The sequence below is a fragment of the Agrobacterium sp. 22117 genome, from assembly GCF_052045735.1.
GTDB classification, from domain to species: Bacteria; Pseudomonadota; Alphaproteobacteria; order Rhizobiales; family Rhizobiaceae; genus Agrobacterium; species Agrobacterium cavarae.
On the sequence record NZ_JBQEPP010000003.1, the window covers coordinates 1 to 55532 of the forward strand.

At 58.1% G+C, this 55532-nt stretch carries 57 protein-coding genes (1 of these 57 running past the window's edge); 26 read left to right on the forward strand and 31 right to left on the reverse strand.

The features are described 5' to 3' along the window. Together ACTJKV_RS08435 and ACTJKV_RS08440 are read left to right on the forward strand one after the other, a co-directional pair. A partial coding sequence (locus tag ACTJKV_RS08435; RefSeq protein WP_440598607.1) for a porin occupies window positions 1-1074 on the forward strand: 1074 nt, incomplete at its 5' end. Window positions 1075-1336: 262 nt separating this feature from the next. Further along, window positions 1337-2371 (forward strand): porin, encoded by a 1035-nt coding sequence (locus ACTJKV_RS08440; RefSeq protein WP_274103797.1) that lies wholly within the window; start codon window positions 1337-1339, stop codon window positions 2369-2371. Window positions 2372-2667: 296 nt separating this feature from the next. Here the strand turns inward: ACTJKV_RS08440 and ACTJKV_RS08445 are convergent, their stop codons facing one another. Beyond that, complete coding sequence (locus tag ACTJKV_RS08445; RefSeq protein WP_274103796.1) at window positions 2668-4743, reverse strand: lytic transglycosylase domain-containing protein; 2076 nt, start codon at window positions 4741-4743, stop codon at window positions 2668-2670. 505 nt (window positions 4744-5248) lie between these two features. Here ACTJKV_RS08445 and dapA point away from each other — a divergent pair. From dapA to ACTJKV_RS08470, 5 genes are all read left to right on the forward strand, one after another. Then, window positions 5249-6133: a 4-hydroxy-tetrahydrodipicolinate synthase gene (dapA, locus tag ACTJKV_RS08450; RefSeq protein WP_062438982.1), complete on the forward strand. Its 885-nt coding sequence runs from the start codon at window positions 5249-5251 to the stop codon at window positions 6131-6133. Window positions 6134-6271: 138 nt separating this feature from the next. Further along, entirely contained in the window at window positions 6272-6751 is a 480-nt protein-coding gene (gene smpB / locus ACTJKV_RS08455) for an SsrA-binding protein SmpB (RefSeq protein ID WP_062425680.1), read from the forward strand. Between the two features lie 366 nt (window positions 6752-7117). After that, window positions 7118-7624 carry an oxidoreductase gene (locus tag ACTJKV_RS08460; protein ID WP_274103795.1) on the forward strand — a complete coding sequence of 169 codons (507 nt, stop codon included), beginning with the start codon at window positions 7118-7120 and terminating at the stop codon, window positions 7622-7624. Between the two features lie 9 nt (window positions 7625-7633). Continuing rightward, window positions 7634-9568, forward strand: coding sequence for a putative bifunctional diguanylate cyclase/phosphodiesterase (locus tag ACTJKV_RS08465; protein ID WP_440598608.1), 1935 nt, complete (start codon window positions 7634-7636; stop codon window positions 9566-9568). 72 nt (window positions 9569-9640) lie between these two features. Continuing rightward, window positions 9641-10336 (forward strand): FkbM family methyltransferase, encoded by a 696-nt coding sequence (locus tag ACTJKV_RS08470; protein ID WP_112952318.1) that lies wholly within the window; start codon window positions 9641-9643, stop codon window positions 10334-10336. Between the two features lie 124 nt (window positions 10337-10460). On the opposite strand, the gene ACTJKV_RS08475 is transcribed toward ACTJKV_RS08470, so the two are convergent. Then, window positions 10461-11951, reverse strand: coding sequence for a globin-coupled sensor protein (locus ACTJKV_RS08475; protein WP_274103794.1), 1491 nt, complete (start codon window positions 11949-11951; stop codon window positions 10461-10463). 182 nt (window positions 11952-12133) lie between these two features. Further along, window positions 12134-12709, reverse strand: a complete 576-nt coding sequence (locus ACTJKV_RS08480; protein WP_144620989.1) for a LabA-like NYN domain-containing protein — start codon at window positions 12707-12709, stop codon at window positions 12134-12136. Window positions 12710-12989: 280 nt separating this feature from the next. Here ACTJKV_RS08480 and rpoZ point away from each other — a divergent pair, with 280 nt between their 5' ends. The 11 genes from rpoZ to recO all read left to right on the forward strand — a co-directional run bounded on the left by rpoZ (window position 12990) and on the right by recO (window position 22583). Continuing rightward, window positions 12990-13382: a DNA-directed RNA polymerase subunit omega gene (gene rpoZ / locus ACTJKV_RS08485; protein ID WP_062425674.1), complete on the forward strand. Its 393-nt coding sequence runs from the start codon at window positions 12990-12992 to the stop codon at window positions 13380-13382. A 146-nt stretch (window positions 13383-13528) separates the two neighbouring features. Continuing rightward, the gene (locus ACTJKV_RS08490) at window positions 13529-15763 is read left to right on the forward strand and encodes a RelA/SpoT family protein (RefSeq protein WP_062426150.1); all 2235 of its coding nucleotides are present in this window, start codon (window positions 13529-13531) and stop codon (window positions 15761-15763) included. 191 nt (window positions 15764-15954) lie between these two features. Continuing rightward, window positions 15955-16101 carry a DUF3563 domain-containing protein gene (locus ACTJKV_RS08495; protein WP_082447229.1) on the forward strand — a complete coding sequence of 49 codons (147 nt, stop codon included), beginning with the start codon at window positions 15955-15957 and terminating at the stop codon, window positions 16099-16101. Window positions 16102-16319: 218 nt separating this feature from the next. Next, window positions 16320-16898, forward strand: a complete 579-nt coding sequence (locus ACTJKV_RS08500) for a DUF2062 domain-containing protein (RefSeq protein ID WP_062425673.1) — start codon at window positions 16320-16322, stop codon at window positions 16896-16898. Then, complete coding sequence (gene acpS / locus ACTJKV_RS08505; RefSeq protein ID WP_274103792.1) at window positions 16895-17299, forward strand: holo-ACP synthase; 405 nt, start codon at window positions 16895-16897, stop codon at window positions 17297-17299. The genes ACTJKV_RS08500 and acpS overlap by 4 nt, the downstream gene beginning before the upstream one ends. 138 nt (window positions 17300-17437) lie before the next feature. After that, window positions 17438-18184 carry a signal peptidase I gene (lepB, locus tag ACTJKV_RS08510; RefSeq protein WP_274103791.1) on the forward strand — a complete coding sequence of 249 codons (747 nt, stop codon included), beginning with the start codon at window positions 17438-17440 and terminating at the stop codon, window positions 18182-18184. Further along, a complete protein-coding gene (rnc, locus tag ACTJKV_RS08515; RefSeq protein ID WP_062425670.1) occupies window positions 18181-18900 on the forward strand; it encodes a ribonuclease III in 720 nt (239 codons plus the stop codon). The genes lepB and rnc overlap by 4 nt, the downstream gene beginning before the upstream one ends. A 10-nt stretch (window positions 18901-18910) precedes the next feature. Further along, complete coding sequence (era, locus tag ACTJKV_RS08520; RefSeq protein WP_062425669.1) at window positions 18911-19870, forward strand: GTPase Era; 960 nt, start codon at window positions 18911-18913, stop codon at window positions 19868-19870. A 209-nt stretch (window positions 19871-20079) separates the two neighbouring features. After that, window positions 20080-20832, forward strand: coding sequence for a Crp/Fnr family transcriptional regulator (locus tag ACTJKV_RS08525; protein WP_062425668.1), 753 nt, complete (start codon window positions 20080-20082; stop codon window positions 20830-20832). Window positions 20833-21151: 319 nt separating this feature from the next. Continuing rightward, a complete protein-coding gene (locus ACTJKV_RS08530; RefSeq protein ID WP_062426149.1) occupies window positions 21152-21505 on the forward strand; it encodes a response regulator in 354 nt (117 codons plus the stop codon). Between the two features lie 298 nt (window positions 21506-21803). Beyond that, window positions 21804-22583 (forward strand): DNA repair protein RecO, encoded by a 780-nt coding sequence (recO, locus tag ACTJKV_RS08535; RefSeq protein WP_112359575.1) that lies wholly within the window; start codon window positions 21804-21806, stop codon window positions 22581-22583. Between the two features lie 18 nt (window positions 22584-22601). Here recO and ACTJKV_RS08540 read toward each other — a convergent pair whose 3' ends face one another. Then, entirely contained in the window at window positions 22602-23834 is a 1233-nt protein-coding gene (locus ACTJKV_RS08540; RefSeq protein ID WP_440598609.1) for an MFS transporter, read from the reverse strand. Between the two features lie 131 nt (window positions 23835-23965). Between ACTJKV_RS08540 and ACTJKV_RS08545 the strand changes: the two genes are divergently transcribed. Continuing rightward, entirely contained in the window at window positions 23966-24700 is a 735-nt protein-coding gene (locus ACTJKV_RS08545) for a class I SAM-dependent methyltransferase (RefSeq protein ID WP_274103789.1), read from the forward strand. On the opposite strand, the gene ACTJKV_RS08550 is transcribed toward ACTJKV_RS08545, so the two are convergent. The 4 genes from ACTJKV_RS08550 to ACTJKV_RS08565 form a co-directional block, all read right to left on the reverse strand. Beyond that, on the reverse strand, window positions 24697-25542 hold the full coding sequence (locus ACTJKV_RS08550) for an MOSC domain-containing protein (protein WP_274103788.1): 846 nt from the start codon (window positions 25540-25542) through the stop codon (window positions 24697-24699). The genes ACTJKV_RS08545 and ACTJKV_RS08550 overlap by 4 nt on opposite strands. 10 nt (window positions 25543-25552) lie before the next feature. Then, the gene (locus ACTJKV_RS08555; protein WP_274103787.1) at window positions 25553-26194 is read right to left on the reverse strand and encodes an HD domain-containing protein; all 642 of its coding nucleotides are present in this window, start codon (window positions 26192-26194) and stop codon (window positions 25553-25555) included. 57 nt (window positions 26195-26251) lie between these two features. Further along, window positions 26252-29041, reverse strand: a complete 2790-nt coding sequence (locus ACTJKV_RS08560; RefSeq protein WP_274103786.1) for a DUF2339 domain-containing protein — start codon at window positions 29039-29041, stop codon at window positions 26252-26254. A 98-nt stretch (window positions 29042-29139) separates the two neighbouring features. After that, a complete protein-coding gene (locus ACTJKV_RS08565; RefSeq protein ID WP_274103785.1) occupies window positions 29140-30705 on the reverse strand; it encodes a VOC family protein in 1566 nt (521 codons plus the stop codon). 335 nt (window positions 30706-31040) lie between these two features. Here ACTJKV_RS08565 and ACTJKV_RS08570 point away from each other — a divergent pair, with 335 nt between their 5' ends. The 3 genes from ACTJKV_RS08570 to ACTJKV_RS08580 all read left to right on the forward strand — a co-directional run bounded on the left by ACTJKV_RS08570 (window position 31041) and on the right by ACTJKV_RS08580 (window position 33883). Continuing rightward, window positions 31041-32030 (forward strand): ABC transporter substrate-binding protein, encoded by a 990-nt coding sequence (locus ACTJKV_RS08570; RefSeq protein WP_440598709.1) that lies wholly within the window; start codon window positions 31041-31043, stop codon window positions 32028-32030. A 249-nt stretch (window positions 32031-32279) separates the two neighbouring features. After that, a complete protein-coding gene (locus ACTJKV_RS08575; RefSeq protein WP_165807482.1) occupies window positions 32280-33068 on the forward strand; it encodes an ABC transporter ATP-binding protein in 789 nt (262 codons plus the stop codon). After that, complete coding sequence (locus ACTJKV_RS08580; protein ID WP_062437994.1) at window positions 33065-33883, forward strand: ABC transporter permease; 819 nt, start codon at window positions 33065-33067, stop codon at window positions 33881-33883. Before ACTJKV_RS08575 ends, ACTJKV_RS08580 begins: the two co-directional genes overlap by 4 nt. A 39-nt stretch (window positions 33884-33922) precedes the next feature. On the opposite strand, the gene ACTJKV_RS08585 is transcribed toward ACTJKV_RS08580, so the two are convergent. From ACTJKV_RS08585 to ACTJKV_RS08630, 10 genes are all read right to left on the reverse strand, one after another. Further along, window positions 33923-34864 carry a bifunctional helix-turn-helix transcriptional regulator/GNAT family N-acetyltransferase gene (locus tag ACTJKV_RS08585; RefSeq protein WP_274103783.1) on the reverse strand — a complete coding sequence of 314 codons (942 nt, stop codon included), beginning with the start codon at window positions 34862-34864 and terminating at the stop codon, window positions 33923-33925. 64 nt (window positions 34865-34928) lie between these two features. Continuing rightward, window positions 34929-35765 (reverse strand): mechanosensitive ion channel family protein, encoded by an 837-nt coding sequence (locus tag ACTJKV_RS08590; RefSeq protein WP_112359583.1) that lies wholly within the window; start codon window positions 35763-35765, stop codon window positions 34929-34931. A 65-nt stretch (window positions 35766-35830) separates the two neighbouring features. Then, entirely contained in the window at window positions 35831-36361 is a 531-nt protein-coding gene (locus tag ACTJKV_RS08595) for a tyrosine phosphatase family protein (protein WP_112359584.1), read from the reverse strand. After that, window positions 36358-36969, reverse strand: a complete 612-nt coding sequence (locus tag ACTJKV_RS08600) for an HD domain-containing protein (protein ID WP_112359585.1) — start codon at window positions 36967-36969, stop codon at window positions 36358-36360. Before ACTJKV_RS08600 ends, ACTJKV_RS08595 begins: the two co-directional genes overlap by 4 nt. A 3-nt stretch (window positions 36970-36972) precedes the next feature. Continuing rightward, a complete protein-coding gene (gene ygfZ, locus ACTJKV_RS08605; protein ID WP_274103782.1) occupies window positions 36973-37821 on the reverse strand; it encodes a CAF17-like 4Fe-4S cluster assembly/insertion protein YgfZ in 849 nt (282 codons plus the stop codon). 191 nt (window positions 37822-38012) lie between these two features. After that, window positions 38013-38762: a hypothetical protein gene (locus ACTJKV_RS08610; protein WP_274103781.1), complete on the reverse strand. Its 750-nt coding sequence runs from the start codon at window positions 38760-38762 to the stop codon at window positions 38013-38015. 14 nt (window positions 38763-38776) lie between these two features. Next, a complete protein-coding gene (locus tag ACTJKV_RS08615; protein ID WP_062425653.1) occupies window positions 38777-39034 on the reverse strand; it encodes a hypothetical protein in 258 nt (85 codons plus the stop codon). Between the two features lie 105 nt (window positions 39035-39139). Beyond that, the gene (locus ACTJKV_RS08620; protein ID WP_274103780.1) at window positions 39140-39565 is read right to left on the reverse strand and encodes a TIGR02301 family protein; all 426 of its coding nucleotides are present in this window, start codon (window positions 39563-39565) and stop codon (window positions 39140-39142) included. 58 nt (window positions 39566-39623) lie between these two features. Further along, the gene (locus ACTJKV_RS08625) at window positions 39624-40046 is read right to left on the reverse strand and encodes an NUDIX hydrolase (RefSeq protein ID WP_274103779.1); all 423 of its coding nucleotides are present in this window, start codon (window positions 40044-40046) and stop codon (window positions 39624-39626) included. Between the two features lie 36 nt (window positions 40047-40082). Next, a complete protein-coding gene (locus tag ACTJKV_RS08630) occupies window positions 40083-40763 on the reverse strand; it encodes a glutathione S-transferase family protein (RefSeq protein ID WP_440598610.1) in 681 nt (226 codons plus the stop codon). A 148-nt stretch (window positions 40764-40911) separates the two neighbouring features. Between ACTJKV_RS08630 and ACTJKV_RS08635 the strand changes: the two genes are divergently transcribed. Both ACTJKV_RS08635 and ACTJKV_RS08640 read left to right on the forward strand, forming a co-directional pair. Further along, the gene (locus tag ACTJKV_RS08635) at window positions 40912-41235 is read left to right on the forward strand and encodes a YnfA family protein (protein ID WP_274103777.1); all 324 of its coding nucleotides are present in this window, start codon (window positions 40912-40914) and stop codon (window positions 41233-41235) included. Between the two features lie 4 nt (window positions 41236-41239). After that, the gene (locus tag ACTJKV_RS08640; RefSeq protein ID WP_274103776.1) at window positions 41240-41995 is read left to right on the forward strand and encodes an SOS response-associated peptidase; all 756 of its coding nucleotides are present in this window, start codon (window positions 41240-41242) and stop codon (window positions 41993-41995) included. Between the two features lie 113 nt (window positions 41996-42108). Here the strand turns inward: ACTJKV_RS08640 and ACTJKV_RS08645 are convergent, their stop codons facing one another. The 5 genes from ACTJKV_RS08645 to ACTJKV_RS08665 all read right to left on the reverse strand — a co-directional run bounded on the left by ACTJKV_RS08645 (window position 42109) and on the right by ACTJKV_RS08665 (window position 48332). Further along, window positions 42109-42243: a hypothetical protein gene (locus tag ACTJKV_RS08645; protein ID WP_272865808.1), complete on the reverse strand. Its 135-nt coding sequence runs from the start codon at window positions 42241-42243 to the stop codon at window positions 42109-42111. Window positions 42244-42447: 204 nt separating this feature from the next. After that, entirely contained in the window at window positions 42448-43308 is an 861-nt protein-coding gene (gene pssA, locus ACTJKV_RS08650) for a CDP-diacylglycerol--serine O-phosphatidyltransferase (RefSeq protein WP_116494047.1), read from the reverse strand. Window positions 43309-43331: 23 nt separating this feature from the next. After that, window positions 43332-44030 (reverse strand): phosphatidylserine decarboxylase, encoded by a 699-nt coding sequence (locus ACTJKV_RS08655; protein ID WP_062437972.1) that lies wholly within the window; start codon window positions 44028-44030, stop codon window positions 43332-43334. A 247-nt stretch (window positions 44031-44277) separates the two neighbouring features. Next, on the reverse strand, window positions 44278-46164 hold the full coding sequence (locus tag ACTJKV_RS08660) for an ABCB family ABC transporter ATP-binding protein/permease (protein ID WP_274103775.1): 1887 nt from the start codon (window positions 46162-46164) through the stop codon (window positions 44278-44280). 116 nt (window positions 46165-46280) lie between these two features. Then, window positions 46281-48332, reverse strand: coding sequence for a LysM peptidoglycan-binding domain-containing protein (locus tag ACTJKV_RS08665; protein ID WP_274103774.1), 2052 nt, complete (start codon window positions 48330-48332; stop codon window positions 46281-46283). Window positions 48333-48487: 155 nt separating this feature from the next. On the opposite strand from ACTJKV_RS08665, the gene ACTJKV_RS08670 reads away from it, so the two are divergent. Beyond that, window positions 48488-49108 (forward strand): TIGR00730 family Rossman fold protein, encoded by a 621-nt coding sequence (locus ACTJKV_RS08670; protein ID WP_112519243.1) that lies wholly within the window; start codon window positions 48488-48490, stop codon window positions 49106-49108. Window positions 49109-49124: 16 nt separating this feature from the next. Here the strand turns inward: ACTJKV_RS08670 and rarD are convergent, their stop codons facing one another. From rarD to cysS, 6 genes are all read right to left on the reverse strand, one after another. Then, complete coding sequence (gene rarD / locus ACTJKV_RS08675; protein ID WP_112952340.1) at window positions 49125-50039, reverse strand: EamA family transporter RarD; 915 nt, start codon at window positions 50037-50039, stop codon at window positions 49125-49127. A 241-nt stretch (window positions 50040-50280) separates the two neighbouring features. Continuing rightward, window positions 50281-51237, reverse strand: coding sequence for a prolyl aminopeptidase (gene pip / locus ACTJKV_RS08680; protein ID WP_274103773.1), 957 nt, complete (start codon window positions 51235-51237; stop codon window positions 50281-50283). 18 nt (window positions 51238-51255) lie between these two features. Beyond that, on the reverse strand, window positions 51256-51726 hold the full coding sequence (locus tag ACTJKV_RS08685) for a GFA family protein (RefSeq protein WP_062437963.1): 471 nt from the start codon (window positions 51724-51726) through the stop codon (window positions 51256-51258). Continuing rightward, on the reverse strand, window positions 51726-52199 hold the full coding sequence (locus tag ACTJKV_RS08690) for a GFA family protein (protein WP_274103772.1): 474 nt from the start codon (window positions 52197-52199) through the stop codon (window positions 51726-51728). Before ACTJKV_RS08690 ends, ACTJKV_RS08685 begins: the two co-directional genes overlap by 1 nt. After that, on the reverse strand, window positions 52196-52564 hold the full coding sequence (locus ACTJKV_RS08695; protein WP_274103771.1) for an endonuclease domain-containing protein: 369 nt from the start codon (window positions 52562-52564) through the stop codon (window positions 52196-52198). The genes ACTJKV_RS08690 and ACTJKV_RS08695 overlap by 4 nt, the downstream gene beginning before the upstream one ends. A 288-nt stretch (window positions 52565-52852) precedes the next feature. Continuing rightward, window positions 52853-54238, reverse strand: a complete 1386-nt coding sequence (gene cysS, locus ACTJKV_RS08700; RefSeq protein WP_274103770.1) for a cysteine--tRNA ligase — start codon at window positions 54236-54238, stop codon at window positions 52853-52855. Here cysS and ACTJKV_RS08705 point away from each other — a divergent pair. Continuing rightward, window positions 54237-54470 carry a hypothetical protein gene (locus ACTJKV_RS08705; protein WP_274103769.1) on the forward strand — a complete coding sequence of 78 codons (234 nt, stop codon included), beginning with the start codon at window positions 54237-54239 and terminating at the stop codon, window positions 54468-54470. The two genes, cysS and ACTJKV_RS08705, sit on opposite strands and share 2 nt — an antisense overlap. Here ACTJKV_RS08705 and ACTJKV_RS08710 read toward each other — a convergent pair. Both ACTJKV_RS08710 and purF read right to left on the reverse strand, forming a co-directional pair. Further along, window positions 54448-55188 carry an SDR family NAD(P)-dependent oxidoreductase gene (locus ACTJKV_RS08710; RefSeq protein ID WP_274103768.1) on the reverse strand — a complete coding sequence of 247 codons (741 nt, stop codon included), beginning with the start codon at window positions 55186-55188 and terminating at the stop codon, window positions 54448-54450. The two genes, ACTJKV_RS08705 and ACTJKV_RS08710, sit on opposite strands and share 23 nt — an antisense overlap. Before the next feature lie 127 nt (window positions 55189-55315). Next, window positions 55316-55532, reverse strand: partial view of an amidophosphoribosyltransferase gene (gene purF / locus ACTJKV_RS08715; RefSeq protein WP_062425637.1) — the end only. The gene runs 1277 nt beyond the window's last position; the window shows 217 of its 1494 coding nt (coding positions 1278-1494); its start codon lies off the right edge, out of view; its stop codon occupies window positions 55316-55318.

The following is a 55532-nucleotide window of genomic DNA, read 5'->3' on the forward strand; positions in this document are numbered from 1 at the left end:
ATGAACATCAAGAGCCTTCTCATTGGCTCCGCTGCAGCTCTTGCAGCAGTATCTGGCGCAAAGGCCGCTGACGCGATCGTTGCTGCTGAGCCTGAGCCACTGGAATACGTTCGCGTTTGCGACGCTTTCGGCGCAGGCTTCTTCTACATTCCTGGTACGGAAACCTGCCTGAAGTTCGGCGGCTACGTTCGTTTCCAGACCAATTTCCAGCGCGGTGACGGCACGACTGCTGGCACCTCGAACGGCGGCACCTCTGACTGGGACGCATTCACGCGCGCTCAGTTCGAAGTTGATACTCGCACAGACACCGAGCTCGGCGCTCTGCGCGGCTTCATCGGCTTCCGCGGCAATGCTGACAACGGTTCTTCCGCTTCTTCGTCGGTATTCGTTGATCAGGCCTTCATCGAACTTGGTGGCCTGAAGGTCGGTAAGTTCTACAACTGGTGGGACGACGATCTCTCCGGCGAGACCGATCTGCTTTCTTCTAACACCCTGTTCAACTCCATTCGTTACTCCTACGACACCGGTGCATTCGCAGTTGGTCTCTCGGTTGACGAGCTGGAAGGCATCTCCTTCGGCAACGATGTCGCTCTTGGCAACGTTGACAACAACGTTGGCATCTCGGGCAGCATCGCCGGCAAGATCGGTGGCGCAACGGCTTCGCTCATTGGCGGCTACGATGTTGACCGTGAAGAAGGCGCTGTCCGTCTGATCGCAACCGCCGACATCGGTCCTGGTACCCTGGGTCTTGCTGGCGTGTATGCTTCTGGCGTGAACTCCTACTACGCTCTGTCCGAGTGGGCAGTTGCTGTTGAGTACGCGATCAAGGCAACCGATCGTCTGACGATCACCCCCGGCGCGCAGTGGCTCGGCAATGTCGCCGTCAAGAACCCAGCTGACGGCTACTCGATCGTCAATGCTGATTGGTCTAACAACGATGCTTGGACTGCTGGCTTGACCGTTGACTACAAGATCACCGAAGGTCTTTCGACAAAGGTTACCGCGAACTACTACGACGAAGACAATCGTCCTGACTTCTGGACCGGTTTTGTTCGCCTACAGCGTTCGTTCTAATCTGACCTGACTAGGTCAATTATGAAAACCCGGCTTTCGAGCCGGGTTTTTTGTTTTGATTGGAGCTGTGCCGCCTATGCAATTAAGGATGATCACATTTTGTTGTGCGCGGGCCACAGTTCCAAAGGAAGCAGATCGTAAGGTTTCCGAATTAACTCAATGCTTGTTGCATGGCCGTACGTCTTTGCATCTAATCAAGCTCAAGAAGCAACGCATGTTTGCAATTTGCCCGCTGCTTCTCCTGATTCGCTTGGAGATCGATATGCACATCAAGAGCTTTTTGTTTGGTGCCGCTGCTGCACTAGCAACCATGTCTAACGCGCATGCCGCCGACGCCATCGTCGCTGCTGAGCCTGAGCCTCTGGAATACGTACGGGTTTGCGACGCCTTCGGCGCTGGTTTCTTCTACATTCCAGGCACAGAGACCTGCCTGAAGTTCGGCGGTTACATCCGCTTCGAAACAGATTTTGGCCCTAACGAATCGGGACCGTCGGATTGGGATAGCTTCACACGCGCTCAGTTTGAAATGGACGTGCGGTCGGATACCGAACTGGGGGCGCTGCGAGGCTTCATCGGCTTCCGAGGCAATGCTGACAACGGTTCTGCTGCCTCTTCGTCAGCCTTTGTCGATCAGGCTTTCATCGAACTCGGCGGCCTGAAGGTCGGTAAGTTCTACAGCTGGTGGGATGACGATCTCTCCGGCGAGACGGATCTTCTCTCATCCAACACGCTGTTCAACTCCATCCGCTATTCCTACGATGCCGGCGCCTTCACGGCTGGTATCTCGGTTGATGAGCTGGAAGGTATCACTTTTGTTGGTGACACCAACAGCGACAATAACGTCGGTATCGCTGGAAGCCTTGCTGGGAAATTTGGTGGTGGCAGCCTGTCGCTCATCGGCGGCTACGATACCGATCGCGAGGACGGCGCTGTCCGCCTGATCGGTGCTTTCGATGTCGGCCCCGGCGCATTTAGCTTTGCTGGCGTCTACGCTTCCGGCGTCAATGCCTATTACGCGCTTTCGGAGTGGGCGGTTGTTGCAGAATACGCATATAAAGTCACCGACAAGCTGACCATCACACCTGGCGTTCAATGGCTTGGCAACGTAGCGACGAAGGATGCGGCATTCGACATCGTCAACACCGGCTGGTCCAACAATGATGCCTGGACCGCAGGTCTGACGGTTGATTACAAGGTCGTGGAAGGCTTCACCACCAAGGTAACGGCAAACTACTACGACGAAGAAAACCGTCCGGAATTCTGGACAGGCTTCGTTCGTCTTCAGCGCGACTTCTAATTTTAGGTACGACGCTATGACAAAGCCCGGCCTCGCGCCGGGCTTTTTGTTTTGGGAGGCTTGAATAGTTGGCCATTAATGGCCGGGCGGCGGATCAGCGTGTGTTTGCGGATATGAAAGCCGTCACGCTCCTCTTCGTCATATTGCGCTGAATGGCTCACAGGTTCATCGATTTGACGGGCGCCAGAATACGAAGCTCGTGTGCGCATCACGAATTACAATTGCAATGCGCTTCATTCCCTACGCAAGCGGCGGAATCATCGTCGGATGATGCGCGGATCAGGAATCCTCCACCCTCAACCTGCTCGGCCGTTGCGCAAATCGTTGACGATGTCCGCTTGCTGACCAAGCCGAGTTTTATAGACCTGATAGTTTTCCATCACCCGCTGAACGTAGTTGCGCGTCTCGGGGAACGGGATGCGTTCGATCCAATCCACAACCTCATCGATCGGTTTTCCGCGCGGATCCCCGTAGCGGGCGATCCATTCCGGCACGCGCTTCGGCCCGGCATTATAGGCGATGAAGGTGAGGATGTAGGAGCCGCCGAAGCTATCGATCTGCTCACCGAGATAGTGAGCGCCGAGCGTGGCGTTATATCCGGCGTCCGTGGTCAGTTTCGCTTGTGTGTAGGCCATGCCGTGGCGGCTCGCGACACCCTTGGCCGTTCCCGGCAGAAGTTGAAGAAGACCGCGCGCATTGGCAGGCGAAACGGCCGCCGGGTTGAAGGCGCTTTCCTGTCTGGCAATGGCGTAGGCAAGGGCCTTGCCCGATCCGGAAATATTGGCGCTCACCGGTATGACGCCGATGGGGTAGGCGAGGGCGGCGGCATCAATGCCGCGGCTGAAAGCCGTTTTGCCGATCTGTAAAGAGACCTGGTGATTGTTGTTACGCTCGGCGCGTGACGCAAGGATTGCCAATTCACCGGGGCTGTCGATCTGCTCCGCGAGCGCGCGGTAAATCCCGTCTGCGCGCCAGCTATAGCCCGCCGCCTCCAGCCGCTCGATGGCACGCACCGCTTCGCGGCCAGCAAAGCGATCGCGATCGGCAGCACTTGGCGAGGGGTAGGTGACGTTGAGGGTCGTCACGCCGATGCGTGCGGCGGCAAGCTGGCCGTAAAAAGTACCGGGATGAGATGCGGCCTTGGAGAAATAGTCGCGCGCCTGGCCTGGTCCGCCGGCCTCGGCAGCACGTCCAAGCCAATAATAGGCGCGGGAGGCGGAAAGAGGTCGATTGGACGCGGCAAGAAGGGCGTTGAAGTGCCGTGCGGCAAGTGCCGGGTCGTGCATCGCGCGTAGAGCGTACCACCCAGCATGGAACTCCGCATCTGCAACATCGACGGGCGAGGCTGCGGAATGATTGGCCACCACACGATAAGCGCCTTGGAAATCACCGAGATCTGCAAGTCCCCGGGCAATGATCCGGCGTTCGTTCCACCACTCTCCAGGATTGACAAGCTTGCCGCTCTCCTTCGGCGCGCGCGCCAGAAGCTTTGCAGCATCGTCGTATTTTTGCTGATGACGGAGGTTTTCGATCTGGGCGAAGAGATAGACAGGATCGTTGCGCCAGGAGGCTTCGACGGCATTCAACAAGGCCGGCGCATTGTTGGCGCGTTGAAGAACGGCAGCCCAGGCTTTGTACAGCGACTGCGCCTTGCCGAGATCGCCAAACCGCTTGGCCTGGCTCACACGGCTGCGATACATGAGGTAGTCCATCCGGGCCTTATGATCGGCGGGCGACAGGACGCCACCGAATTCGGCGATCACCCGATCTTCCAGATCGGTATCCATGCCTTCGCTCACCCACAGCTGGCGAATGAGTTGCTGGGCACGCTGGGCGTTGCCGGATGAGGTGAGCGCCTGAGCCAGCGCAATTGTGCCCTCCGGCGTTTCGGGTCTGGACGAAGCAAATGCGGTCAGCACCTGCGCAGCGGAGGGATTTTCCCGCAGCATCGCGCGTTCAGAATTGGCTCTTAGCGTAAAAAGGCCCGGCCAGCCTTCAAGCTCCCGTTGAGCGGCCGTAATTTCCGCCGAGGAAACGTCCCTCTGGCCGGATATGGCGATAGCCCAGGTCAGGATGTGGCGATCAAGACTGGTGGCCGGCAGGCTGTTGCGAATAGCAATTGCCCCACTGGCGTTTCTGTTGGACAGCGCGTCGAGGCCCGCTTTCAGTTGGGAAACGTCAACCGGGTTCGCGGGCCGGATGATCGAGCCTGTTACCTCAGGCGAAGCGGGCAGGAAGGCCGGAACGGCAGGGGCGTTGGGACGCGCGAAGGGCAGGGGGACGACACCTTCTGACGCCGGTCCCGCCCACGCGCCCCAAACGGTTGCGACCACGCCCGCTGCCATCAAACCAAAAACTGCTGTTTTCTTCATCCCTTACTCACCAGCGGACCATACCGAACACGATTGCAGCTCTATCTCAAAAGACACGAAGCTGTGCCTCAGAGCGCCGTGCGTCCTTTTGTATGCACTAAGGACGCTCCAACTCTTCGAAACGACGCATCGTGTTTTTTGCGAAAAGCGATTCCGATTTTCGGGCCGATGCTGTAGCGCCATCCGCGTTTCCTATCGCCCATGCGCGTGAAGCTCCGCAGAATGTCGCCCTTGTATCCATTAGCTGCTTGCAGCCTTAACGAAACCTTAAGCGAAGGCCTCGCATTCGATCAAATTTCGGTAACGCTGCGCTCACCAAACGCTCCAAACCAATCATCTGTGTGATGACGCTGGATGCCGGTCCAGGCCAAGAAACTATTTACGTTTCCTAGACGAAAGCCTCGGTTAAACGCTTGTGGGGCGACTGGCTCCCAACTAATGTGACAACCGTTTTAACCACGGAATGCGGCTGAAGCATGGACTGGCTTACCGCAAGGAGTTTTGCATGTTCAAGGGATCTATTCCCGCCCTGATTACGCCGTTCACCGCCGATGGCGCAGTGGACGAAACGGCTTTCGCCGCCCATGTGGAGTGGCAGATTGCCGAAGGCAGCAGCGGCCTTGTGCCCGTCGGCACCACGGGAGAGTCACCGACCCTGTCGCATGACGAGCATAAACGTGTGGTCGAGCTGTGCGTCGAGGTCGCGGCGAAGAGGGTTCCGGTGATTGCCGGTGCTGGCTCCAACAATACCAGTGAGGCCATCGAGCTTGCACTGCACGCGCAGGAAGTCGGCGCAGATGCGCTTCTGGTCGTCACGCCCTATTACAACAAGCCGACGCAGAAGGGGCTCTTCGCGCACTTCTCCGCTGTCGCGGAAGCGGTCGATCTCCCGATCATCATCTATAACATCCCGCCACGCTCGGTGATCGATATGACGCCGGAGACGATGGGTGCGCTCGTCAAAGCGCACAAAAATATCGTGGGCGTCAAGGATGCCACCGGCAAGCTTGATCGCGTTTCCGAGCAGCGCATCCATTGCGGCAAAGACTTTGTTCAATTGTCGGGAGAAGATGGCACGGCGCTGGGTTTCAACGCCCATGGCGGCGTCGGCTGTATCTCGGTCACTGCCAACGTTGCGCCCCGCCTCTGTGCCGAGTTCCAGGCAGCCATGGCTGCTGGCGACTACGCACTGGCGCTCGACTATCAGGACCGTCTCATGCCGCTCCATAGGGCCATCTTCATGGAGCCCGGCGTCTGTGGCACCAAATATGCGATCTCCCGGACGCGCAATGGAAGCCGCAAGGTCCGCTCGCCACTGATGGACACGTTGGAGCCATCGACAGAAGCGGCAATCGATGCAGCCCTCAAGCATGCAGGCTTGTTGAACTGAGCACGGCAAAGCGCCTGTGTGGATGTGATAAGACTGATGCGCGCAAGCCGCGCATCTTCACTTTCGGCCCTGGTTTGATTACATAAGCGCCGAAAGCCGCACATTACTCAATGTGCGGGCAGAGAAGTGGATCAGGATATGGCCCCCAAAGGCAGCCAGCGCATCGTAAACAAGGTCGTCGCGGAAAACCGCAAGGCGCGCTTCAATTACGAGATACTCGACACCTATGAGGCGGGGCTGGTGCTGACCGGCACCGAGGTTAAGTCGCTGCGCGAGGGCAAGGCCAACATTGCCGAATCCTATGCGTCCGACGAAGGCGATGAGATCTGGCTGATCAACTCGCACCTGCCTGAGTATCTCCAGGCGAACCGCTTCAATCACGAGCCCCGCCGCCGTCGTAAGCTGCTCCTCAACAAGCGGGAGATCAATCGTCTGCGTGCCGGGATCAACCGTGATGGCATGACCCTTGTACCTTTGAAGATCTACTTCAACGACAAGGGGCGCGCGAAGCTCGAACTGGCCTTGGCGAAGGGCAAAAAGCTCCATGACAAGCGCGAGACGGAGAGGGAGCGCGACTGGAACCGGCAAAAATCCAGGCTGCTGAAAACAGGCGGTTGAGGACAGCGTGCGGCTAACGTTGAGGCCGCGCCGATCGAGTCGCAGCCTCGCAGCTCGGCGTCTGTTTGTTAATAGATCATTATCTATGGCCGAAAGTTTAAAGTCGGCTGATCAAATTCATTGTTACCATTGGAAAAGGAAACGCTAGGAGAGAGTGCCTCAAGGCTTCTCGCATAGGATGATTCTTTTCCCGGTGTCTAAGTAATGTAAAGACGCGTATTATGAGCCATACGACCATTCGCCTTGTCTCTATGGATCGAAACTGCGCGAAGATAGTTCAATACAATCTAATTTATAATCATCTAAAAACGGAGGCTGTGGAGCGGTCTCGCCTCCGTCTCAATCCGGCTAGAAGGGCGTGCTCCAATGACTATCATTCGCTTCATTCTCTGCCTCCTGCTGTTCGGTGTCTCCTCTGCGGGCGTATATGCCAAAGACTTTCCGGCGCCCAAGGGAAAGCCGATCCTCACCATCTCAGGCAATATCGCCAACACCAACGTCAACGGCACGGCGCAGTTCGATCGGGACGCTCTGGAAGAGATGGGGCTGGTTATCGTGGAAACACAGACTCCATGGTACGAGACGCGTGTTCGTTTTGAAGGTGTTTCCATGGCGAAGCTCATGGAGTTCGTAGGCGCCAAGGGAGAAACCGTCAAGGCCGTGGCGCTGAACGACTATGTCAGCACGATTCCTGTTAAGGATTTCACCCAGTACAATGTCATTCTTGCCATGAAGCGAGACGGGGAATATATGCAGGTCAGGGATAAGGGACCGCTCTTCATCATATATCCCTATGATAGCATGCAAGAACTTCAGTCACAGATCTACTACACGCGCTCCGCTTGGCAAGTGGCCAAACTCATAGTTGAATAAAGGTGACATTTGCGAAAGGCGCTGGCAGTCGTTGTTTGCTGCTTCATACTCGCCACCGGCTACATCGCTTATGTGATAGCTGAGCGGCAGAACGCGCTCCAGAAATTTGCTCGCTACAACGACTCATGGGCTGTCAGCCAGACCGTGGGGGAATATGTCCGTTTTGAAAGCCTGCTTGCCGAATATGCTCTTGGCATAGAGGGATTTGACAAGGACGAGCTGCGACTTCGCCTTGATATCGTGCTTGGCAGAATGAACTCTCTAAGGGAAGGGAGCCTAGCCGCCTTCATCGATGCAAAGCCGGACATGCGGAAGGTCATTGGAGAAGTTGACCAGCTCCTTGAGGACGTCGATAAAAGGCTGGACGACTTGAGCCCCACGGAGGCAAGGGCGCTGCTTCCGGTGATCAGCGGCCACGTTCCACAGCTTACGTCGGTTGCTGCGGAATCCGTCGCCAATGACGTCGAGATCATCGACGCCGCCCACGCAGAGGTCCGCAAGCTCCACATTATTTATACCGGACTTGCCGGAGGTTTGATCCTTTGCGGCATGGCGCTGATCTTTCTTCTCTTGCGGCACAACCAGTTGCTCGATCGCGCCCAGACAAAGCTCACACTTTTGACGGAAGAATTACAGACTGCAACGTTAGAGTTGCAGTCTAACAACCTTCGCCTTGAGTATGATGCCTACCATGACGCACTGACAAATCTTCCCAACCGCGCACTTTTCCGGCGTGAACTCGTGCGCCGGCTCGACCCCCCATCCGGCATCGATAAGGTTGCGCTGCTTCTCCTCGATCTCGACGGGTTTAAGGAGATCAATGACACGCTCGGCCATGACGTCGGCGATAGCCTCCTCCAGGCCGTGGCTGCGCGCATACTACCGATCAGAAAAAACCACGAGCTGATCTGTCGGTTGGGGGGCGACGAGTTTGCCCTAGTGGCGGACAATCTTGACGAAGACCAAGCGCTCGATCTTGCTCGCTGCCTGGTCGAAAGGATCGCGAGCCCATACCATATCGGGGACATGGATATTAAGATCGGCACCTGTGTCGGCATTGCGATCTCCCACCGGCAATCCCATGCCGATGAGTTGCTGAAGCACGCGGATCTCGCGCTCTATGAGGCCAAACGCGAGGGGGCGGGCAGCCTCAGCGTTTACAGACCCTATATGCAGAGCCAGCTGGCAGAAAAGCGATCTTTCGAAGCTGACCTGCAGGCGGCTCTCCAGAACAACGAAATGGATGTGTTCTACCAGCCGCAAGTATCGACAGAGACGCGCGCTGTCTGCGGATTTGAAGCGCTCTTACGCTGGACGCACCCTGTGCGCGGACGCGTGCCACCGGCGGAATTCATTCCTGTTGCGGAAAGAACCGGCTTTATCAACGCGCTTGGAAAATGGGTCATGGAGACGGCCTGCAAAGAGGCGGCACTCTGGAAGCCGAATATCAAGATTGCCATCAACCTTTCGCCTGTCCAGCTTCACAGCAGCAATCTCATTCAAAACGTCGTCGAAGCCCTGGAAAAGAGCAATCTCGATCCCGCGCGTCTCGAGCTGGAAATCACCGAATCCGTGCTTCTCGGCAACAGCGACCAGACGCTTGCCATTCTCGACAACCTCAAGGCGGTCGGCATTAGCATGGCAATGGACGATTTTGGCACGGGTTACTCATCGCTTGGAAATCTGCGCCGCGTTCCATTTGACAAGCTTAAGATCGACCAGTCCTTTCTGTCTGATATCACCAGCAGTCAGGACGCGCTGGCCATCGTCGAATTCGTTGTGGGGCTCGGCCGTAAGTTGCGCATGACGATGATTGCCGAAGGTGTTGAGACGGAAGAACAGTTCGCCCACATGCGCCAACTCGGCTGCGACCAAATCCAAGGCTATCTGATCGGCAAGCCTGTTCCTGCAAGCGAACTCACGGCCTATGGCATCTATGCTTGAAAGTTCTCAAGCGGCCTGCCAATCCACTCCAACAAGCTGAGCTCTCCCTAAAGGACTATGAAAGGACGCAATATGGAAGCGTTTGAGATACACGGCGTCCTGTTACGTTTGTCGTCAGACGAAGTCTCGCCGGTAATCTGGCAGGCTCTCAAGGATGGCAGTTATGAAGCGAAGGAAGCCAGAAGCGTGGCGCGGGCTGTAAGACCCGGAGACCGTGTGCTGGAGCTTGGCTCAGGCATCGGTGTCATTACCTCTGTCATTGCCCGCATTCCGGACGTGTCGGTCTTTGCTTTCGAGGCAAACCCATCGACGGCACGTCTTGCCGAACGAATTCTGGAAGCCAATGGCGCAAGAAATGTGCGGTTCTCTCAGGGACTTTTGACCGCAGGGGATCCAGACACGCATATCTTCTACGTTCGGCGCGATCTGTGGATGTCATCCATGGACGAGAAGCAAGGCCCCTATGAAAGCCGCATCGAAATCGGCTCGGAGAATATCGACGCCTTCATCCAGCAGCATGACGTCAACGTACTGGTGATGGATATCGAAGGGGCGGAGCGCGATCTTTTGCGCGATGCCAAGCTTAAGGGCGTGGAGCGGATTTTCGTCGAGCTCCACGACCATCTCTATGGCCTTTCGGGTGTTCGCGATATCACCCAGGCGCTGGCGGAAAAAGGATTTGCCTATGATCCTCGGGGATCTCGCGGCCCCTGCGTCCTCTTCGCCAAGGACGATGGACCGCGCGAATATGATCCGGACGTGGACTGAAAAGCGGGCCTACAGCATCTGCCCGAAAATCGGAAGCGATTTTCAGAAAGCACGATGCCTCGATCAAAGAAGATCGAGCGCCGTGCGTCCAGTAGGACGCAGGGCGCTCTAAAGGCCTTCTGCGTTACGCGGCGCGATGCTGCTGATAGGTTATCGATTTTTCGACCTGGAAGCGCGAAATCAGCGCTGCCAGATTGCTGCTGATGTCGCTCAAGCCGTGCGTAGAGGCATTGGTCTCTTCCACCATCGCCGCGTTCTGTTGGGTCAGCTGGTCCATGCTGTTGATGGCCATGTTGATTTCCTGGATTCCGACGGCCTGTTCGCGCACCGCTTGGGTAATCGCGCCGATGTGTTCGTGAATATCGTCGACCTTGCCGCCAATGGAGTTCAGCGCCTCACCGGTGCGGTTGACGAGGGAAACGCCTTGAGCCACGTCCTGAGACGACTTGTCGATCAGTGTGCGAATCTCCCTGGCGGCGGAAGCCGAGCGCTGGGCCAATTCGCGAACTTCCTGTGCGACGACCGCAAAGCCCTTGCCCGCCTCACCAGCGCGTGCGGCCTCGACGCCGGCATTCAACGCCAGAAGGTTGGTCTGGAAAGAGATTTCATCGATCACGCTGATGATCTGCGTGATCTTCTGCGATGAGCCCTCGATTGCGCTCATCGCCTCGACAGCTTCGCTGACGATATGACGGGAGCGGGCGGCTTCGTCCGCCGAACTCTTGACGATCGCCTGCGCTTCTTCCGTCCTTGATGCCGATTGCTTGGAGATGGTGGTGATCTGGTCGATGGCAGCGGCTGTCTCTTCCAGCGAGGCAGCTTGCTGCTCGGTGCGGCGCGCCATATCGTCGGTTGCCGATGTCAATTCCCGCGTATTGTTGGCGATCTTGTGGGATTCGTCGACGATCTCGGCGAAAGCCCCAGAAAGACGGCTGATCGCAGCGTTGAAGTTTTCCTTGAGACCGGCGAATTCTGCGGGCAGGGCACCATCGATGCGCGAGGTAAGATCACCCTGCGCCATCCGGTCAAGTGCGCTGTTGAGCAGCGCCAGAACGTGGTCCTGCTCTGCCTTCATGCGCTTCTGCTCTGCTTCTATCTTCGCACGTTCGTCGGCGAGCACGTCGAGATAGACGGAGATCGAGTAATCCATGTCCAGCATCGCGGCCTTGACCGTTGCACTGATACCTTTGACAACCTTCTTGCCTTTTTTCTCGACCAGGAAGCCCTTCAGTTCGGATTCGACGATAGCCTTGATGATGCCTTCCAGCACAAGGGCGTAGCCGCCGATATACCAGCGCGGCTCAAGCCCCAATCGCGCGTGGGTGCGCCCGATGGCACTCACCGCCTTGGTATAATCAGCGTCGAAGACGCCAGATGATATGCGCGTCCAGTGGCTGACCTGCATGCTCTTGGCGTGCTGGATATGGGCTTCGCTGGAAAAGAACTTCGCTGTATCTGGAACGGCTCGCGCCTTCTTGTAGAAGGCATCGAGCGAGCTGCTGAGCGTACCGGTGATGGTTGTCTTCACAGAGGCGAGATCTTGCCTTTGCTCCGCGTTGAGACCGAGAAAATCGAGTCTCTCGGTCAATTGAGAATTGTTGTGCAGCCCCGTCATGTAAAACAGCCCCTACTGTTCGTGCGCGTTCCCCAACTGCACGTAAAAAATCAATAAGGACAGAAAAACACAACCATGGTTAATTATTTGCTAAAGTAATAAATCAACCTTTGGTAGGGGTAGTGTTAAGGCGCCAGGAGCGATCCTGAGCGCCTGGCACAAGCAAAACAACGCGTAAGTCTTCAGTCGACAGTTTCTGCGGTCTCGACCGGCGGGCGAGGCGCACGTTCGCTGGGATCACGCCCAATCTCTGCCTTGAGAGACAGGAGATCGATAAAATGGTCGGCTTGGCGGCGCAGATCGTCGGCAATCATAGGCGGCTGCGTCGACATGGTTGAAATGACGGAGACCTTGCGGCCCTTGCGCTGCAGAGCATCCACCAGTGTCGTGAAGTCGCCATCGCCTGAGAAGAGAACGAGATGGTCCACTGTCTCGGACTGTTCCATGGCATCGACGGCAAGCTCGATATCCATGTTGCCCTTGATCTTGCGGCGGCCCATCGCGTCGGTAAATTCCTTGGCAGGCTTGGTGACGACCTTGTAGCCATTATAGTCAAGCCAGTCGATCAACGGCCGAATGGAGGAATATTCCTGATCTTCGATGAGGGCAGTGTAATAATAGGCGCGCAACAGGTAGCCGCGCTTCTGAAAGGCCTTCAGCAGTTTGCGGTAATCAATGTCGAAACCAAGGCTTTTCGATGCAGCGTAGAGGTTCGCCCCATCAATAAAGAGCGCAATTTTCTCACGTGGGTCGAACATAAAGTGGGCTTCCTCCAAAGCGGCTCCCAGCCGCGAATATAATAAGAGTATCGGATATCAGCTAATATCTCGGTCTGCGATACATTATTAAGCATTCATATAAGCTCGTTCGGCCCGCAGTCCAGACCTGCCGCTACAATTTGCACTAACTAATAAAAGGGCGGGTGGTTGCGTCTCTTGTGAGACAAACCACGTGAAATGAGGAAAAACTTGAAATTCTCGGACAATGTCTGTATCGGGACCATTAATCAGCGACATCACGACCCGCAAAGGACAGGCAATGGCCCGTGTCACAGTAGAAGATTGCATTGACAAAGTAGACAACCGTTTCGAGCTCGTTCTCCTGGCAAGCCACCGCGCGCGCCAGATTTCGCAAGGCTCTCAGATCACGGTTGATCGCGACAACGACAAGAACCCGGTCGTTGCTCTGCGCGAGATTGCCGATGAAACGCTTTCGCCCGACGACCTGAAGGAAGATCTGATTCACTCGCTGCAGAAGCATGTGGAAGTGGATGAGCCGGAACCCGATCCGGTTACGATTGCCGCCAACGCGACAACCGAGAACGAAGACGACGACGCACCGGAAACCATCACTTTCGACCAGATGTCGGAAGAGGAGCTTCTGGCCGGTATCGAAGGTCTCGTTCCGCCGGAAAAGAACGACGACTACTAAGCTTAGCGTGAGACCGGCGTTTTTCCGGTTGCGCTTAGGAGTTGATTGTCGTCATAATCTGATCCTGGATTATGTATCATCGTGCGCCAGTCCGACGGGGTCGTCCCCGTCAGTTGGCGCGCTTTCTTTTTCGGGGCATCCCATTCATGATGCGACAATACGAACTCGTGGAGCGGGTTCAGACATACAAGCCTGATGTGAATGAGGCCTTGTTGAACAAGGCCTATGTTTACGCGATGCAGAAGCATGGCCAGCAAAAGCGGGCCAATGGCGACCCCTATATCTCCCATCCTCTGGAGGTCGCGGCCATTCTCACCGAAATGCATCTGGATGAGTCGACCATAGCCGTCGCTCTCCTGCATGACACGATCGAAGACACCAGCGCGACGCGTGCCGAAATCGACGAGATGTTCGGTGAAGATATCGGCCGGCTGGTCGAGGGCCTGACGAAGCTCAAGAAGCTCGATCTGGTCAGCAAGAAGGCCAAGCAGGCGGAGAATCTGCGCAAGCTGCTGCTTGCCATCTCAGACGACGTTCGTGTGCTTTTGGTCAAGCTTGCCGACCGCCTGCACAATATGCGCACCATGGAGCATATGCCGGCGGATAAGCGCAGCCGCATCTCCGAAGAGACGATGGAAATCTATGCACCGCTTGCCGGTCGCATGGGTATGCAGGATATGCGCGACGAGCTTGAGAATCTCTCGTTTCGCTATCTCAACCCCGATGCCTTCGAGACCGTCACCAAGCGACTGCAGGAGTTGGAAGAGCGCAATGAGGGCCTGATCAAGAAGATCGAGGACGAGCTGCGCGAATTGCTGCTGGCCAATGGCGTCGAAGGTGCCATGGTCAAGGGGCGGCAGAAGAAGCCCTATTCGGTTTTCCGTAAGATGCAGTCCAAGTCGCTGTCCTTCGAGCAATTGTCGGATGTCTATGGCTTCCGCCTTCTTGTACAGGATATTCCCTCTTGCTACCGCGCGCTCGGTATCGTGCATACGCGTTGGCGTGTAGTACCCGGTCGCTTCAAGGACTATATCTCGACGCCGAAGCAGAACGATTATCGTTCGATCCACACGACCATCGTTGGCCCGTCTCGCCAGCGTATCGAGCTGCAGATCCGCACCCGCCGCATGCACGAGATTGCCGAATACGGTATTGCGGCGCATTCGCTCTACAAGGATGGCGAAACGGGCGACACGGAACAGCTTTCGACCGAGACCAACGCCTATTCCTGGCTGCGCCATACGATCGAATCGCTTGCCGAAGGCGACAACCCCGAAGAATTTCTCGAGCACACCAAGCTCGAGCTGTTTCAGGATCAGGTCTTCTGTTTCACGCCCAAGGGCAAGCTCATTGCCCTGCCGCGTGGTGCGACTCCCATCGACTTCGCCTATGCCGTACACACCAATATCGGCGATACCACCGTCGGTGCGAAGATCAACGGCCGCATCATGCCGCTCGTCACACGCCTCAACAATGGTGATGAAGTAGAAATCATTCGCTCCGGCGTCCAGGTCCCGCCTGCCGCCTGGGAAGAGGTCGTTGTCACCGGCAAGGCGCGCTCGGCGATCCGCCGTGCAACCCGCATGGCGATCCGCAAGCAATATGCGGGTCTGGGCTATCGTATTCTGGAGCGCACCTTCGAACGGGCCGGCAAGACCTTCTCTCGAGAGGCGCTGAAGCCCGTGTTGCACCGTCTGGCTCAGAAGGATGCGGAGGATGCGATTGCGGCGGTCGGTCGCGGCGAGGTGTCGTCTCTCGATGTACTACGTGCAGTCTTCCCGGATTATCAGGACGAGCGCGTGACCGTGAAGATGACGGGCGACGATGGCTGGTTCAATATGCGCAGCGCTTCTGGCATGATCTTCAAGATCCCCGGAAAATCACGTTCCGCACTCGAAGATGATGGCGCCACCGAAGTGCTGGATGGCCCCGATCCGATGCCGATCCGCGGTCTGTCCGATAATGTCGAGGTCCATTTCGGCGCGACAGGCGCAGTTCCGGGTGACCGGATCGTTGGCATCATGGAGAAAGGGAAGGGAATCACCATCTATCCGATCCAGTCTCCTGCGCTTCAACGATTTGATGATGAACCGGAACGCTGGATCGATGTGCGCTGGGATCTCGATGAGGCGAACAAGTCCCGCTTCATGGCGAGGCTGTTGATCAACGCGTTGAATGAGCCGGGCACGCTGGCCTCCGTGGCTCAATCCATCGCGACGCTGGATGTGAACATCCGAGCGCTCAACATGGTGCGGATCGGCACCGACTTTTCCGAACTTTCGCTCGACGTGGAAGTCTGGGATCTGCGCCAGCTGAACCAGCTTCTGTCTCAATTGAAGGACCTCGACTGCGTTTCAACGGTGAAACGTGCCTTCGATTGATGCATTCATTGCTTAAATAAATGCCTTCAAGGCCGTTGCTATGCGCTCAATGCATGGCAGCGACCTTGTCTTATCCGTAGTCATTGCGCGGCCATGCAGCTATCTTCAGTCCAGAAATAAAGAGCAACAGAGGTTTCCTCCGGCAATCCTGTCGTTGAAGACAAAGCCTCAAGTCTGGAAAGGAAATGCAAATGTTTGCACCGCTTCGTAAGATCGCCCGCGCTGTTCGTGGCAAGTCGGTTCAGGAACGCGAATTCGATTACCTCAGCGGCTCGGTCTCCACTGTGGATCTAGAACTGCGCCAGCGTGAAGTCGATCGCGGCATGTTTCGTAGATAAGACAAAAATGCATGGCGGCCATGCCGCCACGCTCATGCGGAGCCAAATGGGGCTCCGTTAACGCACGCCGCGGAACATCGTTCAAAGTTTCTGGATAAGGCGTGCGAGAGAATTGATAGTTGAAGCGCAGGAATCGGTCCAGCGGATCGTGATGCGCTTCCGGTACGGCGCCTTTTTCGCCACTTGGCGGAATGCAGGCGATGACATAAAGTCCGCACATGCCATTTCGCCGCCGCCGTCCTGCAAAACTCTCTGAAAGACTCCTCGCTGCGCTGTGGCCGCGTATGGGGCTGCGCCGTTCTCTCCGCTATATGAAGTTGAAGCTGGTCCGCCTTTCGGCGTCGCCCTATGCGGTGGCCGCGGGGGCGGCAACAGGCGTGGCTGTTGCCTGGACACCCTTTCTTGGAATCCATATTCTGATTGCCATGATGATCGGTTTTGTTCTGCGTGCAAATCTCGTTGCCGCAGCGCTCGGAACCACTTTTGCCAACCCACTGACGTTTCCGTTGATATGGGCGTCCACCTGGGAGCTCGGTCATTTCATTCTTGGCCGCAATGGCGGCGAGGTGGCGGCGCGCGTGGATTTCGTGGAAATATTCGCGCATATGAACTTCCTGCAGCTGTGGAAGCCGGTTTTGGAGCCGATGACGATCGGTTCGCTGATTCCCGCTGCTATTTCCGCCGTCGTTACCTACGCTGTGGTCTATGCAGTCATCAGTGGTTTCCGTCAGCGCAAGCATCAAAAGATTGCCGCGCGTGCCGCAAACCGTAACGCCATCATGGACGTGGTTGAATGATTATCGGGCTGGGCAGCGATCTCATCGATATCCGCAGGGTGGAGGCCTCCATCGAACGCTTTGGCGACAGATTCACCCACCGCTGTTTCACCGATATCGAGCGAGAAAAATCCGACCGGCGCAAGAACCGCGCCGCGTCCTATGCTAAGCGGTTCGCCGCCAAGGAAGCCTGCTCGAAGGCGCTGGGGACCGGTTTGGCACAGGGCGTGTTCTGGAAGGACATGGGCGTCATTAACCTGCCAAGTGGCAAGCCGACAATGCGTCTGACCAACGGCGCAGGTGAGCGGCTCCAGTCCATGCTGCCGGCTGGGCATGGGGCGGTGATCCACCTGACGATTACCGATGACTTTCCCTATGCGCAGGCCTTCGTCATAATCGAGGCGCTTCCCCTTTCCAGATGACGTCAGAGCAGCAACGGGCTGACCGGTACGCATGTCGATAGAAAAGCTTCCCTTTGGTCTTGAAAGGCACTAAAGCATCTCAGAAGACCGTTGAGCGGTTTTATGACAACGACGAAGAACGAGCAGACAGGTCTCTAAGTGTCCGAAAAAGCAGAAAAGAAGCAGAACGCCCTCTGGGAAAACGTCAAGGTCATCGTTCAGGCTCTTCTGCTGGCGATGGTTATTCGCACCGTGTTGTTTCAGCCTTTCACCATTCCGTCTGGCTCAATGATGCCGACGCTCTTGGTCGGGGACTATTTGTTCGTCAACAAGTTTTCCTACGGCTATTCCAAGTACTCGCTGCCTTTCTCGCCCGACCTGTTTTCCGGTCGTATTCTGGAGTTCAGCCAGCCGAAACGCGGCGACGTGGTGGTCTTCCGCCTGCCGCCGAACCCGGAGGTGGATTACATCAAGCGGCTCGTCGGTCTGCCCGGTGACCGCATTCAGGTGACGAACGGCGTGCTCTATATCAATGGCAATCCCGTTCCGAAGGAGCCGGACGGCTTCTTCACGTCGGATTACCGAGCTGATCCGGGCACCGATGTGCCAGTCTTCCGCGAAACACTCCCGGATGGCGTCAGCTATGACACGCTTGATCAGTCGCCGGATAGCCGTGGCGATAATACCCGCGAGTTCATCGTCCCTGAAGGTCACTACTTCATGATGGGCGATAACCGTGACAACTCGCTCGACAGCCGTTTCGACGTCGGTTACGTGCCCGCTGAAAACCTCATCGGTCGTGCCAACCTCATCTTCTTCTCGCTCGGCAACGACACGCCGTTCAGCCATATCTGGGAATGGCCCGCAAATATGCGCTGGGATCGCATCTTCAAGGTTGTTAAATGAGTAAGGCCAAGCCGCTCCAGACGGACGAGATCGCCCGTCTGGAAGCGTTGATCGGATATGAATTCAAGGAAAAGGCCCGGCTTGACCGGGCCTTGACACATGCAAGTGCCCGCTCCGCAAAAGCCGGTAACTATGAGCGTCTTGAGTTTCTGGGCGACCGGGTTCTCGGGCTCTGTGTCGCTGAGTTGCTGTTCTCCACCTTCCGCAACGCGACGGAAGGCGAGCTTTCCGTTCGCTTGAACCAGCTTGTCAGCGCCGATTCCTGTGCAGCAATTGCCGATGAAATGGGACTGCATCTCTTCATCCGCACGGGCTCCGACGTCAAGAAATTGACCGGCAAAGCCATGCTGAACGTGCGTGCCGATGTTGTAGAAAGTCTCATTGCTACCATCTATCTGGATGGCGGCCTGGAGGCTGCGCGCAGCTTCATTCTGAAGTACTGGCAAGGCCGCGCCAACGGTGCGGATGCCGGTCGTCGCGATGCAAAGACCGAACTACAGGAATGGGCGCACGCGAAGTTCGCTGCGACCCCCAACTACCGGGTTGACGATCGCTCCGGACCGGATCACGATCCGCGCTTTACAGTGACCGTGGAAATTCCAGGCGTTGCGCCGGAAACAGGCGTCGATCGCTCGAAACGTGCGGCAGAACAGGTCGCTGCGACAAAACTATTGGAACGCGAAGGCGTCTGGCAGAAACCATCTGCCGCAAACTGATTGGACACCCATGACTGAGAATGATTTCGCCGCAGCGCCCGGTGAGGGCAATGATGATGATGCCAAGGCAGTTGCCCCGACGCGCTCGGGTTTCGTTGCGCTGATCGGGCCGACCAATGCCGGTAAGTCGACGCTGGTCAATCGGCTGGTGGGCGCCAAGGTCTCGATCGTCAGCCACAAGGTGCAGACGACGCGTGCGGTAATGCGCGGGATCGCCATTCATGACAATGCGCAGATCGTCTTCATGGATACTCCAGGCATCTTTAAGCCACGCCGCAGGCTGGACCGCGCGATGGTCACCTCCGCTTGGGGTGGCGCCAAGGACGCAGACATTATTTTGCTGCTGATCGACAGCGAGCGCGGTCTAAAGGGTGACGCAGAAACCATTCTGCAAGGCCTGAAGGACGTTCGCCAGAAGAAGATCCTGTGCCTCAACAAGATCGACCAGGTGAAGCGCGAAGACCTGCTGAAGCTTGCGGCTGCAGCAAACGACATCGTTGCCTTCGATCGCACCTTCATGATTTCCGCCACCAACGGCTCCGGCTGCGATGACCTGATGAACTACCTGTCGAGCGAACTGCCGCAGGGCCCATGGTACTACCCGGAAGATCAGATTTCCGATCTGCCGATGCGCCAGCTCGCGGCGGAAATCACGCGTGAAAAGCTCTTCCTGCGTCTGCATCAGGAACTGCCCTACGCCTCCCATGTGGAGACGGAAAAATGGGAAGAGCGCAAGGATGGCTCTGTGCGTATCGAGCAGGTCATCTATGTCGAGCGCGACAGCCAGAAGAAGATTGCGCTTGGCAAGGGAGGGGAGGCGATCAAGGCCATCTCATCCGCATCGCGCAAGGAGCTTTCGGAAATTCTAGAACAGCCGGTTCACCTTTTCCTCTTCGTCAAGGTAAGAGAGAACTGGGGCGACGATCCGGAGCGCTTCCGCGAGATGGGCTTGGAATTCCCGCGCAATTGAGCGTAACGAAAGCGAAGCGGATAACCGCTTCGCGAATGAGACATGCATAAAAACAAGCAGTAAGGTGGGCAGGCGATGGATCAAGTCGCGAAAGCTCACCATCGTGTCATGCCTTTGTGAGACTGGTCGCAAGAATGCGGAAAGAGGTCTTGTGATAGGACTGATACGTCTGATACCTCGACCCCATTTCTTGCCTCTAACGGATTGTCATGTCTCCAAAAAAGCCGAGCGGCGTTTCCACTACGCCATGTGAAGAGTGCCCGCTTCGCGACATGCCGCATTTCCGTGATTTCACTCCGCCGGAGCTTGATTTCGTTTCGCACTTCAAGACGGGTGAACTGAGCGTCGAAAGCGGCGCACTGATCCTGATGGAGGGGTCGCACAGCGCCCATCTCTTCACGGTGTTGGAAGGCTGGGGCTTTCGCTACAAGACACTGGAGGACGGGCGGCGGCAGATCTTGAACTATCTGATGCCGGGAGACCTCGTCGGTCTGCAGGGCACTGTAATGGGAGAGATGCAGCACTCAGTAGAGGCCTTGTCGCCTGTAACGCTTTGCGTCTTCGAGCGCGGGCGCCTCCACAGCCTTTTCACCGATCACCCCTCGCTTGCCTTCGACCTCACCTGGATCGCTGCAAGCGAAGAGCGCATGCTCGATAGTCATCTGTTGAGTGTCGGCCGGCGAACGGCCATCGAACGCGCGGCCTATCTTCTGGCATTCCTGCATCAAAGGGCGACACGCGTCGGACTGCTGCAAAAGGGCGTGCCCATTCCCGTCACACAACAACATGTGGCAGATACGCTCGGGCTTTCCATCGTGCACACGAACAAGACGCTGAAAAAACTTGCGGAACGAAACTTCATCCGCTGGATCGACAAGGGCTGTCTCGTGCTGGATCAGGAGGGCCTTGCGAACCTTGCGAGATGGGATCTCGATTCGCGCAGCAAGCGCCCCTTCATCTAAAGCATGGTCCGAGCAAAACTGTGCCGCGGTTCTGCGATAGCAACATGCGATCAAACAAAGACTCAAAGCGTGGGGAGCGAATCTGAAACATCGCGACGCGCTTTTGGGTGAAGAGACACACATCACACAAGGGTGTGCACGACGCTACGAGCGTGCTCTCACCGAGTTTTGAATCATGATTTCTGGGGCTTCACCCGGTATCCTGATATGTCTTTTTTAAATGACGCAGCGAAGCTGATCTGCGATGTCAGGAACACGTAAAGCTAATTTAATGAAATCGGCCTTCGATTTGAGGCCCGGCCCGGAGAATATAATAAACATGGTGCCTCAACGGGTTCTCATCATCGAGGACGAGTATCTGGTTGCGATGGACGCCGAAGCCTGCCTCCAGTCTATGGGGGTCGAAACTGTCGACATCGTGACCACTCTTGCCCAAGCCCAGGAAGCGCTGGAGCGTGCGCGTCCGGACTGCGTCCTGTTGGATGTGAATCTCTCGGACGGGATGAGCTATGAATTGGCGAGACGATTGAAAGATCACGCCATTCCGTTCGGTTTTGTCAGCGGATATGGGGATACCAGCGGGTTCCCCGAGGATTTCGTCGATACGCCGCTTCTCGACAAGCCTTTCGCTGAGCCTGAACTCAAGTCATTCGTCGCACGCCTGATGGCGTAAACATTGGACCTGAACCACTTGCGCAGACTATGGTGCTTTGATGCATGGTCGAAGCAAAAGTGTGCATCGGTTTTGCGACAACGACATGCGATAAAACAAAGACCTGGAGCGCCGTGCGTCCGTTGAACGCCCAAATGACGCTCTATCTTCTTTGATCTACGCATCGTGCTTTCCGAAAAACGATTCCGATTTTCGGGCCGATGCTGTAAAGCGTAAGGAGCGAATCTGAAAGATCGCGACACGCTTTAGTCATGCGACGATTATCTGTCGTGGCGTTTGAGCTCTGGGCGATATCTTCATGCAGTGGCAGGACGAGGCAATTATTCTTGGCGTCAAGCGCCATGGCGAGACGAGCGTCATTGCCGAGGTGATGACGAGCGCCCGCGGGCGCCATCTCGGAATGGTACGGGGTGGCCGGTCCAGATCCATGCAGCCCGTCCTACAGGCCGGCAATCGCGTCGATGTCACCTGGCGCGCCCGCCTTGATGATCACTTGGGTGAATACCGGATCGAGCCGCTTCAATTGCGCGCCGCGCAACTGATGGAAACGGCGACTGCCGTTTATGGCGTACAGGCCATGGGGGCGTTGCTGCGGCTCTTGCCGGAGCGCGATCCGCACCCGCATCTCTATCGAGCGCTCGATGTCATTCTCGACAATCTCTCCGACCCGGCTGATGCGGGCGAATTGTTCGTGCGCTTCGAACTGGCCGTGCTCAACGATCTCGGCTTCGGTCTCGATCTCACCGAGTGTGCAGCGACTGGAATTCGCAGCGACCTTGTCTATGTTTCTCCAAAGACAGGCAGAGCCGTCTCTCGTGCCGCTGGCGCGCCCTATGCGCAGCGTATGCTGGCGCTGCCTCCCTTTCTTGGCGAGGCACATGCACCGTCGGCGGATTGCCAAAGCCTGTCTGCGGCCTTTCGCCTGACGAATCATTTTCTCAACAGACACGTCTATGAGCCGAGAGGGATTCAAGAAAATGCCGCCCGCGACGGTTTCGTCCAGGCGGCTCTGAAGGCCTTGGAGCGGAAGTTGAATGAGCCGGCAGGCGGGGCAGGACCAGTCGGTCAACCCGGTTGATCAACTCGTCTCTTGGCTTTAAGCCGCCGCAGCCGCAGGCCGCGTGACGGGTCGTTCTTCAATCGGCCAATGCACGATGGCAGCAAATAGTCCCATCACAACACCCAGCCACCAGACGAGATCGTAAGAGCCAAGCTTGTCGTAGAGGAAGCCGCCGAGCCATACGCCAAGGAACGAGCCCACCTGATGCGACAGGAACACCACGCCACCCAGCATGCCGAGGTGACGGGTGCCGAACATGATCGCGACAAGGCCATTTGTAGGCGGCACCGTGGAAAGCCATAGGATTCCCATCACTGCGGCAAAGATGACGACGGAGACGGGTGTCTGCGGCAGAAGGAGAAAGGCGGTCACCGCAATCGAACGGCCGATATAGATATAGGCCAGAAAATGCGGCTTCGAATAGCGCTGCCCGATGAAGCCGGCCGCAAGTGATCCGCCGATATTGAAGAAGCCGATCAGCGCCATGGCGATCACCGCATAGCGCGGTTCGATACCGATATCGCCGAGATAGGCGGGAAAATGTGCGGTGATGAAAGCTACCTGAAAGCCGCAAACAAAGAAGCCGGTGGTCAGTAACAGGTAGCTCTTGTGACCAAGCGCCTCCTTCAAAGCAGCACCGACGGTCTGCTGAAATTGGGCCTGCGACTGCGAGCCCGACGACGAGTCACCGCGCAGCGGAAATGCCAGAAGCGGTACCAAAAGCATCATGACGCTGAGAAAGACGAGACTGTCCGACCAGCCATAATTGGAAATCAATCCCTGGCTGATGGGCGCGAAGATGAACATGCCCGCCGATCCCGCAGCCGTGCCGATCCCGAAGGCCATTGAGCGCTGTTCAGGCGTCACATGCCGGGCAAAGGCCGACAGGATGACGCTGAAGGAACCTGCTGCAATGCCAAGCCCGACGAGAACGCCACCGCCGAAATGCAGCCAGAAGGGCGAGGTGCCGAAGGACATGCACAGGAGCCCCAGCGCATAGAGGATGCCAGAGAGAACAAGCACCCGCCCGGTGCCGTACTTGTCAGCCATTGCGCCGAAGAAAGGTTGTCCCAGACCCCAGAAGAGGTTCTGCAGCGCCATGGCGAGCCCGAATGTCGAGCGATCCCAGCCCGTATCTGCCAGCATCGGCAGCTGGAAAAAACCCATGGCCGAGCGCGGCCCAAAGGTCATCACGGCGATCAGCGATCCAGCCAGAATGATCAGCCACGGCATGGGCCGGCTGGTAGACGCGCTGGATAATGTGGCCATGATGTTCCTCCGGATAGGAGAATAACAGTATTCATCCGCACGTGAGGACACCAGCGACTTTTCTTGACAGGTGCATCAGCGAGGTTGATGGACCATCGCGATAAGCGATCATCGATAAACTGGAGCCTGCGATGAAACAGAACATTTATGACGATGAGGGTTTCTACGAAAGCTACAGCGCCATGCCCCGTTCGGAAGGCGGATTGGCACAAGCTGGCGAATGGCACGAGTTCCGTGCGCTCTTGCCGCCGCTGGAGGGGAAATTGGTTCTGGATCTCGGCTGCGGCTTTGGCTGGCATTGCCGCTACGCGGTTGAGCAAGGCGCGGCAAACGTCGTCGGCCTCGATCTGTCAGAGAAGATGCTGGAGAGGGCGGAACGGATCAATGCCCATCCCAGGATCAGCTACCGGCGCGAGGCGATCGAAGATGCGACCTTCGAAGCGGATAGCTTCGATGTCGTGTTGAGTTCGCTGGCTCTCCATTATGTCGCGTCGCTCGAGCCGGTCTTTGCGCGAGTCTTTAAGCTGCTGAAGACGGGGGGTTCCTTCGTCTTCTCGATCGAACATCCCGTGTTTACTGCACTTGAGCAGCAGGACTGGTTTTACGGAGAAGCCGGCGACATTCTTCATTGGCCGCTCGACAATTATCAACAGGAGGGCGAGCGCCATTCGAACTGGATGGCGGATGACGTCATCAAGTATCACCGCACCTTGTCGAGCATCATCAACTCGCTGATCGATGCGGGCTTTGCGGTCGAGCGGCTATCGGAACCGAAGCCGGATCCTGCTCTTCTCACCGAGCGCCCGGAACTCGTGCACGAGAACCGCCGCCCGATCTTCCTCATCGTGGCTGCGCGTAAGATCTAGCCGCGTCGCTTAATCGGCCAAGCCTCGTCGCGCCACTCCACGACCGTGGCGACATCCCCGAGGCTGATCGTCCCTGCACCGCGAGGGGTCAGGTTCCAGCCGAAGAGCACGCCGGGAACGCGACGATCTGCGGACATGCGGATACGGCCCATGGCCTTCATCGGGGAGGGAACATCACGTGAGCCCGTTTTCTGGTCTTGCGTGGTCATGATGCAGCGGGCGCATGGTTTTACGAGATCGAAGCGAATACCGTTGATATCGATCGCCGCCCAGCGATCTTCCGCCCATGCTTCATCCGTCTCCAGCACGATGTTGGGGCGGAAACGCTCCATGCCGATGCTGTCTTCGCCATTGGCCATCATGTCCGCGTTGAGAGCCTCAAGCGAGGCAGTGGTCGCAACGAGGATCTGGTAGCCATCTGCAAAGGTGACGGGCGTCTCGTTGCCGGTCCACTCCACATTGGCAAGGCGCGTTGAGCGGTCATCGAAGAAGGCGAGTTTCATCTCTTTCCCGAGCCACTGCGACAGCGTGCCGTTGACGTCATCCGTCGCCAGAGCGGCATCCACGTTTGATTTCCAGACGGTAACCTCGAGCCGCGCGGGCGACGGAACGGCGAGGATTTCGCCCTTGCCATCGATGGAAAGGCGATAGCCGCCGGCTTCAGGCACCACGTTCAAGCTGGCGATTGCAGGAAGTTCGCGTTGGGTGATGAAATAACCGGAGGGGTCAACCAGCATGGCGCGGCGGTCGCCTGGCAGGCCTTCAGCGGAAATGGCGCTCTGCGAAAGTGCAATGCCTCTGGCACTCTTCACAGGGTAGATATTCAATTGGGTGATCTGCATCGCCGTTCCCTCAGATTTCGTCCAGAAACATATCGAGCACCTGTTGAAGACGCTCATGTCGCTCTTTTGCAAGCTGTCGCCCGGTTTCGGTTTGAAAGCCATTGGCCAACTTGAAAAGCTTGTTTTCAAAATGGTCGATGGCAAAGCGGCGATCATCGAGCGGACGGTCTTTCGCCAGTGGGTCGGCTGGATCGTATAGTGCCGAGCCCAGGCGCCCGGCAATGTAGAAGCAGCGGGCTGCACCCACCATGCCGATGGCATCCAGCCTGTCCGCATCCTGCAGGATCTTCGCCTCAAGCGATTCCGGCGTCAGATTGGCGGAAAAGCTGTGCGTCAGAATGGCGTGGGCCACGGCTTCGATATCCGGTTCCGTCCAGCCGAGACCGCCAAGAATGACACTCGCCTTCTCGGCAGCCAGACGTGAGGCCTGTGAACGCAGTGGCGAATTCTTCTCCACCGCCACGCAATCATGCAGCAGCACGCTTGCGGCCAGCACCGTGCCGTTCCCGCCCTCTTGCGCATGAATACGCATGGCGTTGCGGAAGACGCGGTGAATATGCGCGAGATCATGCGATCCATCATCGCCTTCCGCCGCATGCGGTATCAGCGTTTCGGCAAGCGCTTCATACGGCGCTAAGGACCCAGCATGCATTCGCGATTCCCCACTCTCATGACATCGCGTTTTAGAGCGGGTGAGGCAGCGGCGCAATCACTGCTGCGCCGCGGCATCCTTCGGCTTGGCCGTCAGGATCTTCTGGTAGAAGAGGCCGATGCCGATCAGCACGACGCCAAGTCCGATGAAGGAGAGGGCGCGCAACACGCCTTCCAGATTGCTCATGTCGATGAGGAACGCCTTGGCGACGGCAAGCAGCACCAGCGCAGCGGAGGCGAGACGCAGGCTCTTGGCATCGAAGCGCGAGCCGAGCGCCAGGAGCAGCACGCCGATGGCGAGCCAGACGACGGAATAGCTGTAGGTCTCTCCCTGCAGGAAGCCTTTCCAGTCCGCAATGTTTTCTCCTTGCCAAAAGCGGCGCACCGATAACGTTGCCCAGGCAAAGCCAAGGACTGCGCCCGCAAGCGCGAGCAAGGCAACATAAGGCTGAGGGCGTTTGCCTCGGGCATAAAAAGCAAGTCCCGCATAGGCCGCGCCCGGCAGCAGGTAGCCGATGAGAAGCAGGTTGAAGAACGGCCAGCGTCCGGTGTTCTCGCCGGTAAAGTAGGGGTTCAGCACAAAGAAATGCGCAACCAGCACATTGACGATCGCAAGGCAGCCAGCGAGCATCGAGCCGTAACGGAAGATCGGGCTTGGGCTTTTCATGTCGAGCGTCATCAGCACACCGGACATGCCGATCGTCAGCAGCGTGTAGATCGACTGTTCGCCGAGTGTCGGCACCGCGTCGTTCAACACGCCGCCATTCATCGCGTGCCGCACGAGGATCGCCAGCGTCAACAACACCATCAGGCTTGCAAGAGCCTGCAGGAAGTTTCGGACGCGGAGATCGGGTGAGTGGCGCAACAGCCATGCCGAGACCACGGCAAGCAGGGCAGGAACGCCATAGCCTGCAAGAAGCGCATTGAAGACGGGCGTGGTACCGAGGTTCTGCGGACCGACGATCGTCGGCTCCCAGGCAATCCTGCCAAGCACGATCACAAGTGCAAGCGCCATGACCCAGGCGAGAGCCGGCCAGGAACGACGCCGCGTTCCAAGAACGTCGATAAAGCCGAGAAGCGGGATAAGGATGGTGGTCGCGAGCCCGTTTGTCAGGGCATGGATCGTCAACAGGAAGCCGAGGAACGAGCCGACAACGAGAATATTGACGGGCCGCTGGAAGGCAGGCTCAGAGCTTCTGTCGAAACGATAGGCAGCGCCAAAGAGAACAATACCGATCGCCAGGCCATAGGCCGCGTGCAGCCAGTCCCGCGTCAGATTGCCGTATTCCACGAAACTGATGACGCCGAGTCCGACGGGAACGATGGAGCCGATCAACGCCCAGAGTGTGCCAAAACCCGCGGCCCTCGGTGTTCTGCGCCGTATGGCTTCCACGGCAAACAGGAGGAAGACGATGCCCATGATGCGGGTGATCGAAGCCTGAAGGCTTTGATCGACGGCGATGGAGGCAGGTGTTGCGACGCTGCCAAAGGTCGACAGGAATTCGAGGTTGTTTTGCGCCAGGATATTGGCGCAGCCAAGTGCTGCGAGCGAAGCGAAGATGGCGGGCCACACCGCATTGAGGCGGCCGGCACCCAGCGCCGCAAGCCCGATGATGAGCACAGCAACGACGACAGCCGGGTGCATGCTGATGCCGGCGCTGCTGGCCAGCATGGCAAGTGCGGTGAGAACGATCGCAAGCGAGGCGGTGAGATTGATCGCGAGCGGCGGCCTTGCCAGGAATGCAAGAAGATGGTTTGCGGGTTTCGCAGCATCCCCCTCGGTCACAAGCGGTTTTTTATCTGCGACATGCTCGTAGACTTTGCCAGGCCAGATCCAGATCAAGCCCGCGATCATCGCGAGAAGCGCGAACATGACAGGCTCGGCAAGAACCGTGTTCGACGCCATGGTGTAGCCGACAGCCCAAAGGCCAAGGCCAATATCGGCGAGAGCGGGCACGACCTTCCATCGCTGGTACCGCGCTGCTAGCGCCGTTGCCACCCTTGAGACGGTGAGGAAGCCGAAGAGCGCCCAGATGTTCGGCGTCTCGGTAACAATAAGAGCGGGCGTGATCATCGAGCCGAAGAGCCCGAGCCCTGCGAGCGCTTGCCCGTGAAGCAGCGACAGTCCGAGTGTGGCGAAAGCCACCAGCGCAAGCAGGACGAAAGCCGTCGTCGGTCCGATATACTCGTAGATGCCATAGGCGGCAAAGACCACACCGAAGAGGGTCAGAGAGGCGGCGGCTGTCAATACGCCAGGGATCATGGCGTTGGAATAGGCGGCCGCAATGCCTGGAACGGCCCGGCGGCGGATGGCTTCGCCAGCAGCAGCAAGCAGAAGGCCGAAGAGGGCCGCCATGGCAAGCCGCACAGCGGGGCTCAGCAGGCCGTTTTCGATGGAGTATTTGACTAGCAATATGCCGCCGAGCCCAAGCGTGATGCCTCCGAGCCAGACAGCCCAACGCGCACCAAGTCTGCTTTCGAAGCTTTCCTTCGGGGTCGCCTGGGTGGTTGTAGCGTGGGCGGAAACAGCGTCTTCCTGTCTAAGGTCCTTTGTCTTTGACGGAATTGGCAGCGGCGGCGGTATGACGTTTTGCTCCGCTTCAGCAGCTTCAGTTTGCAAAGCTGGTGGCGCCGCGCTTTCAGCGGCCACGTCTACTGCTTCCTGCAGTTGCTCGTCAGCCTCGGCGGAACTGGCAACCGGCACGACACCCGCCGCCATCTGGGCCTTGAGGCTGGACATTTCCTTTTCAAGCTCTGCGAGGCGTCGGGAGTTCTTGATGCTGGCGCTCAGCGTGTAGAAAAACGCAACGACATAGCCGACGATAAGAAGCAGCAGGAAAGATGTCATAAGCACTCCGCGTATAGCTCTGTTTTTTAAAGCCTTTTATTGCGGCATCTGCAAGCGTCTTGGCGTCTTTTGGTTCCCACCGCGGTCGTTCTAGGCGCCTAATTGGCCGCGTGCGCCGCGATCCATTCCTTGGCCAGTTCGACGTCTTCAAATCCAAGGTCGTGATTGTTCGGCAGAACCCTGACCTCCACCTCGGCGCCGCTGCCTTTCAGAATGTCGGCAAGCGCATGGGCCTTGTCGCGATGGCGATCTGTCTCCCCGGCAGCCAGCAGGAAGTGTTTGGAGGCTAAATCCACGACAGGCCAATGTTCCAGAACCGGCATCGGTCTAAGCAGCAAGGCATCGGCCGCCCAATCGGGATGGAGGGCAAAGAAGGCGGCGAGGAAGTTTGCCCCGTTGGAATGGCCGATGAAGCGCAGCTTGGCGCGATCAATGCCATAAGACTTGGCCGCGCCTTCCATGAATGCGGCGAAGGCTTCGGCTTCAGCAGCAATATCTTTCTGGTCGAAGTTGAGATCGCCAAAGCGCCGGAACCAGCGTGCCACATCTTCTTCCGTGCTCCGGCCGCGAACGCCGAGCAGCGTGGCGTTGGGATTGGCCCGATGTGCCAGTGCCATCAAGCTGGTCTCGCTGCCGCCCGTACCGTGAAGCAGGACAATGGTGCTGCCATCAGGGTCCGCAGGCGTGTGAAAACGATGGATGAAGGGCAGGTCGCGGTAGATGACGCGCTCCTCTCCCGGCATGGAAAATTGCGGCAGCGCCACGCGCACGTCTTCCTCGTCGCGCATGAAAAGCGGCGGAATGAACAGTTCCTCGCCGAGCCTTTCCAGCGGCTCGTCGATGGTCATGCCCGGCGCGTCGGTCGCCATCTCGATCAGCACGCCGCCCGGCTCGCGGACATAGAGCGAGTGAAAATATTTTCGGTCATGCGCATTGGTGGTGGAAGAGTTCAGGGACTTCAGCCGCTTGAGCGTCTCGTCCAGTTCATCCATGTCCTTGGCACGAAAGGCGATGTGGTCCACGGTGCCTGTGCCCGGCGCACTGGACCAGAAGCCCGTTGCATCGCGGACGTCAATAATGTCGCCGGCTTCGGACGACATGCGGCGGATTGCGCCCTGTTTGTCCTGGCGCGCGTAGCCGAAATAGTTGGAGAGGAAGCTTTCGGTCTCTTCCGGTACCTCGCTCAGGACGGTAGCGCCACGAATGCGACGGATGGCGTGTTCCAGCGGAATGCCGGGCGCATCATGCGGCTGGGCTTCAGGAAAGGCGCCGGTGCCGACAAGCTTGATGATGATGCCGTCCGGATCCTTCAACCGGATGACAGGCTCGCCGAACTCCTCCATCGGTCCTTCGGTATGGACGCCCGCCTGCAAGGCGCGCGTGAGCCAGAAGCCGATGCTCGCGGGATCGATGGCCAGAGACACCTCCAGCGTCTGTCCGTAGCCGACGCGCCCCTGTCCGCCATCCTCCCAGACAAGGAAGGTCATCAGTGATCCGGGGGAGGCGGCATAGTCGCCGTAAAGCAGGTGGAGTTGCATGGCGTCTTCGAAGCCGGCTGTTCGCTTGACAAGTCGCAGTCCGAGGAAACCCGCATAGAAATCCACATTTGCCTGAACTTTCCGCGTGATCATGGTGATGTGGTGGATGCCAAGGGCCGATGTCATGCGTCTCTCCGGACTGTCGTTGATGCTGCCATTTTCATCGTCTCGGTGGATTCCGCAATCCATGAGCGGAAGAACGATGTGTTCATATCCTTAGCACTGCCAGTACGACATCTATGTTTCGCCTATTCAATCGGCGAGATGCCTCAAGCCCAAGCCTAAAAAGATTAAAAAATAGTCAGAATAAAATTTGCGCAATTTATAAGCTATTAGTTCTTGCCATTAGGAATGAAATTGGTTTGTATGACGGCAACGACACAAAAAAACCTCCAGAGGAAAATTTCTGAATGTTCACGCGAAGGCTGTTTTCAAAGACAGCGGCTTTAGCCGCTCTATCCATGTTCGCTGGCATCTCCGTCGCACCCATTGCAGCTTTCGCCGATACGCCGATCAAATTCACGCTCGACTGGAAATTCGAAGGCCCGTCCGCAGGCTTTCTGCTCGCGCTCGATAAGGGATATTTCAAGGCCGAGGGCCTGGATGTCACCATCGATAGCGGCAACGGCTCCGTCGAAGCCATTCCACGGGTTGCAACCGGCGCCTACCAGATGGGCTTCGGCGATATCAATTCCATCATGAAGTTTCTCGACGGAGATCCAACGCAGAAGGTGAAGGCCGTTTACATGGTCTATGAGCGGCCGACCTTCGCAGTTGTCGGGCGCAAGTCCTTGGGCGTCACGGAAGACCCGAAGTCGCTGGAAGGCAAGAAGCTTGGCGCACCACCGCCGGATGGCGCCTTCGCCCAGTGGAAGGCGTTCAAGGAAGTCGCCAAGATCGATGATAGCAAGATCACCATCCAGTCCATCGGCTTTCCGGTGCGCGAACCGATGTTGGCAAAGGGTGATGTCGATGCCGTCTTCGGTTTCGCCTTCTCGGTGATCCTGAACCTGAAGGCGCAAGGCATCTCCGACGACGATATCGCCACGATCCTGATGGCAGAGCATGGCTTGAATCTGTATGGCAACGCCGTGCTGGTAAACACTGATTTTGCAAAAGAAAATCCGGAAGCGGTGAAAGGCTTCCTCAAGGCGCTTGCCAAGGGCTTTGCCGATGCCGTCAAGAACCCGGAAGAAGGCGTTGCTGCAGTTCTGAAGCGCAACGAAACGCTGAACCCTGACATCGAATTGCAGCGCCTCAACATGGCAAATTCGATGAACATCAAGACGCCCTACGTGATCGAAAACGGCATGGGTGGCGTCGATCCGGCACGCCTTGCGGCATCCATGGAGACGCTGAAGGTTTCAATCGGCCTCAAGGGCAACGTCAAGGCTGAACAGGTTTTCGACGCAAGCTACCTGCCGCCCAAGGAAGAGCGCATGCTGCCATAACGGCGGCCTGATGCATAGCTTACGCAAAACTGTGCATCGGTTTTGCGATGACGACCGCGATAAACAAGGACCTAAAGCGCGAGCAGCGACTCTGAAAGATCGCGACGCGCTTTAGAATAAGACGACTTAACGTTCGTCATGCTCGGGCGCGCCCCGGAGCATCCATCCATGGGGCCGATCGCTCCATGGAGTTCGTCCCTCGCATGGGCGGCCATCACGCATTTTGAAATATAACAGGAACTTGGAGATATGGCTCATCTGGTGGAAATCGACGGCGTCGACATGCGCTATGGCGGCGCTTCGGGAACGCTCGCCGTTTCGAACCTGGCGCTGACGGTGGATCGCGGAGAATTCGCAGCCGTGGTCGGCCCATCGGGCTGCGGAAAATCGACGCTGATGAAACTCGTGACCGGGCTGCACATTCCCCAGCGTGGCAATGTGATCGTCGGCGGCAAACAGGTGACCGAACCCGTCTCCATCGTCGGCATGGCCTTCCAGAACCCCACCATGCTGCCGTGGCGCACCACGCTTGAAAACATCCTTCTGCCGCTTGAGATCGTCGAGAAGCACCGCCGCAGGCTGCGCGCCCATAAGGCGGAGTATGTCGCCAAAGCCGAACGGCTGCTAGAGATCGTCGGGCTGAAAGGCTTCGGATCGAAGTACCCGTGGCAGCTTTCCGGCGGTATGCAGCAGCGCGCCAATCTTTGCCGCGCGCTCATCCATGAGCCGGAACTTTTGATGTTGGACGAGCCGTTCGGCGCTCTCGATGCCTTCACCCGTGAGGAACTGTGGTGCGTCATCCGCGATCTTCATGCGGTCCAGCGCGTGACGATCATTCTCGTCACCCATGATTTGCGCGAGGCAGTCTTCCTGGCCGACAAGATTTTCGTGATGAGCGCAAGGCCGGGCAGGGTGCTGGCGGAACACCGCGTACCATTCGAGCGGCCGCGCCAACTGTCCCTCATGTATGAAAAAGGCTTCAACGACATGGTTCAGGAACTGCACGGCGAAATCGCTCAGGCGAGGGTAGCGGCATGAGTGCGGTTGTCGAAGGCCAGGTCGTAGCAACGCCACCAAAGCCATTGATCGCCCGCGTCAATTGGGTCAAGGCAGCGCCATGGCTCTATACGCTGGCGCTCTTCGTCGCCTGGGAACTGCTGGTCTATGCGCTGAAGATGCCGCAGACCGTGCTGCCATCACCCACCCGGGTGGGGCAGGCCGTGGTCCAATACTGGTCGCCGATCTGGAAAAACTCGCTGCAGACGCTCTATACGACGACGCTCGGCTTCGCCATTGCGGTGGTCGCGGGCCTTGGCATTGGCCTCTTCATAGGCTGGTCGAAAACCATCTATGCAGGTCTCTATCCATTGATGATCGGCTTCAATGCCATCCCCAAAGTGGCGCTTGTTCCAGTGCTCGTCATCTGGTTCGGCATCGGAACGGTGCCAGCCGTGCTGACGGCCTTTCTGATTTCCTTCTTCCCCATCGTCGTCAATGTCGCGACCGGTCTTGCCACCATCGAGCCGGAAACCGAGGATGTGCTGCGCGCGCTCGGTGCCAAGAAGATGGACATCATGCTGAAAGTCGGCATTCCGCGCTGCATGCCCTATTTCTTCGGCTCACTGAAGATCGCCATCACGCTTGCCTTCGTCGGCTCCGTCGTGTCCGAGACTGTGGCGTCCAACTATGGCCTCGGCAACATGATGAGTTCGGCCCAGAGCCAGTTCAACGTACCACTGGTGTTCGCCGGCCTGCTCATGCTCGCGGTCGAAGGCATCGTCATGTATGCCATCATGGCTTGGGTGGAAAAACGCATGACCGGATGGGCGCACCGCTCCACTATGGGGCAGTGAGGCAGGAAGAGAGAAGAGGCGCGGGCGGGCGGTGTTGGTTTACCGTCCCTCAGGTTTCGCTGGTCTGACGAACCTCTGCTCCAAAACCTTGCTGCCCCATTGCGATCCAGGGCGCTCCTCGGCAAGACTGAAGCTGCGGCTCTCATAGAGATGGCGGGCAGCCTCCAGGCCGGAAAAGGTCCAAAGATGCGTCTCTGTAAAGCTCTGAGCGTCCACAAAGGCGAGAGCGGTGTCGAGAAGCTGTTTTCCAACGCCGCTGCCTCGCGCTGAATCATCGACGATGAACCAGCGCAAATGCGCTTTTCCCGACCCCATATCGTCACCATCGATCGCGATGGAACCAATGATCTGGCCGTCTCGAACGGCCGTCCAGATAGCGTTTTTCGGATTGCCGAGACGATATCCGAATTCGGCCAGACCGGCGGCGACCACAGACTCGAATGCCTGTCCAAAGCCGGCTGTTCTGGCGTAAAAAAGCGCGTGCAATTCAGTGATGCGCGCCATGATCCCGGGCCTGTAGCCCGACTGGATGGAAATGGCGGCAGGCGTGTGTGTCTGGGCCAACGCTTCGCCATAAAGGCGCAAACCGTTCGAGACGATGTGGCGCTGCTCCGGGGTCAGTCGCTCGATTGCAGCTCGCACCTGTTGCCGGGCAAAATGATTGATCTGGCCAACCTGACGTTTTCCGGCGGATGTCAGAGAGAGACGTTTGACCCGATTGTCTGTCTCGCCGGGGTCTTCTGCCACCCAGCCCGCATCGATCAGCTTGCGAAGCATTCTGCTGACGCTCGATTTATCCATATGCAGAGCATCGCCAATGTCACGCGCTGCCACATCGCCTTTATCGATCTCCAGAAGAGCGTGAACGGATGACGGTGACAGGTCGGTACCTGCAAAGCCCCGACCGGTAAAACCAAGCTCCCGCACCATCTTGCGGGAGTGGATACGGATTTCATCAACAATCAGTTCGGATGACGCCATGACAGAAAACCGGGATTAGTTGCAATATGCAACCTTATTCTGATTGTCTGGACAGTGTCAAGGATCAGGGCGTAGGGGTAGATCCCTCTTCCGCCTGGACCTTTGCAGCGCGCTCATCGAAAGCGAGCTTCAATGCCTTCGTCATATCCCGTGTTGTCGCAAACCAGTTTGAGCTCTGCGCCCAATAACGCAATTTGACAGTCGCGCTATCGGCACTGGCTGTATCGACGAAGGTTGCGGGTGCCGGGTCTAGCAGCACGCGGCTGTCACCCCGAGCAATTTGCAGCAGCATGTCCTGCGTCTCGGCAATGCTCTCACCCTTTGGCACCGTCACGCTCAATTCGTGGCGACGGGTTGGGAAACGGCTGTGATTGGTGATTGGCACGTTCCAAAGCGTCGAATTTGGCGCAAGGCGATAGAGGCCGTCGCTGGTCTTGAGCTCAGTAGCAAAGAGACCGATTTCGATGATGCTGCCGGAGACAGCACTCGTTTCGATATACTCGCCGACGCGAAACGGACGAAGGACAAGCAGCATGATGCCAGCTGCGATATTCTGCAACGTGCCCTGCAGTGCCAGACCGATGGCAAGACCTGCGGCACCGAGTGCTGCGAGAATGGAAGCGGTCTGAACGCCGAACTGGCCAAGCACCATGACCATGACCAGAATGAGCACCACATAGCGGATGGCGCCAGCGAAGAAGCCGGCAAGCGTCGCGTCGAAGCCGCGAATGCGGGAAAGACCCTGGAACGCCCAGCGCTGAAGAAATGCCGCGGCCAGCCAGCCAATGATGAGAAGAATGAGTGCGCCGATGACGGAGAAGGAATATTGCACCGCCAAGGCGCTCGCCTGCCTGAGCGCGGCCTGTGATGCCACGATGATATCCGTTGCCTGTTGTTCCATGGATCGTCCCTTGATGATCTTTCCGTTTCAGGATTGGTAACGATGGGTCCCGGCTCGGGTTCCCGCTAAATCGAGCCCATGTCGGTCACCGGCAGGACGAAGGGGACGTTCCCATCGGTATCGGCACCACGGCCGATCGCCTTGATTGCGCTCACCAATCGACCCTTTCGGTCAAGCAGCCTGTCGCCGATTTCGATGATGCGGGCATTGGGCGTGGCATAAGGCGACACGGTTCGAAGCCGCCGTGCAAGCGCCGTTTCATCCTGATCCGGATAGAGCGCAAGTGCGGCAACAACCGCCGCTGCAGGCGACCGGGACACGCCCATCCAGCAATGGATCAGAAGCGGCACGGACTGATCCCATTCCCGGGCAAATTCGATCAGCCGCAGAACATGGGCGTCATCCGGCGCGATCAGCGTATCGTTCCCCTTGAAGGCGATGTCGTTCATCTGAAGCGTCAGATGCCGCTCGGCAGCTATCACGGCTGGGCGATGAAAGGCCTGCTCCTTCGCAATCAGAGTGATCATTTCACGCGCCTTGTGGCGCACGGCCATTTCTCCGATGCGGGAGAGGGGCGAGACGACGATTGCAGTCATGATGAAGCCTTGCGCAGTGCTTCGATGGCCTCGAAGCGTTCGATGAAACGGCGTTGCGCCTCAAGTGCCGGAACCGGATCGATCGCGATCATGTCACGGCTGATGCCGCGCGGCAGGCCGAAGAATTTCTGGGCTTCCGCGAGCGAAAAGCCAGCAAGCTCCGTCGCCTCGAAGAAGGCCGCGACCGTGTCCGCCTTCTTGATGCGGTCTTTCAGCTCTCGTGTGGGGTGAGGCGGCAGCGAAAAGCGCAGGTGGATGGCGGCTTCCAGCCGGGCTTCCACACTCTTGTAGCCGCCGCCGACAACGGATTTGAAAGGAGAGATCATGTCGCCGATCACATATTCCGGCGCATCGTGCAGCAGTGCCATCAGCATATCGTCCGGCGAAGCGGAGGCGTTCAGATGATAGAAAATCGCTTCGACGATGAGACTATGCTGCGCCACAGAGAACGCATGGTCGCCACGCGTCTGCCCGTTCCAACGCGCCACGCGCGCCAGACCATGAGCGATATCGGCAAGTTCGACATCGAGAGGAGAGGGATCGAGAAGGTCGAGACGCCTGCCGGACAGCATGCGTTGCCATGCACGCGGAGCCTTGGAAGGTGCCACCGCTTAATCCTCGGCGCCAGCAAGCGGATCGACGGAAGGAAAGCTCAGGCCGGTCCAGGCCGGCAGAGCGACGGTGACGGTCGTGTCTCCAGCGGTCATCACACTGCCTGATGCCATAGCGTCCGCAACCCGGTCGACACGGATGATGGCAAGGCCTTGGTTGCCGGTGACGGTGCCGAGGGCTCCCATCGGTTTGCCGCCTGCCATGATCTCGTTACCGGAAGGCGGAAGGGCGCTCGCTGCAGAGACAAGGACGACGCGCCGGCGCGCCGTGCCGCGATGTTTCATGCGCGAGACGACTTCCTGTCCGACAAAGCAGCCTTTTCTGAAGGACACACCGTCATTCACATCCATCAGCACATCATGCGGAAAGGCATCCTGAAGCGCGTAGTCGCACCCTGACTCGGCAATTCCGTTGGCGATGCGCAGGGCGTCATAATCAGAAACATCGCCATCGGCGGATTGTCCAGGCACGCGATAGAGCGTTACGCCAGCCTTGGCAAAGCGACCGTCGGTGACACCGTGCTTCGGTGCCTCTTCGTCCCAGTAGACACTGACACCGTCGATGTCTTCGGCTTTGAGATCGACTGCGGCGCGCAGCTTGTACATGGTGAGACGGCGCAGCAGTGCTTCCTGTTGGTCCACACTCGTTTCCAGGCGATAATCCGTCCCGTCGCGCGAAACCAGAAAGTCGAACAGGATCTTCCCCTGCGGAGTCAACAGGGCGCCTGCGCGCGCTTCTGTCGGTCCAAGCAATTCCAGATCTGTCGTGATCAGATTTTGCAGGAAGTCGGACGCGGCTTCGCCGCCGATGCGGATGAAACGACGGGTGGCTAAAAATGCGGAGGACATGGCACTACCGTTCGGCTGGGTTCACCCCACAGCATCGGCTTGAAATCGGGATCGATCTTCGGAAAAGCACGCTGCGTGGCTTTAAAAACTGAGAGCGTCCCCTGTTGGCCCGAAAGCACGAAAAGGGGACGCTCTAGAGTTAGGATTTTTGCTGCGCAAGGGCAAGCGCCTGAGTCTGGTCGGGTGCCCGATCAGTCGCCAGCGCCGAAAAACTTCCACTGTCCGTCGGGTGAGATGCCGATGCGATAGAAGCTGTAATTGCCGTATTCCTGCATGTCCGCCAGATCCCCGGCGGTGATGATGCGTAGCAGGTCCACCTTTTCCGGCTTGGTCAGTGTGGTGAGCGACTTGCCAGCGAAGTAGGGGAAGACATACATCTCGTCCGGCGTGCCGGCATCCACACGGGCGTAGCCGGTGGAGAGCAGGTCGAGGATGATCGCCAGCACTTCCAGGCCTTCCGGATCGCCAGAGAAGCTCTTCAGCGCAGCGATCGGATCGTTTCCTTCGCCGTCAACGCGTGTCTGGTTCGGACCGGCGTTGATCAGTGGGCGCAGCTTTTCGATGTCGCCGGTGGAGGCCGCGTCAATGATCAACTGACGCAGACGACGCACAGGCTCCGGCGCCTTGCTGATATCATGCTCGATCTGTGCGGAAATCTGCGGCGCATCGTTCTGCTCTGGTGCGGCCTGCTGTTGTCCGCCCTGGCGGTTCACCAACGGATCCGGCATCGGAATGCCATCGGGACCCTCGTCGACCTGCGCCGGTTCCGACGCCTTGGGCGCTTCGGATGCCTGGGCCTGTTCGGTCTGGCCGGATGGGCCAGGCTTCAACTCAGAGAGAGCAAAGGCCGAGTGCGGCAGGGCTGTGGCGGAAACCACGACAGAAAAAACAGCAGCAAACGCGGCGGAAGACCGCGCGGTGTCATGACGGAAAAACAGCATCGATAAACTCCCGCTTACTGGATGATCCGCTGCGGGGAAAATTCGCCGGCGAGCATGCGCTGGCGCAGTGATTCGAGCATGGCCTCTGCGCCGGCTTCGCCATGCATGCGAATGGTTTCGCGCATGGCCAAGGCAATAGCGGCATCTGCGATGATCTCCGGCTCGATGCCATCGGCCATACCATCGGCCCAGGCTTCGTTTTGATGTTCCAGAGCGACCTGCATCTTTTCATGCGCGATCATATCGTGGATTTCGTTACGGCTCGTTTGCATATTTCATCCTCGACAGGGCGTTCAAGTCGTTACCACCCTGTTAACAACTCTAACAGTCTTTTATCAAAACGGCACGCCCCACGGCGAAAAGAGGTTAACAATCCTCTAATTTCCGAAGCGGGACGTGATTTCTTGTGCGAGTGTTGCGCCTTCGTTACGGTATTTCTCTTCTGCCAAGAGTGCGGCAGGCGTGCAACTGGTATGGACGGCGGCAAAGGTGCGATATCCGCGGTTGAATGCGGCGGTCATTCGCTGCTTGCGCTGCGGCTCGTTTGCCGTATCCGCCGCCAGAATATCGCCCATCGCCTTGCGCCATTCCTGCGGCCCCGTGGAGGGGCAGAGCGTGCGCAGATATTGCACCGCACCCAGAATTTCCGACAGCCGCGCCAGCTTGTCGTCATAGGGCGCTGGCTTGCTTTCCTGAGGTGGCGGGGCAGGAGGCTGCGGCGGTTTTTGGCTGGCAGCATAGGAGGAAACGGGCATGGCCACGCTCACCAACAGTGCTGACAAAAAACAAATCCGTCGACCCATGACTTTACGCGCAACCCAATATCGACTCGTGACACACCTCGTCCAGATAGCTGTGATTCTACTGTTCATGCAACTGGCCTAAAAGGCGCTCGGCGCATTCGACGACAGTTTCGGGTGCGGGAAGGCGGCGTATTTCCTCCAGTGTAAACCACCCGGCATCGGCCGCATCGTCCGCAGCAAGGGCCGCAGCCTGCTCATCCGCTTCCACCAGGAATACCGAGAGCAGGAAGTGGCTCGTCAGCTGCCCCGCGCTGTCGCGCGACGGCAGATCATAGGTGGCGAAAAGCTTTGGATGACGGGCGACGATACCGGTCTCCTCCTGCAACTCGCGAAGGGCAGTATCCGCCGGTGTCTCGCCAGGCTCGCCGCGGCCGCCCGGAAAGGCGAACATATCCTGCGATGGGGGGTTGATACGACGCACCAGCAACAATCGGTCGCCACGCTTGATGATGGCGGAAGATGCGGGCTGGGGACGAAGCATGCGGTTTCCTTCAAGAATCTGCATCTTATTATGCAGTCAACCTTGCAGGAAACGTGGCGGCATCGTCTCCCGATAGGGAAAATACTGAAAATAAGGCCGCGCCTCATCAATGACCCGCTTGACGGAGAGCCGCGAAACCAGCCGCTCGAAGTAGTCATGGGTGTTTCCAAGGTCATCGTTGAACGGATGAACGATCGACCCGTAGAAGAGCGCCGGGACGGCTGCGCAATCCGCCATCGAAAACGTCGTGCTCGCAACCCATTGGCGGCCTGCGAGGTGTTGCTCGAGAACGCCGTAGGCCTTGTCGATGGTCGCATGCGCCTCTGACACGCCATGCGGGTCAAGAGAACCTTCGGGACGCAGACGTTCCCCAACAATACGTTGCATAGGCTGGTGGATGTAGAGGTCGAAAAACCGGTCCCAGAGCCGCACCTGGAGCTGTTTGTCCGCATCTTGCGGGAGGAGGCCGCAATCACTCGGATAATGGGTATCGATATACTCGATGATGATGCTGCTTTCCGGCAGCGTTACGTTGGATTTCATATCCTGCAGCACCGGCATCTTCCCCATCGGCGATTTCTCGAAGAACGCCGCTCTTGAATCAGAATTGGAGAAATCGACGATAACCGACTCAAAAGATGTGCCGTTTTCGTAAAGCGCCACAAGCACCTTGTGGCAGAAGGACGAGAGGGGATGCATATAGAGCTTCAGGGTCATGTAACCTCTTCTTGAGGTGAAGGAAACTGTGGCTGGATGCTCGGAAGGCTTAAGGAGAATGCACGAAGGTCGTGGTTTTCGCTATGATGCGCCGACGGATTCGAACAGTCCACCGTGATATTGCCGGAAGCAGGTGCAGGAAACAGGCATGAAACTCACCCTCGTTTACGCAATGGCAGCGCTTGCTGAAATTGCCGGCTGCTTCGCCTTTTGGGTGTGGCTGCGCATGGGCAAATCGGTGGCGTGGTTGATACCTGGGATGGTGTCGCTTGCGGCCTTCGCCTGGCTTTTGACGCTTGTGCCGACAGAGGCCGCCGGTCGGGCCTATGCTGCCTATGGCGGGATTTATATCGCGGCGTCTTTGCTATGGCTTTGGATCGTGGAACGTCATGCGCCGGATCGCTGGGATCTGGCGGGCGGCGTGGTTTGCCTGGCTGGCGCCTCGCTCATTCTGTTTGCGCCGAGAGGATAAGCTTATGTGCGGTCGCTTCGTTTTGAAGGCCACGCCGGAAGAGATTGCCGACCATCTCGACCTGATAGGGCTGGAGGACTTTCCGCCGCGTTTCAACATCGCACCGACGCAGCCGATCCTCATCATCGTCGAGGGTGAACGGCAGGAGTTGGGAAGCAATCTGCCCAACCGTCAGGCCATGCTCGTGCGCTGGGGCTTTATGCCGGGTTGGGTGAAAGACCCCAAGACCTTCCCGCTTCTGATCAATGCCCGCTCCGAAACAGCCATCGGCAAGGCCTCCTTCCGCGCTGCCATGCGCCACCGCCGCATCCTCATCCCGGCAAGCGGATTTTACGAATGGAAGCGACCGGCCAAAGAAGATGGCGGGAAGCCGCAGGCCTATTACATCAGACCAAGGCGCGGCGGCATTGTCGCCTTTGCCGGATTGATGGAAACATGGTCCTCTGCCGATGGATCGGAAGTCGATACGGGCGCGATCCTCACCACTGCCGCCAACGCGGCGATGTCGCGTGTCCATGACCGGATGCCGGTGGTGATTGCGCCGGAGGATTTCAGCCGCTGGCTGGATTGCAAGACGCAGGAGCCACGCCAGGTTTCGAGCCTGATGCGGGCAGCGGATGAGGACTTCTTCGAAATGATCCCGGTGTCGGATAAAGTGAACAAGGTCGCCAATGTCGGTCCTGATCTCATCGCACCGGTAGAGGAGGCGGCACCTCTTGCTCCGGTGAAGGAGAAGAGCGGGCAACTGTCGTTGTTTTAACGACGGACCCGCTTATTGCAGATGGCGTCCTGACGTCGAAAATGAAAATGGCGCCCAAAAGCGCCACTTGCAAAGTCGGCAGGCCCCACATTGCCTGCTTAACATGAACGAGATCAGGCAGTCTTTGCCTGCTTGGGTTTGCGCGCCACCATCATGGCGGCAGCTGCCACAGCCTTTAGGCCGAGCGGCTGATAGTGCGCCTTCAAATCCGGCTTTGCCGGCATCTCGATTTTCTTCGTTTCAGTCATTCCACCCTCCGCAGATCGCTCGTCAGGCCTGTGATTCGTCGGCCTTTCTGACAAGCTCTCTCGGGGTCAATCGTGACGAATTCGAGGCGGATTCACTCAATTGAAAATTGCAGACTGCGACATTTCGTGTTCGGGATGGCCTGAAAATAGACACACGTTAAACCAGCCGTTGTCACGACAGGAATGATCCCGTTTCGTCAAAAATCAGATGCCGCGGTCGAGACCGTCGCCGCTGTCACCATGGTCATGCTCTTCGATCGTCAACGTTCCATAGCGCTTGTGCCAGATACGAGCACTGAAGGGCAGGAAGGTCAAATAAGCCAGAACCGTGAGGATCAGGACTTCCCAGGTGAAGCTCATCAAGAGCGCCACATAGAGCACCACGATCAAAATGGCTGGAAGCACGAGATCGCGGCGGATACGGCTTTCCGATTTACCCGACCAGACGGGCAGGCGGCTGATCAGCAGATAACCGATCAGCACCGTGTAGGCGGCAGCGATGTGAGCGAATGTCCTGCTCGGCTCGACGCCGATGAAACCGATATAGACGGGAAGCAGTACCAGCATCGCACCCATGGGTGCGGGGACGCCGACAAAAAACTCGTTCTGCCAGGGCGCCTTGACCTCGCGCTCGATCATCACATTGAAGCGCGCCAGGCGCAGCCCGGCGGCGATGACGTAGATGAGGGCTGCAATCCAGCCAAGCGAGCGGGCCTGATCAAGGAGATAGGCGTAGACGACGAGGGCAGGGGCAACGCCGAAATTGACGATATCGGCCAGCGAGTCCATCTGCGCGCCGAACTTGGACGTCGCCTTCATCATGCGTGCCAGGCGTCCGTCGATGCCATCGAGGAAGGCGGCGAGCAGCACCATGGCAACTGCGAGCTCGAAGCGGCCCTCGAAGGCAAGGCGAACGCCGCTGAGGCCAGCGCAGATCGCAAGCACGGTGACAAGGTTTGGGATGACGAGACGAAGTGGAATTTCGCGAAGCCTCGGGCCTCGCCCACTATCCTGACTGACCTCGTGCTTACCGTTGATGCCTGGCTGTGGCGCTGGCTCGTCCATCGAACGCTCTCCCTGATGTGTCATCAGCCGCGGCGGCTGATGACGGCTCCCTTGGCAGAGCCGAATTCGGCGAGAACGGTTTCACCGGCAATCGCCGTCTGACCGACGGACACCCGCGGAGAGAAACCTTCCGGCAGGAAAATATCAAGGCGAGAACCGAAACGAATGAGACCGAAGCGCTCACCGGCATCGACCGGTTCGTTCGGCTTGACCCAGCAGACGATGCGACGCGCGACCATGCCGGCAATCTGCACGACGCCGACGCGGCCATGCGCGGTTTCAATCACGAGACCGTTGCGCTCATTGTCCTCGGATGCCTTGTCGAGATCGGCATTGAGGAAGAGGCCCGGGCGATAGGCGACATTGACGATGCGTCCACGCACCGGCGAGCGGTTCACGTGGCAGTTGAACACGTTCATGAACACCGAAACGCGCACCATCGGCTCTTTGCCGAGTTCCAGTTCCAGTGGCGGAACCACAGTCTGGATCGCCGATACCGTGCCATCGGCCGGGCTGATGATCAGCTCATCATCCTGAGGCGTGACGCGTTCAGGATCGCGGAAGAAGTAGGCGCACCAGGCGGTCAGAACCATGCCGATCCAGAACAGAGGTTCGGCGATCCAGCCGAGCACCAGCGATGCCACGAAGAAGGCGGCGACAAAAATGTAGCCTTCCTTGTGGATCGGAACGAGGGTGTTACGAATGGTATCGAACAGGTTCATTGGTCTTTCTTCTCCGAAGTTTCTTTACCGGCCTTTGCGATATGCGCCACGAAGGGCGCTCCCACTGGGACCTCGATTTGCCTGCACGCCCGAGGGCGAAAACTTGGCTCGTTCCTGCAAGACATGCACCATATAGTCGTTTCTCGACAATATTCACGTCTCAAGGCGACAAAACACGCATAGGTGACTACAGGCAAACCGCGTCACGAGCAATGGTGCGCAGCGGCTGGGCCGGTTTATACCGAGGTCAATGCGCGGGTTCGCCGCGATCCACGACGCCAAGATCGTCCTTCTCGCGAACTTCCCGCAGCCGTTCCTCGGCCTGGATCGCTTCGCGCTGACGGCTCCACATCGAGGCGTAGAGACCACCGGCCAGCATCAGGGACGAGTGGGTGCCCCGCTCGGCGATGTTTCCATCCTTCAGAACGATGATCTCATCTGCACCGATGACGGTGGAGAGGCGGTGAGCGATCACCAGCGTGGTACGGTTTTGCGAGACCACATCCAGCGCGCTTTGAATTTCCTGTTCCGTATGGGTATCGAGCGCCGATGTCGCCTCGTCGAGGATGAGGATGGGCGGAGCCTTCAGAATGGTGCGAGCAATCGCAACACGCTGTTTCTCGCCGCCGGAAAGCTTCAGGCCGCGCTCGCCGACCATGGTCTGAAAGCCGTCGGGCAACTTGCTGATGAAGCCGCTGATCTGCGCCGCATTGGCGGCAGCCGTGACATCGGCGTCGGGTGCGTCGGGCCGGCCGTAGCGAATGTTGTAGGCCAGCGTGTCGTTGAACAGCACCGTGTCCTGCGGGACCATGCCGACCACCGCGCGAAGGCTCTTCTGCGTCACGTCGCGAATGTCCTGGCCATCAACGGTGATCGAACCGCCTTGGATATCGTAGAAGCGATAGAGCAGGCGAGAGATCGTCGATTTGCCCGCTCCGGACGGTCCGACGATCGCGATCGTCTTACCCGCCGGCACATCGAAGGAGATGCCCTTGAGGATCGGACGCTCGGGATCGTAGGAAAACTGCACGTCCTTAAAGCTGACAGCGCCCGCACCGATTTGGAGCGGCTTGGCATCCGGTGCATCCACCACTTCAGCCTCGACTTCCAGAAGATCGAACATTTGCTCGATATCCGTCAGCCCCTGGCGGATTTCGCGATAGACGAAGCCAATGAAGTTGAGCGGCACGGAAAGCTGGAGAAGAAGCGCGTTGATGAAGACGAAGTCGCCGATGGTCTGTTCGCCGCGCTGAACCGCAAGCGCCGACATCACCATCATGACGAGCGAACCGAGGCCGAAGATCACACCCTGGCCGAAGTTGAGCCAGCCGAGCGACGTCCAAATGGCGACGGCGGATTTCTCATAGCGCGCCATGGAGGCATCGAAGCGCTGGGCTTCCATGCCCTCATTGCCGAAATATTTTACCGTTTCGAAGTTGAGAAGCGAGTCAATCGCCTTGGTGTTGGCGTCGGTATCGCTATCATTCATCGACCGGCGGATGGAAATGCGCCAATTGCTGGCTTTGACCGTAAACCAGATATAGGCCCAGACGGTCACGACGGTGACGAAGACATACCAGAAGCCGTAGGACACCCAGAAAATCGCCGCCGTCAGCAGGAATTCGATGAATGTCGGGGCGGTGTTGAGGATGGTGAAACGGACGATGGTTTCGATGCCCTTCGTGCCACGCTCGATGATGCGCGAAAGGCCGCCCGTCTTGCGCTCGAGATGAAAGCGCAGCGATAGCTGGTGCATGTGCACGAATGTCTTGTAGGCAAGCTGGCGCACCGCGTGCTGACCAACGCTGGCAAAGAGTGAATCCCGAAGCTGGTTGAAGCCGATCTGGATGATGCGGGTGATGTTATAGGCGATGACCAGCGCAACCGCACCCAGCAGGAAGACGGGCAGCAGCCCTGCCATATCGACCTTGCCATTCAGTGCATCGGTCGCCCATTTGAAGAAATAGGGAACGGAGATCAGCACCAGCTTGGCAACGAGCAGGAAGAAGGTTGCCCAGACCACCCGCATCTTCAGATCGGGTCTGCCCTCCGGCCACATATAGGGCCACAGGTTGACAATGGTCTGCATCGGATTGCTGGAATCCGCTGAAATCGTCTTCTTCTTGTCGGCCATGCTCTGCTCCGGCGTCTGCCGGGATGCAGACAGCAAGACGGCGGCCCTGATGAGCCGCCGTTGTCTAAATTAGATAGTACCCTCACAGGGCATTTGCAATGCCTTGGGTCCTATTCCTACCGCGTCTTCAACCGGTTGCGGTGGATCTCTTCAGCATTTGGCAGCGCGTTTTCCGGCACGTCGAAAATCTGGCCTGGCTCGATCAGATCCGGGTTCTGGATTTGCTGCTGATTGGCAAGGTAGATGGTGGTGTAACGCACGCCCTGACCATAGACGCGGCGCGAAATCTGCCACAGCGTATCGCCGCGACGAATGATCACCGCGCTGTCGCTATGCGCAAGCGGCGCCTGTTCGAAGGTCTTTGTGCCGGACGCATCGGTAGCCGGAGTGCCAGCATTCGCCGGCGCAGATGTTGTAGGGGCTGCTGCATTTAGCTCCTCAAAACGAGCTGTGAGGCCTGAAATTGCCTTACCGACAGCCGCGACATCGCTTGGCAGCGCTTCAACGAGCGAGAGTAGGGAACGCGCCTTGTGAGAGATGCCGGCAACGAATGCGGTAAAGGCCGGGTCGGCAGAAGCCGCAGTGCGAAACTCCGAAAGCGAGCGGAGCGCGATAACCGTTGCAGACTTTGCCGCCGCGACCTCGTCCAGCGTCGGTGTCCTGCCTTCCTTAAAGAGACCGGACAGGATACCAAAGGCCTTCGACACTTCCGTGCGCAGCGCTTCGAACGCAGCCTGATCGGTGACCGCGGCCGGAGCCTTGCCGGATGCCGTCGCGTTCTGCTGGGCGGCAGGTGCGCCGGATGGCTGCATGGCAACCGTGGCCTGATCCGTCTCCGGGCGGGAGAACGGTACGCGCACACGCACCGTCACCTTGCCGGACGCATCGAGCGCTTCCGCCGTGATGATGTGGCTGCCGACCGAAAGCTGGATGTCGCCTTCAACAACAAAGCTGCCGGAGGCTTCTGCCTTGCTTTCGCCAACACGGGTATCGTCCACCAGGGCGCGGATCGTCGTGCCCGCGGGCGCAGAGCCGGCGATATAAATTTTCGAGCCATCGAACTCGACGGCGGTGACGCGCACGGACGCAGTTTCAGGTGCGGCATTGGCCGGCGCTGCATTGCCGCTCTGCGCGGCGTTCGCAGGCGTTTGTGTGCCGTCTGCGGCCGGTGGTGTGACCTGCGCTTGCAGGGCAGGCGGAGCGGCTTCCGGCATGGTCAGAACGCGGCTGGCCTTGCCAGGCGTCGTGACCATGGCAAGCAGATCGCCGTTCTTCTGGGCGGGGACCGATACGGTCGCCACTTCACTGGACTCGGAGACTTTGCCGTCCTTTCCGGTTGCGCGCAGCACCAGTTCATGGTCGCCGGGGGGGAGTGGATTGTCGAGAACGGCTGCGAAATCGCCGCTGCCCTCAACCGGTGTCTTGGCGATAACCTCACCCTTGTTGACGATTTCAAGCTGCGAACCCGGTTGCGCCTTGCCGGCAATCACCGCCGAACCATCCGGCTCGACGCGCAAAACGTCGAATGTCGGAAGCTGGGCCGCATCGCCCGTGGTTGCCGGTGCCGATGGTGTTGCGGGCTGTGCAGGCGTCTGGGCCTGCTGAGGGGCGGCGGCAGGCACCTCTGTCCGAGGAGCGCCATCATCCGTGCCGGCGAACACGCCAGCAAGACGGCGGACTTGAGCTGCGGCCGCTGCGGCATCTGTCGGCAAGCTGCGAAGATAGGCCGTGGTCCGCTCGGCTGCCGTACGCGCAGTCGTGATCAGACGCGAGGTGGTTTCATCAAGCGATTCCGGAATGTCGATGTTTTCCAACTCGCGAAGCGAGTCTTCGACCTGCTTGCGGGCGGCAGCAAACTCTTCATTGGATGGCACCTTGCTGTCGGCAAAGAGGTTGCTCATGTCCTTGATGGACTTGTTGGCGGATTCCGCCAGGCGGCCAACCTTTTCGGCAATATTGGTCGTGTCCTTGGCGGCATCCGACAGAAGATCGCCCGCCTTTTCACTGCCCATCTCAACGCTGTTCTTGACGGCATTGCTGGCTTCGTTGATGGCGTCACCGATCGGCTTGTCATCACCGGACATGCGAGGAAGAACGAAGAAGACCATGAGCAGCGTGGCAATGCCGAGCACGACAAGCGCCAACAATCCAGCTCTTTTATTTTTCATTATGTGTCTCCAGATCATTCTTCGCAATATTATCGTGGATTGCTAGCGTTTTAGCGCTTTTCATACAAGCGTCACCTCCGCCAAAGCGCCGCGTTTGTCGTGTCTTCCCCCAAAATTTCTTGACGGAATCGACCCTGCGTAGTTCGGTGCCGGCTATGACACATGAAAACCATTCGATTCGATCCATCTGCGTCTATTGCGGCTCTCAGCCGGGGCGCGATCCCGCCTATATGGAAGCAGGCCGCAACCTTGGGAAATCCCTTGCCGAAAACGGCATTCGCCTCGTCTATGGTGGCGGCACCAAGGGCATCATGGGTGCGGTCGCGAGCGGCGTTCTATCAAGCGGCGGCGAAGTAACGGGCATCATACCCGAGTTTCTCGTGGATATGGAAGCGACACGCCATTCTCTTGGCCAATTGAACGAACTTGTGATCACCAAGGACATGCATGAGCGCAAGCACATGATGTTCGAGCGCGCGGATGCCTTCGTCACTTTGCCCGGCGGTATCGGCACCGTGGAAGAGATCGTCGAGATCATGACCTGGGCGCAGCTTGGTCGTCACGCCAAGCCCATGGTTTTTGCCAATATCAACGGTTTCTGGGACCCTATGCTGGAGCTGATCCGCCATATGCGCGACCAGGGCTTCATCCACCGCGCTCATTTGCTAAACCCGCTAGTGATCGACCGGATCGACGATATCGTACCAGCCATCATCGAGCGTGCCGTGTCACAGCAAAATCCGGAAGGCGACCCTTCGGTGATTGCGAAGCTTTAAAGCTTAAAGCTGCCGGTCATCCGGCAGCTCTGCCTTTCATCAGGCTCGGTAGGGTATAGACCGCCAGTGCCGCCCAGATCATCGTAAAGGCGATCATGCGCACCATGTCGAAGGGTTCCTTGAAGACGAAAACCGCGATGACGAAGATCATCGATGGTGCGATATACTGCATGATGCCGATGGTGGAGAGCTTCAAGAGCTTGGCGCCATTGCCATAGAAGATCAGAGGAACGGCGGTGATGAGTCCGCTTGCCGCCAGAAGCCAGCTATCCTGGGCTGTGCCCGTGAAAAAATGTCCTTCCCCGGTGAAGGCCAGATAGACGATGAAGGCAAGAGCGGGGGGAGTCAGCAGCAGTACCTCCAAGAGGAAGCCCTGTGTCGGCCCGATCGGCAGCGTCTTGCGGAAGAAGGCGTAAAAGCCCCAGGATACGGTCAGCGCGAGCGCCACCCACGGCAGGCCACCGGCGTTCCATGTCAAAAGCGCCACGGCAATCGCAACCAGCGAAATGGCTGCGATCTGCATGCGACTGAGCTTCTCCTTCAGGATCAAGGCGCCGAGAAGAATGCTGAAGAGCGGATTGATGAAGTAGCCGAGCGCTGCATCCAGCGCATGACCCGAGCCAATAGCCCAGATGTAGATGCCCCAGTTGACGCTGATCAGCGATGCGGTGAGGCAGGCCATGGCGAGCATGCGAGGCGTGGTCAGCGCCTGACGGATTTCGGCGGTTCGACCGAGAACGATCAGCACGATGGCTGCAATCGGCACCGACCAGACGACGCGGTGAACGATGACCTCGAGCGGCGAGATATGCGCCACGGCCTTCATGTAGAAGGGCAGGAAACCCCACAGAAGATAGGCCGTCAGTGCGTAGACGAAGCCACGGACGCTATCGCCCGCCTGGGGAGCCTGAATGGTGGGGTTCATTGCCATGGGAATACTGCCAATATGATCGGGGTCTCTTCGCAGTATTCCCCTTTGGCGTGATGTACCAATTCATTTCCGTGAAGCTTTGGTTAGAAAAGCTGCAAATGCTCAAACAGTAAGCCTATGCGAGATGAATCAGTCTGCGAGGTGATCGCCGTAAGAAGCTGAAACACCTCCGAATTTTGCTCAATTTTATCGCCGTCGCGTGACGCTCAAGGCTGAACATCAAGCGACGGCAGGGCTGGTCTCACTTTCCAGCGAAGCGATCTGTTGCCCGGATGAGTTGATCGAGAATACCGGGCTCGGTCATCGCGTGACCTGCGGCTTCGATGATGTGGAGGTCGGCCTTCGGCCACGCCTTGGACAAGTCCCACGCCGTCTTTGCCGGGCAGGGCATATCATAGCGACCGTGCACTATGACGCCCGGAATGTCTTTCAGCTTGTAGGCATCGCGCAGCAACTGTCCGTCGTCGAGCCAGCCGGCATTGACGAAGAAGTGGGTTTCGATGCGGGCAAAGGCGATGGCGTAGTGATCTTCGCCGAATTGATCCACGCGTGCCGGATCGGTCACCAGCGCGATCGTCGCACCTTCCCATTGGCTCCACGCCTTGGCACATTCCAGCTTCTTCTTTTCGTCCGTACCAGTGAGATAGCGATAATAGCTCGCCATCATCTGCCCGCGATCCGCCTCGGGGATAGGCGCGATAAAGGTTTCCCAGCGCTCGGGATACATTTCCGAAACGCCAAACTGGTAGTACCAGTCCAGTTCCCGCTTGGTCAGCAGATAGATGCCGCGCACGATCAACTCGCTGACATGCTCGGGATGGGTCTCGGCATAGGCGAGTGCAAGCGTCGAACCCCAGGAGCCACCGAAGACCTGCCATTTGTCATAGCCGAATTTCTGGCGCAGCTTATCGATGTCCGCGACCAGGTGCCAGGTTGTATTGGCTTCGAGGCTCGCATGCGGCGTCGAGCGTCCGCAGCCGCGCTGGTCGAACAACACCACGTCATAGAGAGCGGGATCGAAGACGCGGCGCTGCGTCGGGTTGACGCCACCGCCTGGGCCACCATGCAGGAAGACCGCAGGCTTGCCGCCTTTGGTGCCGACGCGCTCCCAGTAAATCGTGTGGCCATCGCCGACATCGAGAAAGCCGGTCTCATAGGGTTCGATCTCCGGATAGAGGCCACGCAGTATTTCAGTCATGGAATTCAGTCCTTGATGCTATGCCTTGTTTGCTTCGTCTTCGGGCGGCCAGACCGCGGTGTCGTGGTCTGGATGCTGATAGGATATGATCGTGCTTTCGTCGACGCTCTGCTTGATCTCCGGCTTGTCGAACAGCGCCTTGATCCATGGCATCTGCATATGCGCATTGACCTGCACCTGTGGCTCGATCTGATCGGGATGATCGAAGGCGCCAATGGCGATCTCGACGCCCCCCGGATAATGATAGGTCAGCGGTGTGCCGCACTTGTTGCAGAAGCCGCGATGGATCTTGGTGGAGGAGCGAAAAAGGCTGGGCTGGCCGCGGGTCCATGTGAGGTGCGCCTGATCAGCCGTGACGAGCGCGCCGAAGAAATTGCCGAAATGCTTCTGGCACATGCGGCAATGGCAAATCGACGGCCGGCCAAGCTTGCCCGCATGAAAGCGAACTGCCCCGCACTGGCACCCACCTGAATATCCTGCCTCGCTCATCAACCCTTCTCCTCTGGCCACTCCACCGTGTCGTGATCCGGATGCTGATAGGATACAAGGCCGGCGATGAAACTTGCAGACGTCAAATCCGCCTCGGTTTCTTCTTCCGGAAGAGTGTGAAGATGATCGACAAAGCCGATCTTGTTCTCGACGCCCCATTGGATGACGGGCGGTAGCGCCGCTGGATCATCGAAGGCACCCGCCGCAATCGCCATACCATCCGGCGCCTCATAGGTCAGCGGCGTCCCGCAGTCAGCACAAAAACCCCGCCTCACATGGTTGGAGGATTGGAACCGCTTCGGCTCACCGCGCGTCCATTCAAACTTTGCGCCTCGCACGGACACGAGTGGCGCATAATACGCTCCAAACGCCTTCTGGCACATGCGACAATGGCAGATCGAACTATCCTTCAAAATGCCTTCTGCTCGAAACCGTATCGCGCCGCATTGGCATCCGCCGGTGTGAGTGGTCATGATGGCTCCTTTGGTATCGATCGCAGGATGTTGAGGCAGACATCGTCTATCTGGTGGAGGACGTCATCGTTCCAGAAGCGGATGATGGTCCAGCCGTTTTGCTGGAGAGTTTCGGTTCTCTGCTGGTCATAATGAATTACCGCGTCATCGGCGTGCTGCGAGCCGTCGATCTCGATGATGAGTTTGTGCTCAGGGCATGCGAAATCGACGATGTAGCCGAGGATGGGTAGTTGTCTTCTGAAGCCGAGGCCGTCCAGCCTGTGAGCGCGCAGGCAGTTCCAGAGTTTTAACTCCGCATCCGTCAGCGCCTTTCGCATGCGCCGGGCATGTGTGCGGTGCTGTGGCTTGACGTCGTGGTGCGGCATGGGTGGCTCGTTGCGCTGAGAGTAACGAGAGGGTGGTGCAGTGGTCGAGAAAGATCAACAGAGAGCTGGAAATTTCTCGTAGCGCGAAGCGAGGCACCCCCCTCTGTCCTGCCGGACATCTCCCCCTCAAGGGGGGAGATCAGCTAGGCGCGACGTCTTAATTCAAGTTTGATGTCAGTGATGGGCGCAACAGCGCCACGAGTCGATCTCCCCCCTTGAGGGGGAGATGTCCGGCAGGACAGAGGGGGGTTAGGCCAAGCATTTAAAATGGGATTCTCGACACAGACCCTACCGCTTCAACTCCCAAGTCGTCACCCGTTCCCCCGTCGCCTTGTCCTTGCCGTCCTTCAACTGAATGCCCTTGGCCGACAACTCGTCCCTGATCCGATCCGCCTCGGCAAAATTCTTCGCCTTCAGCATCTCCAACCGCATAGCCACCAAAGAATCCACAGCAGCAGAAATTGCCTCATCCAGTTCCGTCTTCTTCGGCAGCACGCCAAGAAGTGCGGCACTCGCCGCAAATAAGGGAAGTTTTTCCGGATCGGCGTTGGCGGCCTGGGCCAGAGCATGCAGTGCCTGGACGGCGGCGACGGTATTGAGATCGTCGGCAAGCGCGTCGAGCACGCTCTGGTCGATATCGGCGTCGCCCGCTTCCGCAGCAGGCCACTTCGCCAGCAGCCGCTCGGCTTCCTCCAGACGCTTTACCGAGAAGTCGATCGGCTCGCGGTAATGCGTCATCAGCATTGCCAGCCGCAGAACCTCGCCTGGCCATTTGCGCCCGCCAAAGGCTTCTGTGTGCAGGAGATCATAAATGGTAACGAAATTGCCGTCGGACTTCGACATCTTGCGGCCTTCGACCTGTACGAAGCCGTTATGCATCCAGACGTTGGCCATCACATGCGTTCCGTGAGCGCAGCGTGACTGGGCGATTTCGTTTTCATGGTGGGGGAAGATCAGGTCGAGGCCGCCGCCGTGAATGTCGAAGACTTCGCCAAGATAGCGTCCCGACATGGCGGAGCACTCGATATGCCAGCCAGGGCGACCGCGACCCCACGGGCTTTCCCAGCCGGGTTCGTTATGGCTTGAAAGCTTCCACAGCACGAAGTCGCCGGGGTTTTTCTTGTGCGCATCTACCGCGATGCGTGCGCCGGCCTGTTGTTCGTCCAAAGGGCGCTTGGAAAGCTGGCCGTAGTCACTCATGGATTTGGTGTCGAACAGCACTTCGCCCGCTGCGACATAGGCATGGCCACGCGCAATCAGCTTCTCGATGATGTCGATCATCTGGGCAATGTTATCGGTTGCGCGCGGCTCCACCGTCGGCTCAAGGCAGCCAAGCGCTGCGACATCCTGATGAAACTGGTTGGCGGTCTTTTCCGTCACCGCGTGGATCGCGTCGTTCAGCGGCAGGTCCGGGTAATCGCGAAGCGCCCGCGCATTGATCTTGTCGTCCACATCGGTGATGTTGCGCGCATAGGTAACGCCGTTCTCGCCATAGACATGGCGCAACAGGCGATAAAGCGCGTCGAAAACGATGACAGGGCGCGCGTTACCAATATGGGCGTAGTCATAGACTGTCGGGCCGCAGACATACATGCGCACATTCTTCGCATCGATCGGCTGGAATTCGGCTTTTTCGCGGGTCAGCGTGTTGTAGAGCTTCAAGCGCAAGGACATGCGTATTTCCTTCGGGTATCGGAGATTGACCCCACCGGAGCGTTTGTCTGCTTTGACCTTTCAGGAGACGAAAACGATCTGGCCGGGGGTTAAGCCAGCAAAATTCAACTCAGCAGCAGCGGCAGATCGTTATTTTCATGGCTTGCTTTATGAAACGATGCCCGTTGTCGGTCAAGAGCATCGCTTTGAGATTCATGCCGGTTCGCAAGTCATTCCGGTGCGCGGTAGCTGACGAATTTCCGGTCGCGAACCACATAGATCTTGCCGGTCTCGGTAAGCTCCGGCGAGGCAAGCCGGACGATAGCCTGTGCGACTTCCGAAGGATGGGGGAGGATGTCGGGATCTTCGCCGGGCATCGCCTGAGCCCGCATCGCCGTGCGCGTCGCGCCCGGATTGATGCTGTTGATGCGCAGATGCGTCTGCTCGGTCTCGGCAGCCCATGTGCGTGCCAGCGCTTCGACGGCAGCCTTTGAGGTGGAGTAAACGCCCCAGAAAGGACGACAGGAATGGGCAGCGCCGGACGACAGGATCAGCGCACGCCCAGCATCGGATTTCAACAGAAGCGGCTCCACCGAACGGATCAGACGCCATGTCGCGGTGACGTTGATGTTCATCACCTTTTCAAACACCTTGGCCTCGATATGGCCGACAGGTGAAATGACGCCAAGCATCCCGGCATTGGCAACCAGAATATCCAGCTTGCCCCAACGTTCGTGGATAGAGGCGCCGAGAGCATCGATCGCCTTCATGTCGGCGAGATCGAAGGGAACGAGCGTTGCCGTCCCACCGACCGCCTTGATGGCATCGTCCAGATCTTCGAGGCCACCGACGGTGCGCGCGCAGGCAATGACATGGGCGCCGGCTTTCGCCAGTTCGACCGCGGTAAAATAGCCGATTCCGCGTGAAGCGCCGGTCACGAGTGCGATCCGGCCTTTAAGGTCGATGGTCATGGTCCCCCCTGAATGTCGTTCGGTCGTCCGCTCTCTCTTACTGAGGGAGGACATGTCCGGCAAGCGGCTTCAAGGTCGCAGGTGGCCGCAAACAAAAGCCCGCAGTTTCGATGCGGGCTTGAGGCGATCAGCCGTTGCTGGCGAGCATGGAAATCTTGCTGCCCATCGACTCGCCGTTCTTGTCCAGCAGTCGGGTCGGATATTCACCGGTGAAGTAATGGTCGGTGAACTGCGGACGGGCAGGGTTGCGGTCTTCGCCGCCAACAGCACGATAAAGTCCGTTGATAGACAGGAAGGCGAGCGAGTCCGCGCCAATATATTTCGCCATCGCATCCACGTCAGCA

Bases quoted from the DNA above. Each gene is read 5' to 3' on its own strand.
- dapA (WP_062438982.1), top strand. From the start codon at position 5,249: ATGTTCAAGGGATCTATTCCCGCCCTGATTACGCCGTTCACCGCCGAT.
- ACTJKV_RS08530 (WP_062426149.1), top strand. From the start codon at position 21,152: ATGGTGCCTCAACGGGTTCTCATCATCGAGGACGAGTATCTGGTTGCG.
- ACTJKV_RS08620 (WP_274103780.1), bottom strand. From the start codon at position 39,565: ATGGGTCGACGGATTTGTTTTTTGTCAGCACTGTTGGTGAGCGTGGCC.
- ACTJKV_RS08645 (WP_272865808.1), bottom strand. From the start codon at position 42,243: ATGACTGAAACGAAGAAAATCGAGATGCCGGCAAAGCCGGATTTGAAG.
- ACTJKV_RS08585 (WP_274103783.1), bottom strand. From the start codon at position 34,864: ATGGCGTCATCCGAACTGATTGTTGATGAAATCCGTATCCACTCCCGC.
- ACTJKV_RS08685 (WP_062437963.1), bottom strand. From the start codon at position 51,726: ATGAGCGAGGCAGGATATTCAGGTGGGTGCCAGTGCGGGGCAGTTCGC.
- ACTJKV_RS08445 (WP_274103796.1), bottom strand. From the start codon at position 4,743: ATGAAGAAAACAGCAGTTTTTGGTTTGATGGCAGCGGGCGTGGTCGCA.
- ACTJKV_RS08595 (WP_112359584.1), bottom strand. From the start codon at position 36,361: ATGACTGCAATCGTCGTCTCGCCCCTCTCCCGCATCGGAGAAATGGCC.
- ACTJKV_RS08570 (WP_440598709.1), top strand. From the start codon at position 31,041: ATGTTCGCTGGCATCTCCGTCGCACCCATTGCAGCTTTCGCCGATACG.
- ACTJKV_RS08525 (WP_062425668.1), top strand. From the start codon at position 20,080: ATGTCTCCAAAAAAGCCGAGCGGCGTTTCCACTACGCCATGTGAAGAG.
- ACTJKV_RS08635 (WP_274103777.1), top strand. From the start codon at position 40,912: ATGAAACTCACCCTCGTTTACGCAATGGCAGCGCTTGCTGAAATTGCC.
- ACTJKV_RS08610 (WP_274103781.1), bottom strand. From the start codon at position 38,762: ATGCTGTTTTTCCGTCATGACACCGCGCGGTCTTCCGCCGCGTTTGCT.
- recO (WP_112359575.1), top strand. From the start codon at position 21,804: ATGCAGTGGCAGGACGAGGCAATTATTCTTGGCGTCAAGCGCCATGGC.
- ACTJKV_RS08495 (WP_082447229.1), top strand. From the start codon at position 15,955: ATGTTTGCACCGCTTCGTAAGATCGCCCGCGCTGTTCGTGGCAAGTCG.
- ACTJKV_RS08565 (WP_274103785.1), bottom strand. From the start codon at position 30,705: ATGACATCGGCCCTTGGCATCCACCACATCACCATGATCACGCGGAAA.
- ACTJKV_RS08560 (WP_274103786.1), bottom strand. From the start codon at position 29,041: ATGACATCTTTCCTGCTGCTTCTTATCGTCGGCTATGTCGTTGCGTTT.
- ygfZ (WP_274103782.1), bottom strand. From the start codon at position 37,821: ATGTCCTCCGCATTTTTAGCCACCCGTCGTTTCATCCGCATCGGCGGC.
- ACTJKV_RS08630 (WP_440598610.1), bottom strand. From the start codon at position 40,763: ATGACCCTGAAGCTCTATATGCATCCCCTCTCGTCCTTCTGCCACAAG.
- ACTJKV_RS08625 (WP_274103779.1), bottom strand. From the start codon at position 40,046: ATGCTTCGTCCCCAGCCCGCATCTTCCGCCATCATCAAGCGTGGCGAC.
- rnc (WP_062425670.1), top strand. From the start codon at position 18,181: ATGAGTAAGGCCAAGCCGCTCCAGACGGACGAGATCGCCCGTCTGGAA.
- ACTJKV_RS08705 (WP_274103769.1), top strand. From the start codon at position 54,237: ATGCGTATTTCCTTCGGGTATCGGAGATTGACCCCACCGGAGCGTTTG.
- ACTJKV_RS08475 (WP_274103794.1), bottom strand. From the start codon at position 11,951: ATGACGGGGCTGCACAACAATTCTCAATTGACCGAGAGACTCGATTTT.
- rarD (WP_112952340.1), bottom strand. From the start codon at position 50,039: ATGGCAATGAACCCCACCATTCAGGCTCCCCAGGCGGGCGATAGCGTC.
- era (WP_062425669.1), top strand. From the start codon at position 18,911: ATGACTGAGAATGATTTCGCCGCAGCGCCCGGTGAGGGCAATGATGAT.
- ACTJKV_RS08695 (WP_274103771.1), bottom strand. From the start codon at position 52,564: ATGCCGCACCACGACGTCAAGCCACAGCACCGCACACATGCCCGGCGC.
- ACTJKV_RS08500 (WP_062425673.1), top strand. From the start codon at position 16,320: ATGCCATTTCGCCGCCGCCGTCCTGCAAAACTCTCTGAAAGACTCCTC.
- ACTJKV_RS08480 (WP_144620989.1), bottom strand. From the start codon at position 12,709: ATGTTCGACCCACGTGAGAAAATTGCGCTCTTTATTGATGGGGCGAAC.
- cysS (WP_274103770.1), bottom strand. From the start codon at position 54,238: ATGTCCTTGCGCTTGAAGCTCTACAACACGCTGACCCGCGAAAAAGCC.
- ACTJKV_RS08710 (WP_274103768.1), bottom strand. From the start codon at position 55,188: ATGACCATCGACCTTAAAGGCCGGATCGCACTCGTGACCGGCGCTTCA.
- ACTJKV_RS08555 (WP_274103787.1), bottom strand. From the start codon at position 26,194: ATGCATGCTGGGTCCTTAGCGCCGTATGAAGCGCTTGCCGAAACGCTG.
- ACTJKV_RS08580 (WP_062437994.1), top strand. From the start codon at position 33,065: ATGAGTGCGGTTGTCGAAGGCCAGGTCGTAGCAACGCCACCAAAGCCA.
- ACTJKV_RS08615 (WP_062425653.1), bottom strand. From the start codon at position 39,034: ATGCAAACGAGCCGTAACGAAATCCACGATATGATCGCGCATGAAAAG.
- pip (WP_274103773.1), bottom strand. From the start codon at position 51,237: ATGACTGAAATACTGCGTGGCCTCTATCCGGAGATCGAACCCTATGAG.
- ACTJKV_RS08440 (WP_274103797.1), top strand. From the start codon at position 1,337: ATGCACATCAAGAGCTTTTTGTTTGGTGCCGCTGCTGCACTAGCAACC.
- ACTJKV_RS08655 (WP_062437972.1), bottom strand. From the start codon at position 44,030: ATGAACCTGTTCGATACCATTCGTAACACCCTCGTTCCGATCCACAAG.
- ACTJKV_RS08540 (WP_440598609.1), bottom strand. From the start codon at position 23,834: ATGGCCACATTATCCAGCGCGTCTACCAGCCGGCCCATGCCGTGGCTG.
- acpS (WP_274103792.1), top strand. From the start codon at position 16,895: ATGATTATCGGGCTGGGCAGCGATCTCATCGATATCCGCAGGGTGGAG.
- ACTJKV_RS08550 (WP_274103788.1), bottom strand. From the start codon at position 25,542: ATGCAGATCACCCAATTGAATATCTACCCTGTGAAGAGTGCCAGAGGC.
- ACTJKV_RS08470 (WP_112952318.1), top strand. From the start codon at position 9,641: ATGGAAGCGTTTGAGATACACGGCGTCCTGTTACGTTTGTCGTCAGAC.
- ACTJKV_RS08590 (WP_112359583.1), bottom strand. From the start codon at position 35,765: ATGGAACAACAGGCAACGGATATCATCGTGGCATCACAGGCCGCGCTC.
- ACTJKV_RS08690 (WP_274103772.1), bottom strand. From the start codon at position 52,199: ATGACCACTCACACCGGCGGATGCCAATGCGGCGCGATACGGTTTCGA.
- ACTJKV_RS08460 (WP_274103795.1), top strand. From the start codon at position 7,118: ATGACTATCATTCGCTTCATTCTCTGCCTCCTGCTGTTCGGTGTCTCC.
- ACTJKV_RS08660 (WP_274103775.1), bottom strand. From the start codon at position 46,164: ATGGCCGACAAGAAGAAGACGATTTCAGCGGATTCCAGCAATCCGATG.
- ACTJKV_RS08670 (WP_112519243.1), top strand. From the start codon at position 48,488: ATGACACATGAAAACCATTCGATTCGATCCATCTGCGTCTATTGCGGC.
- ACTJKV_RS08545 (WP_274103789.1), top strand. From the start codon at position 23,966: ATGAAACAGAACATTTATGACGATGAGGGTTTCTACGAAAGCTACAGC.
- smpB (WP_062425680.1), top strand. From the start codon at position 6,272: ATGGCCCCCAAAGGCAGCCAGCGCATCGTAAACAAGGTCGTCGCGGAA.
- ACTJKV_RS08575 (WP_165807482.1), top strand. From the start codon at position 32,280: ATGGCTCATCTGGTGGAAATCGACGGCGTCGACATGCGCTATGGCGGC.
- pssA (WP_116494047.1), bottom strand. From the start codon at position 43,308: ATGGACGAGCCAGCGCCACAGCCAGGCATCAACGGTAAGCACGAGGTC.
- ACTJKV_RS08665 (WP_274103774.1), bottom strand. From the start codon at position 48,332: ATGAAAAATAAAAGAGCTGGATTGTTGGCGCTTGTCGTGCTCGGCATT.
- ACTJKV_RS08640 (WP_274103776.1), top strand. From the start codon at position 41,240: ATGTGCGGTCGCTTCGTTTTGAAGGCCACGCCGGAAGAGATTGCCGAC.
- rpoZ (WP_062425674.1), top strand. From the start codon at position 12,990: ATGGCCCGTGTCACAGTAGAAGATTGCATTGACAAAGTAGACAACCGT.
- ACTJKV_RS08490 (WP_062426150.1), top strand. From the start codon at position 13,529: ATGATGCGACAATACGAACTCGTGGAGCGGGTTCAGACATACAAGCCT.